We start from the raw sequence: 57,671 nt of genomic DNA on the forward strand, positions 1-57,671 counted from the left end.
GAGACTGGATGATTCCTTCCCTCGGGCCTGAACATCATGCCTTCATCACCATATGTAGTTAACCGCAAACAAATAAACACAACATGATGTGAAATCTAAAGAATCCTCGATCGAAACGAATTGACCATCGTCAATTCGTGACAAGTGTTTTTCAAAGCGCCGCTGAGTCACCTACAGCTGGCGATCTTGTCCGCGATCAAGGAAGGGGCATGACCCAGGCTCATAGGATGCAACCTCAAACAATCCCGGACTCGTACCGGCGGAGGAACCATGCTCAGCGAAACATCACTTGTTGCGGAGCTTCGCCGCCACCACTTGTTCAGCCGTTTACCGGAGGCGGCTTTGCAGGAGGTTTGTGCATCGGCCAATCTCAAACGGCTGTCGGCCGGCGCCTCTCTGTTTCACCAGGGCGACAAGGCCGAGCGCTTCTATTTCCTGTTCAGCGGCCAGGTGAAGCTGCATCGCGTGGTCTGCGACGGCCAGGAAAAGCTGGTGGAAGTGATCCGCGGCGGTGAATCCTTCGCCGAAGCGCTGCTGTTCACCGGCACCCCGAACTATCCGGTCAGTGCCACGGCGCTCAAGGCCAGTCTCGTCGCCAGCCTGCACGGCCAGCATTACCGCCGGATGCTCGAAGAGCACCCGAGCATCTGCCTCGACATCCTCGCTACCCTGAGCATCCGCCTGCACCAGCGCATGAACGAGATCGACACCCTGACGCTGGCCAACGCCAGCCACCGCGTGGTGCGTTTTCTCTACCAATCGCAGGAAGACGACAGCGGCGTGGTCACCCTCGACGTGCCCAAGCGCCTGATCGCGTCCAAGCTGGGCATCCAGCCGGAGACCTTTTCGCGCATCCTGCACCGGCTGATCGAGTCGGGAATGATCAGCGTGCAACGTCGGCGCATCGAGATCCTCGACAGTCGGGGCCTGGCCGCCTATCAGGAGTGACCTGCGGCCAATCGCCTCAGGTCTTGATGATCGTCAAATGCGCTGGCCGCCCCAGCCGCGATACTGCCAATCGCCTTACCGAAATGGAGAACGCTATGTCGACGCCGCTACTTCCGCTGGTCTACTCCTGCTCGGGTTGCTCCAACGTGGCGCAGCTGGCCAATACCCTCGCGGTGCGCCTCGATCGCGCCGGGCTGGCGGAGATGTCGTGCATTGCCGGTGTCGGTGGACGGGTCAGTTCACTGGTCAACAAGGCCAACTCGGGCCGACCGATTCTGGCTATCGACGGCTGCCCGCTGCATTGCGCACGCGCCTGTCTGGCGCAGCACGACGTGATCGCCAACGTCCATATCACGCTCAGCAGCTACGGCCTGCGCAAGCGCTATCGCGAAGACTGCTCCGAGGCCGAAGCGGACGCGCTGTTCGAAGACATGTGCAGCATCATCGCCAGCGACCGCATGAAACCGCGCCCCCGGCTGTATTCGGTCTAGCAGAACTCGTTCGGCCTTTACAAAAGCTGCGGCCGAATGAATTCAGCCATACGAGCTTGAGCGCCGGCGCCTTGCAGGACTTTCCACAGCCAGGGCGGCAGCATGTCCGGGTCCAGGCTGTCGATCAGATTCTTGATCGCTAGCCCCAGCTCGGTGTCGCCCTCGATCACCAGCCGACGACGGAAGAACAGCGTGTCCGGATCTTCCTGACGGCTAGCCAGCAGCAAAAACTCCCGCCAGTTACCGCGAATAGTCACCTGCACCGGCGCCTGTTCGGCAATGCGCAGCTTCTGCCGGTCGCAGCTCAGGCACCAGGCGAGCTTGAGGTCGACGACCTCCAGGCGCATCCAGCGACCCTCCAGTGCCTGGAAGGCGTCATCAGCCAGCGGCTCGGCGAAGACCTGATTGAGGCTGCGTTCCAACGCGATGCGCTGCAGCAAAAACGGCGTCCGTGCGGCCAGTGGCAGCAGGCGCTCGCCCAGTTTCAACAGGTGCGCGCGCGGCTTCAGCATAGTCCGGCCTCCTCTGCGCGCAGCATGCCCGGCTGACCATGCCAGTAGCCGTTGCAACCATCCAAGGCCAGCGGTGGAAGGCCGCCCTTGCGCACCGTATCGAAGGCCGCAATCACCTCGGTCATACCCGAAGCGCGCGGGCTCAGACGCAACAGGTCAGCGCCGCTTTCCACCAATGCCGGGTAGTCCGCCAGCAGATTGCTGACCGATGCCGACATGGTCTGGATGCCATTAATGGTGAACAGCGCCTCGCCTTCCTGGCTCAGCAACGGAATACCTTCGGGGTAGTTCTGGCAGCAGAACTGGCAGTCATCCTTCGGCCGGTTTTCCGCGCGGGCGGTGAAGCAGCGCGCCGAGTAAGCCAGCGGCAGGTGGCCGTAGGCGAAGATTTCGATTTCTGGAACTGGCACATCGAGCCGCGACAGCTGCGCGCGCGCATCCCGGATCATCGCCCCGGAGATTTCCACCGGCGGCACCCAGCGCTGCATGCCGCTCCTGACCAGTTCGGCCAGGGCATGGCCGTTATAGAGATTCAATGCCGGACCGCCGACGAAAGGCAGGCCCTTTTCGGACAGGTAATGCACCGCGCCCAGGTCGTTGGCCTCCACCAGCAGCTCGCCGTTGTCGCAGAGCCGGCGCAAGCTGGACAGCTCGGACGCCGCCTCGACCAGCGTGAGACCGGACAGCACCAGTTGCGCCGTCGACTGCTGGGCCAGTTCGCGCGCCAACCCAATCCAGTCGTCCAGCCCCATGTCGCGACGCTTGGAGCAGACGGTCTCGCCCAGATAGATGACATCCAGCGGCGCGCTGGCCATGTCGGCATAAAATTCCAGCGTGCGCTGGCGATCCCAGTAAAACAGCACGGGGCCGAGGCTGAGTTTCATGGTTGGCTCCTCGTTCATTGCCAGGCCCGGTGGTAGGCGCCGAGCGTCGTTTGCGAGCCCTCGGAAAGCCCATCGAGCACCTCGCGCCACCCAGATTGGACGGCATAACGCTGGGGGGCCTGCAGGTAGGAGTCCAGCGCCGCGCGCCAGACCCGGGTGACCTGCTCGACATAAGCCGGGCTGCGCTGGCGGCCTTCGATCTTCATCGCAGTGACGCCGATGCTGGCGAGTTCGGGAATCAGGTCGAGGGTGTTCAGGCTGGTGGGCTCTTCCAAGGCATGGAAACGCTCGCCATTGACCATGAAGCGGCCCTTGCACAGCGTCGGATAACCGGCCGATTCGCCTTCGGCGTAGCGATCGATCAGCACATTGTTCAGCCGCGAGGTCAAGCCTTCGGGCTCCTCGCTCCAGCGCACCGCCTTGGCTGGCGAGCAGACCCCGCACAGGTTCGGCGACTCGCCGGTGAGGTAGGAGGACAGATGGCAGCGCCCTTCGGCCATGATGCACAGGCTGCCGAAAGCGAAGACCTCGATCGGTACCGGACTGCTGGCGGCGACCTGCTTGACCTGTTTGAGCGACAAAACCCGCGGCAGCACGGCGCGCTTGATGTTGTAGCGCTGTTGGTAAAAGGTCAGCGCCGCGGCGTTGGTCGCTGAGCCCTGAACAGAAAGATGCAAATTGAGCTGCGGATGACGCTTAGCGGCATAGCCCAGCACGCCGGGGTCGGCGGCGATCAGCGCGTCGACGCCCAGGTCCGCAGCCTGGTCCACCGCACGCTGCCAGCGCGGCCAGCCTTCCGGCTGGGCATAGGTATTGACGGCGACATAGAGCTCGCGGCGCTTCTCGCGAATCAGCTGCAAACCCTTGTCGAGCTGCTTCTCATCCAGATTGAGACCGGCGAAATGGCGGGCATTGGTGTCGTCTCGAAAACCGACATAGATGGCATCGGCGCCCTGCTGGACGGCGGCCTTCAGCGCGGGCAGGCTTCCTGCCGGGCAGACCAGGTGCATGGCAACTCCTAGACATTCGAATACATGCGCGCCGTGCCAGTGGCTATGGCGCCCGCCCAGGGAGGACGGAAAGCCGGCAGTCTAGGTAGCCGACCGGAGGTCGGCATTGATGAAGGTCAAGGTGGCCGCGGCGCGGCAGTACGGATGATTCATCGGCATGTGCTTTGTAGGGCGGAATTCATTCCGCCTTGGCACCGCTGGTGGGCGGAAGCCCACCCTACAAGGCAGTGGCTCGAAGTCTGCGCTGTTCCTGACCCGTAGGGTGGGCCGGGCGGCGCTCCGTTTCAGCCCACCAAACAGGTGTGTCGACCGGCTGTCTAGTACACGTGCATACGGCTTGCGCGTGGCATACCAAATCGCAGGGCGGATGAAACCGCTAGATTCAAGGGACTTTAATTCTGCTCGGCGGATTGCACCCGCCTACGGCTGACCGGTAGGAGCGAGCTTGCTCGCGAACGGAACTCAAGGGCTTCGCGAGCATGCCCGTTCCTACATCCGGGCGACGCGGGTGTGACAGGGCGCGCACATGCAAGTGCACAGTTCAGCCTCGTGCTTCGCTAGATCCCCTCGTCGCCCTCGAACTCTTCGGTGGCGCGCGCCACCATTTGCCGCCAGGCGCCGGACTCATCGGCCAGCAACTGCATGGCCTTGAGGCTGGCTTCGAAGGCGGCGCGGTAGTGCTGAGGGTCGTTTTCGCTGGCCGCGCGATCAGCATGCACCCGTACTTCCGACAGCAACGCTTCGAACGCTTCTTGATCCAGAGCCATGTCGTGTCCTCGTCTCGTTGAGTGATGGGTGGTAGACCCTTGTGATGGCTCACCCATTCACACCAAGCGACACACGGCTTTCAAATGTCTTCAGTCCCCTGCGCTTACTTCAGTTTCAGCCGCCTTGCCAGCTTGTGCAGGTTGCTGGAATCCACTTCGAGCAGCCGTGCTGCCTTCGCCCAGTTCTCACCACTGGCTTCCAGCGCGCGAACGATGGCTTGGCGCTGGGCGTTATCGACCGCTTCGCGAAGCGAGACGATCTCGGCTTCGGTTGGCAGCGGCTGCGGATCGGCGACCGGCGTGAGCGAGGCGGACTGCGTGCTGTCCAGGTCCAACAGGTCGGGCTCCAGCGTGAGAATCTCGCTGCGCGACGCACCCCGGCTAAGCAGCCGCAGCGCCGCGCGGCTGATCACGTGCTCCAGTTCGCGCACGTTGCCCGGCCAGGCATAGCCCAGCAGGGCTCGTTCCGCGGCGGGAGACAGACGCATGCTGCGCAACCCCAGCCGGGCACGATTCAGCTCGAGGAAGTAACCGGCCAGGATCAGCACATCGTTGCCGCGCTCACGCAGCGGCGGGATCGGCGCCGGATAGACTGACAGGCGATGATAGAGATCGGCGCGAAAGTGCCCATCGCGCACGCTTTCACGCAGGTTGCGGTTGGTTGCGGCAATGATCCGCACGTCGACCTGACGCGGCTTGTCAGCGCCGAGTCGCTGAATCTCACCGTTCTGCAGGGTGCGCAACAGCTTGGCCTGAACGACCAGCGGCAGCTCGCCCACTTCGTCGAGCAACAGGGTGCCGCCGTTGGCTGCGTCGAAACGGCCAGGCCGATCGGTAGTCGCGCCGGAGAACGCGCCTTTGACATGACCGAACAGCTCGCTTTCAGCCAACGATTCGGGCAATGCAGCGCAATTGACCAGCACCAGCGGCTTGTTCCGGCGCCGCGAATGGCGATGCAGCCAGCGGGCGAACAGCTCCTTGCCGACGCCGGTCTCGCCCAGCAGCAGCACCGGCAGCTCGGAGTCGGCCACCACTTCCAGCTCGCGCAGCAATTCGGCAATCACTTGGCTCTGCCCCAGAATTTCGCCGTCGCCCGGCACTTGGGTGGTTTCCAGCACATCGCTGCGGGACAGGCGCAGGCCGCGATTTTCATGCTCCAGCCGGGTGATGCGGATCGCCGCCTCGATCACCAGCGTATAGCGCTGCAGGTCGCGTCGCGCCTCGTCATCGAAGGTGCCGGCGTGCAGCGCATCGAGGGTCAGCGCGCCCCACAGCTTGCCCTCCACGAACAGGCTGACGCCCATGCAATCGTGCACTGGCAAGGGTTCGCCGACATGCTCGTCGAGCAGGCCATCGTAGGGATCGGGCAAACGGCTGTCGGGCTCGAACCAGGCGGGTTCGCGTTGCGAAAGGATGGCGGCGAGCCGCGGATGCTGGGCCACGACGAAGCGCCGGCCCAGAGCTTCCTGCACCAGCCCCACCGCCGCCAGCGGGCGCAGCGTGTCCTCGTCCAGGCGCAGCAGCACCACCGCGCCACAGCGAAAACGCTCATGCAGCGTGTGCACCAGCCGTTGCAGTCGAACGGCGTTCGGCAATTCAGTGACAAGGTCGGCCAGTAGCGCTTCTTCCATCATGGTTTCAAATACCCTCAAGGTTTTTTCAACCCTAAACTGCTTGGGTAACTTTCACCAGCAGGGATTTTTTCCGATTAATAATCAATGGGTTGCGTATGGCACAAGGCTTGCGCTAGCTGAATCAACCTAGTCGGCCAACCCAAACCACGGAATTTCCCATGACCACCGCGCTTACCGAGCAAACCCTGGGCAGCCTGGCCTGCCTCATTCCTGGCGCCACACGCGTGTTTCGCCAGTACAAGCTGGATTTCTGCTGCGGTGGCAACACCCCGCTACGCGATGCAGCCCAGCAGCGCAGCCTCGATGCAGAGGCCATCGCAGACGAACTCGCCGCGCTGCAGAGCACTCCGACGGACGAACCGGATTGGCGGAGCGAGCCGGCCGACACTCTCATCGATCATCTTCTCGAACGCTTTCATGAACGCCATCGCGAACAGTTCCCCGAATTGATCCGCCTGGCCAGCCGCGTTGAGCAGGTGCATGGCAACAAGGCGGACTGCCCGACCGGTCTCGCCGAACACCTGTGGACCATGCAACAGGAACTCGAAAGCCACATGCTCAAGGAGGAGCAGATCCTCTTCCCGATGCTGCGCCGCAATATTCAGCTGCCGCAGACTCAGGGTCCGATCGCTGTGATGCGCTACGAACACGATCAGCACGGTGCCGCCCTGGAGCGCCTGGCCGAGCTAACCCACGACATCACCCCGCCGGCGAACGCCTGCACCACCTGGCGCGCGCTTTATCGCGGGCTGGAGGAACTGCGTGGCGACCTGATGCAGCACATCCATCTGGAGAACAACATCCTGTTCGTCAACGCAGCGGCGCACTGATTCAGCGGCATCGGAGGCGATATGAAAGCAGTTATCCAACCTTTGGCATGGGGCCTAGCGATGGCGTCGATGCTGGCACTGGCCAGCGGCGTGGCACTCGATATGGTCGTCGACACCGCTCAGGCGGCCGCTCCCCACCATCACGCCCATGACGGTCACGCTGCGGCGGCACCTGCCACTGGCGATCAGCAATGGCCGACCGACGCCGCCTTGCGCAAAGGCATGACGCAACTGCGTGACGCGGCGGAGGGCGTATTGCCGGACGGCTCGGCACGACCGATCGATGCACAGGCGGCGAAGCAGCTGCAGACCGCTGTCGAAGACAACGTCTCGTTTCTGATCGCCAACTGCGAGCTGTCCGAGCAAGCCGATGCCGCGCTGCATGGCCTGCTGGCCGATTTGCTCAAGGGCGCCAAGGCGCTGGCCGAAACTGCTGAGAAGGAACAGGGCGCGCAGCTCGTTCTGGCTACGCTGCAACGCTACCCCGACGTGTTCGCCGCGCCGCATTGGAGCGAATCGGCAACAGCCGATCATTGAAACGATCCACGATGCAGCGCCGGCGCCGTACGACCTGAACACTGGCCTGCATCAATACTCGAGCCATGCGGCTGCGCTAGGCTCAGTACCGAATCAGCGCCGCGTTACCGCCTCAAGCAGGCAGGTTGCGGATGGCCAATTATTAGAAAACAGGATGCCTTGCATGGTGCTTCATCGCGTACACAACCAGATCCTTCGTAGCCACCATCTATTCGAACCGCTGAACGATCAGCAAATGGACGAACTGATGGGCGCCAGCCAGCTGCTCAATCTCGACAAGGGCGATAACCTCTTTCATCAGGGCGAACCGGCTCACTCGTTCTACTTCGTGATTTCCGGCGCGATCAAGATCTACCGCCTGACCCCGGACGGCCAGGAAAAGGTTTTCGAGGTGATAGGCAATCGCCAGACCTTTGCCGAAGCGATGATGCTTATGGATACGCCCAACTACGTCGCCTCGGCCCAGGCCGTTTGTCCGAGCCAGGTCTATCGGTTCTCCAACACGGCCTACATGCGCCTGCTGGAAGCGAACCAAAAGCTGTCCTTCGCCCTGCTCGGCAAGCTGAGCGTGCGGCTGCACCAGCGCATCAACGAGATCGAAACGCTGTCGCTGAAGAACGCCACCCACCGCGTGGTGCGCTACCTGATGACCCAGCTGGCGCGATTGAAGGGCGACGGCAACAGCTTCGAGCTGCCGATGGCCAAGCAACTGATCGCCGGCCACCTGTCGATCCAGCCGGAGACCTTTTCGCGGATCATCCGCCGCCTGATCGACGAAGGGATCATCACCCAGGACGGCCGGCAGATCACCATTCTCGACCCCCAGCGCCTCGAACAATTCGAGTGATCGGAGCTGCGCCCCGTGCCCGTCCGGCTGGGCCAGCGGTTTATCCGGCGGTTGATTGCGGTCAACCTCAATCGACCGCCACGCGTGGCAAGCTGGACCCGACGTAACGAGGACGCCGCCATGCCCCTGTGCCTGTACTGCCAGCAACCCAACCCACCGAAAGAAGCCGAGTGCAGCCACTGCGGCATGCCCCTCCCCGCGCACGCCGATACCGCCGGCGAGCGCCGCCAACGCAAGTTCTTCTGGTTCTGTATTGGGCTCACCGTCTTCTGCGCGGCAATGATCGTCTGGCTGCCGCGAAATCTTTTCTAGCGGGGAAGCGGGAATGGTGGGCTGAAGCGGAACACCGCCCGTTGAATAGGCTGGTGGGCTGAAGCCCACCCTACGAGACTACGGGATTACTCTGCACGATCCGGTAGGGTGGGCTTCAGCCCACCAAGCCCACCAAGCCCGGCAACACCGGGCCGAAGCGGAACACCGCGGCTCTCAAAGCCGCCATCCAGCTTTTAATTCCAACTTGCCCCTTCACCCCTTCGTCAACTGCTTGTACAGCTGCGGCAGGCGGAACGGCAGTTGTTGCGGTTCCTTGATCAGGGTGTAGCCGTTGGCGCCGAACATGTACGGCAAGTAATCGCCAGCTTCCTGGTCGATGGTGATGCAGAACGGCACCAGGCCCTGGCGCCGGGCTTCGAGTACCGCTTGGCGCGTATCTTCGACGCCATAGCGACCCTCATACAAATCCAGGTCGTTGGGCTTGCCGTCGGTAACCAGCAACAGCAGCTTGCGCCGTTGCTTGCAATTGCCGAGCAGCTCGGTGGCCTGGCGAATCGCCGCGCCCATGCGCGTGTAATAGCCGGGCTTGAGCGCCTGGATACGCCCGCGGGTGTCGTCGCCGTAGCGTTGTTTGAAGCTCTTGAGTTCTTGCATGCGCACCTGCTGCCTGCGCAGCGAGGAGAAGCCGTACAGCGCGAACTCATCGCCGACCGCCGAGAGCGCCTCGCCGAACAGCAGCAGGCTGTCGGTGATGACGTCGATCACCTTGTGCTCGTCATCCAGGTGCGCATCGGTAGACATCGACAGATCCGCCAGCAGCAGACAGGCCAGGTCACGACGGTTCTGCCGCTGCTCCATGAACAACCCGCGCTCAGCGCACTGGCCATGCTGACGCTCGACGTGGAAATCCAGCCACGCCTGCATGTCCAGCTCGGAGCCTTGCGGCTGGCCGCGCAGCCATTGACGGTCATTGCGCAGATTCTCGAATTGCCGGCGCAGCTTGCGCGCCAGCGGGCTCAGCCGCAGCGGCAGGCCCCTGGGCTCCGAGCCGCGCGGCAGCATCATCTGCAGGCTGACGAAATCATCCTGCAGGCGCTGCTTGCGATAGTCCCACTCAGGCAACTTGATGCCATCGCCGAGCGGAATATCGTCCACATCCGACGGCGGCAGATCGAGGTGCAGCTTGAGGCCACCACCCTTGCGCATGCGCTGGCGCGACATGGCGATTTCATCGAGATCCTCGGCGACGCGCGAGGCGTCCTCGTTTTCGCTGTCATCGCCCTGGCGATCCAGTTCGACGTGCTCGGACCAGCTGAACAGATTCTCCAGGCGGAACAGCATCAGGCCGCCCTTGCCGGTGGTTTCTTCGACCCGCTTGGCGCGTTTGCGCATGCCTTTCTGCTCGGTAGGCGGTGCCTGAAGAGTGTTGTCCTGGTCTTCCTCGCCCAGCTCGGTGGCTTGCGGCACGCCGAGGTTTTCGGCCGGGTACAGCCACATCGGCAGCGGCCAGGGTGCCACTTCGCTACGTGGAAACTGCTCGACACTGCCTGGCTCGCGCAATGCTTGGCAGAGCGCGCGTTCCAGTGCGGCCTCAGCGCGCGGCAGCGTGGCCGGGTCGGGCCGCAATTGCAGGTGCGCTTCGACCAATCGCTCATAGCGCGGCCGCATGGCGGGGAAGCGCTGGAGAATGGTCCGGGTCCAGCGCTGATTGTCGCGCGCCCAGTGGCGCATCTCGCCCGCCTGCGCCGCGAGCAGCGCCAGCCAGCGATACAGATCCTGATTGAGAGAAACTTCCGGATAGACCGCAAGACGCTGCGGCAAGCGCAGGTTGCTCGCGTCGCACCAGGCGACCGGCAGTTGCTTGCAGGTGCCGGCGACCTGTTGCAGCAGGTTGCGCCGCAGCATCATGTCGCGCGCATTGGCGGCCTCGACACCGATGCCGCTGGCGCCGCCCATGGCCCGGAACAGGACCGACAGGGGCCGCTGCATGCTCTCCAGCTCGACGCACGCCTCGGGAAAATCGGGACTGGCGCGGCGGGTGATGAAACGGTGCCAGACGCTACCGACCCACTCTTCCACTTCGATGGTAAAGGCCATTGCGATCACTCCATAGGGTCTGTCGATGTTCGTCGCTAGCCGCGCAACCCTTCGGTCCGGGAGCGATACGTCAACGGCCCCTAACGCAGTTTGAAAACGACGACGGCCCGCTGGAGTCAGCCGGGCCGTCGTTTCACTTCACATCAGACTCAGGCTGCAGCAACGGCTGCTGGCACGTCCGCGGTGACCCGGCCACGCTGCCTGAAGCTGTACAGGTAGCAGACCAGCCCGACCAGGAAGAACACCCCGGCGATCAACCGCAGCCAGAAGAAGATGGCCAGTTGGTCGGCGGTATTCATGAAGGACATCGCCGCGCCGTCCGCCGGGATGCGTTGCAGCCAGACCTGCACCACGCCAGCGGCGGTGAGGAACAGGGTGATGGCAACCATCGACAGCGTCATCAGCCAGAAGCCCCACACTTCGATGCGCTGAGCCCGTGCATCCGGTGCTTCACCCAGACCACGCAGACGCGGCATGGCGTAGCTGATCATGGTCATGACGATCATCGCGTAGGCGCCGTAGAAAGCCAGGTGGCCATGGGCGGCAGTCAGCTGCGAACCGTGGGTGTAGTAGTTCACCGGAGCCAGGGTATGCAGGAAGCCCCACACGCCGGCACCGAGGAACGCCGTTACAGTCGTACCGATAGCCCAGAGCGATGCGGCCTTGTTCGGGTGTTGCCGACGGCGACGGTTCACCATGTTCAGCGAGAACAGCACCATGGCGAAGAAGGGCAGCGGCTCAAGAGCGGAGAAGATCGAACCCAACCACAACCAGACCTCGGGCGCACCGATCCAGAAGAAATGGTGGCCGGTACCGATGATGCCGGTGATCAGGGCCATGGCGATGATCACGTAGAGCCACTTCTCGATCACTTCACGGTCGACACCGGTGATCTTGATCAGGACGAAGGCCAGCATCGAACCCATGATCAGTTCCCACACACCTTCCACCCACAGGTGCACCACGAACCACCAGTAGTACTTGTCGCGCGCCAGGTTTTCCGGGTTGTAGAAGGCGAACAGGAAGAACACCGCCAGGCCGATCAGACCGGTCATCATCACCGTGCTGATCACGGTCTTGCGACCTTTGAGCATGGTCATGCCGACGTTGTAGAGAAAGCCCAGGGCAACCAGCACGATGCCGATCTTGGTGATCGTCGGCTGCTCCAGGAACTCCCGGCCCATGGTCGGCAGCAGGTGGTTGCCGGTCATCTCCGCCAGCCCGGCGTAAGGAACGAACAGGTAGCCGAGGATAGTCAGCACGCCGGCTGCGGCGAACACCCAGAACAGGATGATGGCCAGTTTCGGGCTGTGCAGTTCACGGTCTGCTTCCTCGGGAATGAGGTAGTAGGCCGCGCCCATGAAGCCGAACAGCAACCAGACGATCAGCAGGTTGGTGTGAACCATCCGCGCCACGTTGAATGGCAGCAGTGGGAACAGGAAGTCACCGACGACGTACTGCAGGCCCATGATCAGGCCGAACAGGATCTGCCCGACGAACAGGATCAGCGCGAACACGAAGTAGGGTTTGGCGACCGCTTGCGATTGGAATTTGAGATGCGGATTCATGATGCTCATCTCTTAGCCCTCCTTGTTTGGCGGCCAGTTGTTGGTATCGATCTTCGAAGTCCATTTGAGGAACTCCGCCAGATCGTCGACTTCCTGCTCGCTCAGGTTGAATTGCGGCATCGCGCGGCGTCCCGGGGCGCCCAGCGGCTGCGCCTTCATCCAGGCGGCCAGGAAGGGCTTGAACGCCGCATCTTCGCCACGACGAACAAAGACATTGCCCAGCTCCGGCGCGAAGTAAGCACCTTCGCCCAGCAGGCTGTGGCAGCCGATGCAGTTGTTGTTTTCCCAGACCTCTTTTCCGCGCACTACCGCCTCGGTCAATTCCGATGCATTCGTTCGTTCTGGGAAGGTTTGTTCTGTGTGATAGGTCAGGCCTAGGAATACCAGGAAGAAGAACACGCTTCCCCCGAAGTAAATATTCCTGGCCATCCCCTTGGTAAAGGTCTCGGACATGGTCGCCTCCTCATGGCGTTGGCGTGGCCAGTTTAAGAAGGCAGCTATCTAAACCTGCTTGATGGTAATCAAGAAAAAAGACCAAACGTTTTAGTCGGGTTTAGATGAGGCGTATAGGGGCAGCGTTGAGAGCACGGCAGGGGCTGGATCGAAGGTTGAAATAGCACTTTGGCGTTTGTTTGGGGGACGGTGCAGGGCAACAAGGGCAGCCCCTCACCCTAACCCTCTCCCCAAAAAACACCGCGCTCTAATCGGGACAAACTGCCGGGGAGAGGGGACTGCTCCGGTGTGGGCAACCAAGAGCTTTTCGTCTCCAGTCTTGTAGGTGGGCTTTACCGATACCCATGCAAAACGGGCAGACGAAGGTTGAGCCGGAGTAAAAAGACGCAGCAGTACAGGCTATTGCCGGTATCGGTGGGCTGAAGCCCACCCTACCTCGCTGAAACCGTTTGGAAGGAAAGAGAATGCTCCGGTGCGGGAATACCGCAGTATTGATCGTTCCCATGCTCCCGCGTGGCAAACCGCAGGGCTGTAGGGTGGGCTTCAGCCCACCAGAGTGCGGCCCACGCGCCGCGAGAACGCATCCGTCACGGCACTGGTACGCGGGAATACTGAAAACGGACACAGAGCGCCCAGCGCAACGCGCCTATGCGGAGCATGGGGACGATCAAGAGTGCCGATATCGGTGGGCTGAAGCGGAACGCCTCCCGGCCCACCCTACTCGCTTCAGCCAGAAACCGGACAGCAGGTCGGCTTCAGCCCACCAGAGCGCGAGCTTCCAATGCCCGGCCTGGCACAACTCAAACCAGCGTCAGGATCACCCCAGCCGCCATCACCAGCGGCCAGCCCAGCATCAGCAAGCGCCACATGACGGGAGCGTGGCACATTTCCATGAAGCGCTCGGTAATCACCCAGCCCTTCAATAGCGCGACGGCCAGCACTGCGCCAGCGAGTAGCAAGGTCGAGCCGGCATTGCCGAGCACCACCGTAGCCGTGGACAGTGCGGCCAGCGCTAGCCAGCAAACAATCAGCACATTCGAAGCAGACATCACGACCTCGTCAGTTGATCACGTAGACCAGCGGGAACAGCACCACCCAGACCACATCCACCATGTGCCAATAGAGCACGCCTGACTCCAGCCCGGCGAGATCATCAGCTCTGTAGGTCTGACGACGGCAGCGCTCGGCCATCCAGCCGAGGATGACCATTCCCAGCAATACGTGCAGGAAATGAAAGCCGGTGAGAATCCAGTAAAGCGTGAAGAAGGTGCTGTGTTCGAGTCCCAGACCCAGCCCGGAAAGATGGCTGTATTCATTTAGCTTGAGCACCACGTAGACGCAGGACGTCGCTAACGCGGCCAGCAGCAACGCCGCCCCGCGACGCGGCCGATCCATGCGCACCTGCTCCACCGCCAGCGCGGCAAGCAGACCGGAGGTCAGCAGGCTCAACGTCAGCGCCAGCCCGATGGAGCTGTCCAGCGCCGCGCGGCTTTCGCGAAACGTCTCGGCGTTTAGTAATTGAGTGACGGCGAACGCCAGAATCAGAATGGCGAAGACCGTCAGCTCGGCGAGGATGAAGAACCACATCGCCAGATCGCCCGGCAGCCGGCGGCTCGTCAGGGCGGGGTGTTCATGCGAAGTGGACATCGACCACATCCATCAAAGCGGCTACGGTTTGCGGATCATCCGACAGCGGCTCGGCGAGGCACGCCATGCAGGCCTCGCGCGGGCTCATGCCGGAACGGATCATGCGTGCGGTGAAGATCAGCAGGCGGGTCGAGGCGACTTCCTCCAGATCATGCTGTTCGAGGCGACGCAACGCCTGCCCGAGCTTGACCACCTGCGCGGCCAGTGCGGCATCCACCCGCGCCTCGTTGGCGACGATGCGCTGTTCCTCGGCGGCCGATGGGTAATCGAAACGCATGGCGACGAAGCGCTGCCGGGTGCTGGGCTTCATGCCCTTGAGCAGGTTCTGGTAACCGGGGTTGTAGCTGACCACCAGCATGAAGCCCGGCGGCGCCTTGAGCGCTTCGCCGGTGCGTTCGATGAACAGTTCGCGGCGATCGTCAGCCAGCGGGTGCAGCACCACGGCGGTGTCCTGCCGCGCTTCGACCACCTCATCGAGATAGCAGATGCCACCCTCGCGCACCGCGCGGGTCAGCGGGCCGTCCTGCCACCAGGTGCCCTGAGCGCCGATGAGATGGCGGCCGACCAGATCGGCGGCGGATAAATCGTCGTGACAGGCCACGGTGTACAGCGGCAGATTCAGACGATGCGCCATGTACTGTACGAAACGGGTCTTACCGCAGCCGGTCGGGCCCTTGATCAGCACCGGCATACCGTGTCGCCAGGCCTGCTCGAAGAGCGCCTCTTCGTTACCCAGCGATTGATAGAACGGCGCATCGGGCACACCGACAAGATTCTCGGGCGCGTTCATTGGCAATACCTCACTGCGGCAGTTGGTTATTCATCTGCTCACCAAACTACCCGCCACACCCTACCCCCTCAAGCCATCCGCCGGCGAAGCTTGATTACGGTCAAGCCCTGACGGAAATAGGCTGAGGCTGGATGCTGGAAAGCCGGACGAAGGCGCCCCCCCCTCGGTGCATGCGCGAGAAGCCGAGCAGCACTGGACCGCCTTTAGCTTTAACGTCCGGCTGCTTTCCCCACAGCCGTTGACTGTTTTGACTTGCCGGCTGCAGCCGCTTTTCCGTCCAGCCCCAACGCTTCTGTCGTCTTATCAGCCTTGACCCGCGACACGACGTCACGCCTGCCCAATCCCAGGCTCACTCTTGATTGCCATCAAGCGCATTCGCAACGGCTCTCTCTAGGATGCAAACCGCGCACAGCAAGCCCCGGGAACTGCCACATCGCCGTCATTAGCAGGAACCGCAAGATGCGGTCAGAAGGAGAAAGAGTATGAGCAAACCAGTATTGGCAGGCTTCATCGCCGGCTTTTCACTGCTCGGTCTGGCAGTCGCCCAGGCGGCAACCAATCCCGAAAGCGCCGATGCGGCGTACAAAGGGCGTGCTTCCAGCATCGATCCTGCGAGCGCCCAGGTGGTGCATTCCCCCGGCGCGCCGGACCTGAGCGCAGCCGAGTTCGACAAGGCCAAGGAGATCTACTTCCAGCGCTGCGCCGGCTGCCACGGTGTGCTGCGCAAAGGCGCTACCGGCAAGCCGCTGACGCCGGACATCACCCAGGAACGCGGCCAGGCGTTTCTCGAAGCGCTGATCACCTACGGCTCGCCCGCTGGCATGCCGAACTGGGGCACTTCCGGCGGCCTGACCGCCGATGAAATCACCCTGATGACCAAATACATCCAGCACACGCCACCGACGCCGCCCGAGTGGGGCATGGCCGAAATGAAGGACTCCTGGAAGGTACTGGTCAAGCCCGAGGACCGTCCGACCAAGCAGATGAACAAGCTCGATCTGCCCAACCTGTTCTCCGTCACCCTGCGTGACGATGGCAAGATCGCGCTGATCGATGGCGACACCAAGAAAATCGTCAAGACCATCGACACCGGCTACGCCGTGCATATCTCGCGCATGTCCGCTTCGGGCCGCTACCTGCTGGTGATCGGACGCGACGCCAAGATCGACATGATCGATCTCTGGGGCAAGGAGCCGGTGAAGGTTGCCGAAATCAAGGTGGGCATCGAAGCCCGCTCGGTGGAAACCTCCAAGTTCAAGGGCTACGAGGACAAGTACGTGATCGCCGGCGACTACTGGCCGCCACAGTTCACCATCATGGACGGCGAGACCCTGGAGCCGCTGCAGATCGTCTCCACTCGCGGCATGACCGTCGGCACTCAGGAATACCATCCGGAACCACGCGTCGCAGCGATCATCGCCTCTCACGAACATCCCGAGTTCATCGTCAACGTCAAGGAAACCGGCAAAGTCATGCTGGTCAACTACGAAGACATCGACAACCTGACCACCACAATCATCGGCACCGCGCCCTTCCTGCACGATGGCGGCTGGGACGTGAGCCACCGTTACTTCATGACGGCGGCGAACAATTCCAACAAGGTAGCGGTGATCGACTCCAAGGACCGCAAGATGGCGGCGCTGGTGGACGTCGGCAAGATCCCGCATCCGGGCCGCGGCGCCAACTTTATGCACCCCGAGTTCGGACCGGTATGGGCCACCAGCCACCTGGGTGACGAAACCATCTCGTTGATCGGCACCGACCCGGACAAGCATCCGGACAGCGCCTGGAAAGTCGTGCAGACGCTCAAAGGCCAGGGCGGCGGATCGCTGTTCATCAAGACGCACCCGAAATCCGACCACCTGTATCTGGACACCACGTTCCACCCTGACGCCAAGGTCAGCCAGTCGGCCGCCGTGTTCGATATCAACAACCTCGAAGCCGGCTACAAAGTACTGCCGATCGGCGACTGGTCAGGGATCAAAGACGGCGCCAAGCGGGTCGTACAACCGGAGTACAACCAGGCGGGTAACGAGGTCTGGTTCTCTGTGTGGAGCGGTCAGGACGAGGATTCGGCTATCGTGGTGGTCGATGACAAGACCCTGAAGCTGAAAAAGGTGATCAGGGACAAAAGATTGATTACCCCAACGGGTAAATTTAACGTTCATAACACTCAGCACGACATCTACTGAGTGCCAAACCGGGAGGAACGCAAGATTCCTCCCTTTAGCCTTGAGGAAGTACTGATGAAGAAAATACTGGTTCCGTTGCTCGCCCTGGGCGGCGCAATGATGCTGCAACCGGCTGTGGCCCAGGACGGCGAAGCGCTATTCAAGAGCAAGCCCTGCGCAGCCTGCCATAGCATCGATGCCAAGCTGGTTGGCCCGGCATTCAAGGAAGTCGCCGCCAAATACGCGGGCCAGGACGGCGCCGCCGACCTGCTCGCCGGCCACATCAAGAACGGCAGCCAAGGCGTCTGGGGCCCGATCCCGATGCCGCCAAACGCTGTAACCGAAGAAGAAGCCAAGATCCTCGCTGAATGGGTTCTTAGCCAGAAGTAATGTCGAAGTAACGTCCAGGAGGACGTCATGATCCGGTCCCGCCATGCAGTATCGCGTTTGGGGCTCGCCCTGGCGTCTCTCCTCCTGATTTCCGCTGACCTGGCCGCGGCACCTGATGCCGAACGCCAAGCCCAGCTCGAACACCTGCTCGTGCAGGACTGCGGTTCCTGCCACGGCCTGCGCATGACCGGCGGCCTCGGCCCCGCTATCACCCGTGATGCACTGGCCGGCAAACCCCGTGAAAATCTGATTGCCACCGTGACCCATGGTCGCCCCGGCACCGCCATGCCCGGCTGGAACGCCCTGCTCGCCGAGCAGGACATCGTCTGGCTGGTCGATCTGCTTCTCGAAGGATATCCAAAGCCATGATCCGTCCCTTCCTGCTGCTGGCCGCGGCCAGCCTGCTGTTCGGCTGCGCGCAACAACCGCTGCGCGGCACTGGCGACCTGGGTGTGGTGGTGGAACGCGCCACCGGCAGCCTGCAGCTAATCGAGAGCAGCGGCATGAGCGGCCTGGCGCGGATCGAGGGCCTGGGCGACCTGTCCCACGCCTCGGTGGTATTTTCCCGCGACCAGCGCTTCGCCTATGTCTTCGGCCGCGACGGCGGCCTGACCAAGGTCGACCTGCTGCGCCAACGCATCGACAAGCGCGTGCTCCAGGGCGGCAACAGCATCGGCGGCGCCATCAGCCAGGACGGCAGCCTGATCGCGGTAGGCAACTACGAGCCGGGCGGCGTCAAAGTCTTCGACGCCGACACCCTGGAGCTGGTGGCCGACATTCCCGCTACCCCGCTGCCCGACGGCAGCCGCAACTCCCGCGTGGTGGGCGTTACCGACGTGCCGGGTAAGCGCTTCATCTACAGCCTGTTCGATACCGGCGAAACCTGGCTGCTGGACTTCAGCCAGAGCCACACGCCGCAGATCACCCGCTTCGAGAACATCGGCAACCAGCCCTACGATGCACTGCTGACCCCCGAAGGTCGCTACTACGTCGCCGGCCTGTTCGGCGAGGATGGCATGGCCAAGATCGACCTCTGGCACCCCGAGCGCGGCGTCGAACGCATCCTCGACGGCTACGGCCGCGGCCAGCAAAAACTGCCGGTTTACAAGATGCCGCATCTCGAAGGCTGGACCGTAGCCGGCAACCAGACCTTCGTCCCGGCGGTTGGCCAGCACCGCGTGCTGGTGATGGACAGCGAGAACTGGCAGCAGACCGACGCCATCGACGTTGCCGGCCAGCCGATCTTCGTCATGGCACGCCCCGATGCGCGGCAGATTTGGGTCAACTTCGCCCATCCGGACAATGGCAAGGTGCAGGTCATCGACAGCGAAACCCACGAGATCATCGCCACCCTGGAGCCTGGCCCTGCCGTGTTGCACATGGAGTTCACCGCGCGCGGCGACCAGCTCTGGCTGTCGGTGCGCGACGGCGGCGAGATTCAAGTCTGGGACCCCTATACGCTGAAACTGCTCAAGCGCCTGCCGGCGGAAAGCCCGAGCGGCATCTTCTTCAGCAGCCGCGCCCACGAGACGGGGTTGTGACATGCAACTCGACAGCCTCAGCCGCCGCCTGATTGACCGCTTCCAGCACGGCATGCCGCTGTGCGCCGAGCCCTACCGCGCCATGGCCGAGGCGCTGGAGTGCAGCGAAGAAGAGATCCTCGCCAGCCTCCAGCAACTCGAGCAAAGCGGCGGGCTTTCGCGTATCGGTCCCGTCTTCGAGCACAGCCGCGCCGGTGCCAGCACGCTGGTGGCGCTGGCCGTGCCGGCCAATCGCCTCGAAGCCGTGGCGGCGCGCATCAACAGCTACCCCGAGGTCAACCACAACTACCTGCGCGAGCATGACTATAACCTCTGGTTCGTGATCACCGGCCCTGACCGCACGCACCTGGACGCCCTGCTGGCACAGATCGAGGCGGAAACCGGCCTCACGCCGCTGGACCTGCCGATGGAATGCGCCTACCGCATCGACCTCGGCTTTCCCATTGGAGATGCGCCATGACCGGCACCCTCAACGACCTGCAAGCCATGCACCTACGGCGCCTGCTCGAAGCCGGCCTGCCGCTTGCCGCCCGTCCTTACCAGGCGCTGGCCGAGCGCATCGGCGCCAGCGAACAGGCGGTGCTCGAACAGGTCCGGCACTGGAGCGAGGACGGGCTGTTCCGCCGTGTCGGCCTGGTGCTCAAGCATCGCGCGCTGGGTTTTCGCGCCAATGCCATGCTGGTACTGAACATTCCCGACGAGCAGGTCGACGAGATCGGCCAGCGCCTCGGCCAGGCCGCCGGCATCAACCTCTGCTACCAGCGTCCACGCCGCCTGCCGGATTGGCCCTACAACCTGTTCTGCATGGTCCACGGCCGTGAGCGCGAACAGGTCTGCCAACTGATCGAAAACCTGCTGGCCGAGCACGGATTGAGTGAAGTGCCGCACCAGTTGCTGTTCAGCACCCGCGCCTTCAAGCAGTGCGGTGCCCGCTATGCTCCATCCGCTGCTCGGGAACTGGCCCATGGATGACCTCAACCGCCGCCTGATCAACCGCCTTCAATATGGCCTGCCGTTGGTAAAGCAGCCCTGGCAGGCGCTGGCCGATGAACTGAAAAGCGATCCGCAGATCCTGCGCGACCGTGTCCGGGCGCTGCTGGACGACGGCACCCTGACCCGTTTCGGCCCCATGTTCGACATCGACCGTCTGGGCGGCGCCTTCACTCTGGCTGCGCTGTCCGTGCCCGAAGAGCGTTTCGATGCAGTTGCCGCACAGCTCTACGCCCTGCCCGAAGTCGCCCACAACTATCGCCGCGAACACGAGTGGAACATGTGGTTCGTACTGGGCTGCGCGACACCCGAAGGCATCGCCGAAACCATCGCCCACATCGAGTCACAGACCGGCCTCCCGGTACTCAACCTGCCCAAGGAGGAGACCTACCATGTCGGCCTGCATTTCTCGGTTTGATGGTCAGTTTGATGGCCGGTTTGATCCCGGCCTGATGCGCCGCCTGGTGGAACTCACCCAGTCCGGCCTGCCGCTGGTGGACAACCCCTGGGCCTGGATCGGCGAACGTCTGGACCTCGACGAAGACACCGTGCTGGCCCTGCTGCGCCAGCTACAGGACGACGGCGCCATCCGCCGCATCGCCGCCGTGCCCAACCACTACCGGCTTGGCTACAAGCACAACGGCATGACCGTGTGGGACGTGGACGACGCCCACCTCCCCGCCTCGGTCCACTGCTCGGCTCACAACCCTTCGTCAGCCACTGCTACCGCCGCCCCCGCCGCGACGGCTGGCGCTACAACCTGTTCGCTATGGTGCATGGCCGCAATGCTGAGGAAATCGAAGATTACCGGGCGCAGATCCGACAGCTGCTTGGTGATGCCTGCCGAGCGGATGAGATGCTGGTGAGCAGCAGGATACTGAAGAAAACGGGGTTGCGGGTTTAGCGCTTGCAAACGCTGAAGCCGCCCGTCAGAACTCTCGCTGTAGACTAGACAATGATGATGGCGAAATAGTAGCTTCAGTCGAGACGTCAAACAGGGATCGTTGCGTGCGCCATCTTCATTTCCTTTGCCTTAAGCCCTCCCGCGCCCTCCATACCGGTACGAATTGTTTTCGTAGGCGGGTGTTGGGTTGTGCCTGAAAAAGTTAAGTCAAGCGAATACGGGCGATTGTGCGAGGCAGGACGTAGGTCGTTAAAAGACCAATATTTTTTAGAGCCCCAAAAATCGGGCGAGCGGAGTTATACGGAAATTCCATGATTATGCATTAGCGCGGAATTCCATCTAATCACTGTTAAGTTTTAGAGGGTTCATCGAGCATGGCAATTAGCGAAGCAGACGGTAAATTGCTTTGGGGTAGAGCAGCGGGTATATGCTCAAACCCTTCCTGCCGGACTGACTTAACAGCGATTTTGCAAGAGTCGAATAGTTACAACGTTGGTGAGATGGCCCACATAATAGCAAGAAGTGAAGATGGGCCGCGAGGAGAGGAAGGAGGTGGTTCAGATAAGTATCCTAACCTTATTCTTCTTTGTCCAACTTGCCATAGACATATCGATAAATCACCTGAAGGCACGTTTACCATAGAGCAGCTTCATCAGTGGAAAAGCGATCATGAGTATGCAATCAGACTCAGAATGAGTGAGGTTGTTTATGAGAGTGTCGATGAGCTGAAGGGTAAAGTATCAAAACTCCTGATGGAGAATAATTTGATCTGGCAAGAATATGGCCCTCAGTCAAAAATTGCTCAAGAGGACCCTGGATCTAATTCATACAAAATATGGAATTTGCGAAAGCTAGACACGGTGATTCCCAATAATCAAAAGATTGTCAATATGGTTGAGGCGAACATGAAGCTTCTTGATTCCGATGATTACAAAGCCTTTCTTTTGTTTAAAAATCATGCAACCTCCTTTGAGGCGAACCAGTATTGTCGCATGTCTAGCTATGCTTTATTCCCTGAAGTGTTTTCGGAGAGATTTGAATAATGGCAAATGGAAGCAATGAGTGGGGAACTCCCTACTGTGATATTACATTTTTAGATCGCCTATTAAGGACTCACCAAAATGTTTCTGCCGTGAGCAGATCAAATGACATTCTTTTTTCCGTATCGCGAGTTCAGCAGGGAGACACGCTGAAAGTACTTTGTCTTAGGCAATATACTATGGGGCGAACCATGGTTGATAGGGCAATAGATGAGTTTGGCGAATTAGATATTATCTATATAGGTGGAGGGTGGAATGGCTATCAATCTGAAGCCAAAGATCTCTGCCTAGATTCCCATATTGGTCTTTATGTAACAGATGAAATGTCTGGAGCTCTGTGGCGCGATGATTATTGGAATTATCAGAAAAAAGATAAAGACGGCGATCCAATTACGTTTAGAAGGTAAGTCAGAGATATTTGGAGTCTTTGGTTTCGGATCATTTTTTCGGCGTGATAGTTTTAATGATATAGATTTACTTGTTGTGGTAGACGACCATTGTGACTATCCCCTTCAAGTCTTTTATGACGTGAAAAATATCTTGGACGACATCGGGTTGGAATTTGGCATTGCAATTGACATTACATATCTTTCATATAGCGAGTACTCGCGTAAGCCATTGCGGGAGTCAGACAATTTGGTGCCAATCATCGAAACAAAAACTTAACAAAGCGTTGATAGAAAGGGGACAGATTTATTTTTGAATCTCCCGGCTCGGCATAAATAAACCTGTCTTCGTCTCTGTGCTGCTGGCCGTTAATTGGAGGGCGTACTCTTGGCCAGCAAGTACGTGCTGCAAGAGAAAGTAGCACCTGCGTCAGGCACCTCAGCCAGTCGCTGCAGGTCTAACAAGGCTTCAAGCCACACCGCTTATCGGCACGGCCTAGTTCAGACGTTAGACCTCGCAGGAGAAGACAATGCCCCTCGTGACACTTACGGTCCTTCGCCCGAAGTCTGGCGCGTTCAAGGACTCGGTTCTGCAGGCAGTGCACGATGCCTTGGTCAGCGTCGGGGTGCCTGAAACCGATCGATTTCATCGCGTGCTTGAGTTGTCGGAAGAAGACTTTCGCTTCGATCGCCATTACCCGGACGTTCAAGGCAGTCGAACCGATGACTTCGTGCTCATCGAGATCCTTTTGTCCGCCGGGCGCAGTGTCAAGGTGAAGAAACAGTTCCTGGCGCACCTGATGGCCGGTCTCAGCTCGGCGGGGCATAACCCGGAGAACGCAATGGTGGTGTTCAAGGAAACGACCTGGGAAAACTGGGCGTTTGCGGGAGGCCGCCAGATCCACGTCTAGGACGAGCGACCAGAACGGCGCTGCCCTTTTACAGCTTATCGCCCCTTCAGCTCGGCCGGGATCGCTATGCACACGGGCCCTCACCCAACGATTCCGCCCTATCCATCGGACTTTTGTTTCCGGTCAAGGTCACCCCGCCCCACCTCGGCGATTCTCCCACGCAAAGGAGGCCTGTTCGGTCTCTGGCGAGGAGATACCGCATGCTGCGAATCAGCCATTACCTGCGTGCCCTGGCCCGGCCGACCCTGCCGGTGCTGGGCGCCCGCAGCGCCGGCGGCACACGCCCGCCGGTGGTCATCTGGAACCTGCTGCGGCGCTGCAACCTGACCTGCAAGCACTGCTATGCCACCTCCGCCGACAGCGAATTTCGCGATGAGCTGGATACGGCCGAAGCCCTGAAGGTCATCGATGATCTGCACGACACCGGTGTGCGTGTGCTGATCCTTTCCGGTGGCGAGCCGCTGCTGCGGGACGACATCTTCGAGCTCTCCGCCCATGCCCGCGAAAAGGGCTTCTTCGTGGCGCTGTCGACCAACGGCACGCTGATCGACGAGCGCAATATCGAGCAGGTGGCAGCGGCGCAGTACGACTATGTCGGCATCAGCATCGACGGGCTGGAGGCGGTGCATGACGAATGGCGCCAGCTCAAGGGCAGCTTCGTCGCCTCGATGCACGCCATCGACCTGTGCCGCCAGCACGGCATTCGCGTCGGGTTGCGCACCACCCTCACGCAGAACAACTATCCGCAACTGCCCGCCCTGCTGGCGCTGATGCGCGAGCACGACGTGCAGAAGTTCTATCTCTCGCACCTGAACTACAGCGGGCGCGGCAAGCGCAGCCGCAAGGCCGACGCTCATCACCAAATGACCCGCGATGCCATGCGCCAATTGTTCGAGCAGGCCTGGGACGACGTGCAGAACGGCCGTGAGACCGATTTCGTCAGCGGCAACAATGACGCCGATGCGATCCTGCTGCTGCAGTGGGTCGAGGAGCGCCTGCCGCAGCATCGCGACCGCCTGGAGCAGATGCTGCGCGCCTGGGGCGGCAATGCCTCTGGCAACGGCATCGCCAACATCGACAACATCGGCGATGTGCATCCCGATACCTACTGGTGGCAGCACACCGTTGGCAACGTGCGCCGGCAGCGCTTCCGCGAGCTCTGGCTGGACAAGCCCGAGCCGCTGCTGCGCGAACTGCGCCAGCACCCTCGCGCCGTGGGTGGGCGCTGCGCCGAATGCCGCTGGCTGCCGATCTGCAACGGCAACACCCGTACCCGTGCCTGGGCCGCGGGCGATCTGTGGGCGGAAGACCCCGGCTGCTACCTGAGCAACGAGGAAATCGGGTTGCCGCTTCCCGTACGCATCCCCAGCGTGGAAATCAGTGCCCTGTAAATCAGCAACCCCCAGCGGTCGTCAGAACCGTACTCAGCCAAGCGCAACCGTCAACCTGATGAGAATCACAGGAGTCCGCATGGACCAGCCAATCACACTCCCCGCTTCGCTGAGCGCCGCATTCGCCCCTGGTGAAGTTGCCCTGGTCGGAGCCGGTCCGGGAGATCCGGGCCTGCTCACCTTGCGCGCCTGGTGTCTGCTGCAGCAGGCCGATGCGGTGGTTTACGACCGCCTGGTCAGCAAGGACCTCATGGACCTGCTGCCGGATACCTGCAGCCGCCATTACGTCGGCAAGACCAGCGGGTACCACAGCCTGCCGCAGCCGCACATCAATCAGCTGCTGGTGGATTTAGCGCTGCAGGACAAGCGCGTGGTGCGCCTGAAGGGCGGCGACCCCTTCATCTTCGGCCGTGGCGCCGAGGAGCTGGAATTCCTGCTCGAACGCGGCATCGACTGCCAGGTGGTGCCCGGCATCACCGCTGCCGCCGGCTGCAGTACCTATGCGGGAATTCCCCTGACGCACCGCGATCTGGCTCATTCCTGCCAGTTCATCACCGGCCACCTGCAGGAGAACGGCGAGCTGCACCTGCCTTGGACGGCCTTGGCCGAAAGCAACCAGACCCTGGTGTTCTACATGGGGCTGGCCAGCCTCGGCGAGATTTCGCGCAACCTGATCGCCGCCGGCCTGCCGGTGGATACGCCTGCCGCGCTGATTGGCAATGGCACTCGTCAGGATCAGCAGGTGGTGCGATGCAGCCTCAAGCAACTGCCGACGATGGCCGAAGAGCAGCACCTGACCCCACCGACGCTAACGGTGATCGGCAAAGTGGTCGGGCTGTTCGAAGGCCGGCAGGTCGAGTATCCCGCGCGCCTGCACAGTGAAGTCGCCAAACAATCGGAGGCCCTATGCGGCTGATTGCTACGTTATTGGTCGCCGCCGCCCTGCCCGCCGCCACCTTCGTCGCGCTCGACATGGCGATTCCACGCGCCGCTGCCGCCGAGGCAACCGATGCCCATGCGCTCTACCAGCAGCACTGCCAGAGCTGCCATGGCGTCGATCGCCTCGGTGGCGCCGGCCCTGCGCTGTTGCCGGAGAGTCTTGGTCGGATCAAGCCGGACGAGGCGCGCAAGGTCATCCGCGCCGGTCGCCCGGCCAGCCAGATGGCGGCCTATGCGACGGTACTCGACGAGGCGCAGATCGACAGTCTGGTCAGCTACCTCTATCAGCCCGCCGCCGTACCGCCGACCTGGAGCGATGCCGAAATTCGCGCCAGCCATCGGATGCTGGCGGATGTCACTCCACTGCCCGACAGCCCGCAACATGACGCCGACCCGCTCAACCTGTTCGTGGTGGTCGAGGCCGGCAATCATCACGTGCGCATTCTCGACGGCGATCGCTTCGAGGAGCTGGCTAATTTCCCCTCGCATTTCGCCCTGCACGGCGGACCGAAATTCTCCCCCGACGGGCGCTTCGTCTACTTCGCCTCGCGCGATGGCTGGGTCAGCGTCTACGACCTACATAACCTGACGATGGTCGCCGAAGTCCGCGCTGGGCTGAACACCCGCAACCTGGCCGTGAGCAACGACGGCCGCTGGGTGCTCGTGGGCAATTACCTGCCAGGCAATCTGGTGCTGCTGGACGCCCGCGACCTGTCGCTGGTCAAACACATTCCCGCGGTGGGCCTGGACGGCACGCCATCACGGGTCAGCGCCGTGTACACCGCGCCGCCGCGCGACAGCTTCGTGGTCGCACTGAAGGATGTGAAGGAGGCCTGGGAGCTTTCCTACGCCGGCGAACCGGACTTCGAACCACGGCGTATCGAAGCCGCGGATTTCCTTGATGACTTCTCTTTCACGCCCGACTATCGCCACCTGCTCGCCACCTCGCGCAAGGCCCACGGCGGCCAGGTGATCGACCTCGACACCGGCAAGGCCGTCACCAACATTCCGCTGCCCGGCATGCCGCACCTGGGCTCGGGCATCTACTGGAGGCGCGGTGGCGACTGGGTGTTCGCCACCCCGAACGTCAGCAAGGGCCTGATCTCGGTGCTCGACATGAACAGCTGGGAGCTGATCAAGGAAATTCCCACCGAAGGTCCGGGGTTCTTCATGCGCAGCCACGAGCACTCGAAATACGCCTGGACTGACGTCTTCTTCGGCCCCGACAACGATGCCGTGCACCTGATCGACAAACAGACTTTGGAAGTCGCCCACACCCTGCGCCCGATGCCCGGCAAGAACGCCGCGCACGTGGAGTTCACCAGGGACGGCAAGCACCTCTTGCTAAGCGTCTGGGACACCGACGGCGCGCTGATCGTCTACGACAGCGACACCCTGGAAGAGATCAAGCGCATCCCGATGAACAAGCCCTCCGGCAAGTACAACGTCGGCAACAAGATCGAATTCGCCGAAGGGACATCGCATTGAAAGCGAAAGACGAAAAAGCGCTGAAGGATGGAAAGCTGGGCGAGAAACCGTGACGTTGTCGGACGGCGTTTCGATTCAGCCCGTCCGTGTGATCCCGGTACCTCGTTTTTGGTGGGCTGAAGCCCACCCTACAGGCTTGGACGATACCGTAGGGTGGGCTTCAGCCCACCGGTGTTTTCACAGCGTTGGCAACAGGTGGATTCGCCAAGGGAACATCGAATTTAGGCCGGCCCGCCCTACGCCAGCGCTCTTATTGCTTATATCTTCAGCTTTTCATCCAAAAGTGCTCTCATAACAATTTTTCTGATACGAGCATTCCATGGATATCGATCTCGCCCGTACCTTTCTCGAGATCATTCGCAGTGGCAGCTTCGTGGCCACGGCTGAAAGGCTGCACATCACGCAAACGGCGGTGACCGCCCGGGTGCGCAGTCTGGAAACCCAGCTCGGCTGTCGGCTGTTCATACGCAACCGCGCCGGCGCGCGGTTGACCAGTGATGGCGAGCGCTTCGTCACCTATGCCACGCAGCTGGTGCAGACCTGGGAAACCGCGCGGCGGGACCTGCCGTTGCCGCGCGGTTTCGACAATCTGTTGTCGCTCGGTGCCGAGGTGAGCCTGTGCAACCCGCTGATGCTCGCCTGGGTCCAGCGCCTGCGCCAGGAAATGCCTGATCACGCGCTTCGCAACGAAGTGGACAGCGGTATCGCATTGCAGAAGCAACTCGACCTCGGCGCCCTGGACGCGGCGCTGGTGCATCAGCCCGAATACTGGCCGGGCTTGCAGGTCGAGCAGCTTCTTGAGGAAAAGCTCATTCAGGTCGAGCACTGCACTCTTGCCGAGCCCTACGTCTATGTGGACTGGGGACCTGCGTTTCGCCAACAGCACGATCTCGCGCTGCCGAGCCACATCCGCGCGGCAATGTCGTTCAGTCTGGGACCGCTGGCGCTGCAATACCTGATGCAATGCGGTGGTCGTGGCTACTTCCGCACGCGGGTAGTGCAGCGTTATCTGGACGAAGGCGTTCTGAGGCGCGTCGAGCGCGCGCCGGAATTCAGCTATCCCGTCTATCTGGTGTATGCGCGCGCGGCGCAGTCGCCAGCATTGTTCAAGGCGATCGAGTTGCTGCGTGAAGTGGCCGAGGACGACTACGACTGGTCACGCTGGAACTACCAGATCTGAGCGCCGGATGCCGGGGGTCAAGCCCCCAGCCGCACCACCTTCCGTAGGGCCGAATTTATTCGGGCACAGCCACGCACCACAAAAGGCCGAACACGTTCGGCCCTACGGCATCACCGAACACCGCTCCTAGTCAGGCAGGTGTTTAAGCCAGTTGCGGTAGAGCGCGGCGATCAGGTCGGTCTGGGTGATCATGCCCACCAGGCGCTGTTCCTCATCCACCACCGGCAAGCAGTGCAGCCCCCGATCGGACAACAGGAACACCAGATCGACCATATGCGTGTCCTTGGTCACCGACACCACCGGGCTGCTCATGATCGCGCTCAATTGCACGCCGCGAAGAAACTTGAGCTGGCCGAAGTTGATGCGCGCCGGCGCCGGGCGGAAGTGCTTGAGCAGGTCGACCAGAGTGACGATGCCCACCAGCTTGTGGCTGTCGGCCTGCAGCACTGGCATCGAATGCAGACGATGCTCGCGCAGGGTCTGCCAGGCGCGCTGGATCGAGCAGTCCGGCGTACTCCAGTAAAGGTCGCGGGACATGATGTCGGCTGCGGTGATCTCGCCCATGCTGCGTCGCAACGCGTGCTTTTCGGTCTGTTTGATCAGCTGCGCGAGGTCGTCGCGCGTGATGTCCACGTACTCGCCGAAGTCCGCCAGCGCCTGCTCGACGTCATCCTCGCTGAAGCTCATGCGCTCGCTGGGCAGGGCGTCTTGTGTGTGATGAATATTGCCCTTCTGCGGACGCGGCTTCGGATAGGCATGCCCGCTGAGGTTGTTGTAGATCAGCGCAACCGCGACCAGCAACGCCGAATTGAACGCCACCGGATAGAGCAGTTGAAAACCGTACGCATGAATGTCCGGACTGCCCACCACCGCGACCAATGCCAGCGCTGCGCCGGGCGGATGCAGGCAGCGCAGGCCGAACAGGCAGAAGATCGCCAACGCTCCGGCCAGACCGGCGGCGGTCGCGATGGGCACGTCGCTGATACCCAGCGCCACGCCGATGGCGGTCGCGAACAGATTGCCGGCCAGCACCGACCATGGCTGGGCAAAGGGACTCGACGACGCGACGAACACCAGCACCGCCGATGCGGCTGCCGGTGCCGCGAGAGGCAGGGCGATCGAGGCGCCGAATATCCAGGCACTGACGGGTATCGTCACCAGCAGTGCCAGGCCGATACCCAGCGCGGCGCGCAGCCATTCAGCGGGACGCGCGGACAATGGCGCGGGCGCAAAAGACCGGCACCAGTCGAGAAGGCGTTCTTGCATTGTTTCTGCTTTGGTTGGGAGGTTGTTTCGCCAGCCAGCGGCGCTCGCTGCTAGCTGTGTGACGGTAGACCGGCGCGCTGAAAAGTCGCACCGATCACATGGCGCGCGACATTGTCGATGCGCCGCCAACGCATCGCCAATGAATAGTATTGGATTGCACCTGCAATATTTTTGCAGCAAGCGCGTGACAGGCCGTGCTCGGTCCCGTTACGACGCCTCGGTTACTGGCTGAGCGGCCATCTCATGGGCCCGAATGAGCGCTGCGACAATGCGCATCACCTCCAGGTTGGCCTCCTCCATCCTGCTCAAGTACGTGAGTGTATCTTCCAGCGCATGCCGGCCGAACGCATCGAGCGCCTGCTGTCCCTGGTGATGCACGGCCATATGGGGCCGCTCGATCTGCTGAAACTGCTGCAGCCGGTGCATGTCTCGATTGCTCTGGGCGTAATACCAGCGCCCGAAGCGACACTCGCGCTCGCTGGGCAGAGCCGACAGCCTTGGGTCGCCCGAGCCGAGCACATGGTTATAGACGACGAACTTCAGCGACAGCTCATCGAGGTTGGCCAGTTCGACGCCGGCACGGAACGATGAATGCTCGATGCCCTGACGCATGGCGCCCGCCAGTTGATGAAGCTCTCGCATGGCCGCGACTGCACGTTCAGTGGTTCGGCTGAAGCCCTGGGCCAGTTCGCCTTGCAGCTGGATGTAGTCGTGCACATGAGCGATCTCGCGCTGGACCTCGGCAATCTTTCGCACGATATCGGCGGTGGCCAGCGCGGTCTTTTCCGCCAGCGTTCGTACCTCACCGGCGACCACGGCGAAGCCGCGACCGGACTCCCCGGCCCGCGCCGCCTCGATGGCGGCATTGAGCGCGAGCAGGTTGGTTTGACTGGCGATGCCGCTGATGAGATCGACGATGCCATTAATCTCCTGCGAGCGCTGCGCGAGGGTGTCGACCTTGTGTGACGCCTGGTTGAGGCCGCTTTCCATGTCGATGGCCTTGCTGCGCAGCTCACCGAAATGCTGCTGGTTGCTCAGCGCCGCGTCGGCGACCTGCTCTGCGCGATCGCGGTTATCGCCGAGCCGACCCGTGAGGTATTCGAATGAATCGCCCAGGTGCGCCACCGAAGCACTGAAGCGCACCAGGTTGCCGGCCACGCCGCGGTAATAGTCCAGCTGGCGTTGGCCCGCGGCGCTTTCGGCTCTGGCCTCCGCCAGTTGCTCTTCCAGCGCCGCGATGCGCGCGGCCTGATCGGCACAGGTGCGCTGCAGGTGATCGCGCTGTTGCTGAAGATCCTGGGCAGTCCGCTTCCATTTGAACAACATCGTCAGCCTCGCGGTTCAGTTGATGGTGTAACCGTTGTCGACGACCCAGTCCTGGCCGTAAACGCCACGGGCGCCCTGCGACAGCTGGAACAGAATGACATCGGCAACCGCTGAAGCCTCCAGGAAATGTCCGGGTAACAGCCGTTTGCTGACGCCTTCGGCGACCTGTTCGAGCTGCTCGTCGGCCAGCCCCAGCGTGCCCCAGATCGCCGTCGCGGTTGGCCCCGGCGAAACCACATTGATGCGTACGTCCAGCGGCGCGAGCTCTACCGCCAGCGTGCGCGCCTGGGCGATCAGCGCGGCCTTGCTGGCGATATAGGCGGCAAGCCCGGGAAAGGTGCCGCGCGCCAGGAAGGTGCCAACGAAGACCACCGAAGCCGGCTTGGCCAGTTCGGTACGCAGCGCCGCCAGGGTGTTCAGCGCGCCCGCGCCGTTGATGGCCCACTGCCGATCGAAACAGGCCATGTCCAGGCTATCGCCCAGCTCCGCGATGCCAGCGTTCGGCACCAGATAGTCCACCGGCCCGAGCGCAGCGGCGCGGTCACGCAGCGCCCGCAGATCGTCGGCTGAGGTCACGTCGCCAGGCATCCAGTGCAGGTGCTCGGGATAGGTTTCCATCAATTGCCCGAGGCTGCCGAGCGTGCGCGACAGGGTCAGCACGCGGGCGCCACGCTGCAACAGCGCCGCGCACAAGGCCAGACCAATCCCCGAGCTGGCGCCAGTGAGGACGGCCAGGCGGTCTTTGAATTCACTTTTCATCATCCCTCTCCGATGCCGGCGTCCGCCGAGCCGCAGGCTGCCCGTCCCGGATGTGGGCAGGCAGCGTTTTCTCTGTTGAACAAGTCAGTAGGTGAACAGGCAATGCCTTATGCGACAACAATCAGCCCGGATGGCCATCGACCCGCGCACTGAGCAGCATCGGCGCATAACGCCAGGCGTAGAGCGCGAAGGCCAACGCCCAGCAGATTGCTGCCAACCAGAGGCCCGTCACCGGCCATTGACCGGAAAGGAACACCCGCGAGGCCGCGCCAAGGTTGAACAGCACGAACGCGCCGACGATGCCACTCGGCAGCTGCAACGGCCGGCCGGTGTGGCCAAGCGTGACGCGGGCGATCATCGCCAGGATCAGGCCGCTCATGGAGCCCACCGATAGCGCATGCAACGAAGGGCTGGAGCTGTCCAGCAGACCGAAATTCCACAGTGCCAGTCCCGCCGCGGCGACCACCAGCCAGAGCATCGCCACATGCAACGACCAGAGCAGCGGCACGCGCCAGATACCGCCGTCATACCAGCGCACCAGCCGCAGCAGATGGCCGGCGGCGATGGCCAGGAACAACACGCCGATCAGCAGGTGCTGTTGCAGCGCGACGCCTACGGCATAGAGCACGGCGATCAGGCCGGTGCCGATCAGCAGCGCCACATCCAGCCAGACCCAGGGCTTCACGGCTTCGGTGTGGCCGAGGCCGCGCTGCGTGAAGAAGGGGATTACGCGTCCGCCGATGATGGCCATCAGCGCCGCCACCAGCCACAGCCCGGCGAGAATGCCCTGGCGCTGTAAACCGTCATCACCCAGGGCGATACCGCAGAGCACCAGCACATCGGCGCCGATCATCAGGGCGAGTACCGCGACGATCGGGTAGTTGCGCTTCTGCCGGACCACCCAGAGCATGCGCGCCATCAGCCCGGTTACGCCGAGCATGAACAGCAGGTCCAGCGGGATCACCAGCGCCAGCGGCAGGCCGAACAGCCAGCCCAGTCGCGCCAGCAGCCAGACGGCGGCGAGCGCCATCAATTTATTGCCGGAGACGCTGGGTTGGCCGGTCCAGGTTTGCCCTGCAGTGAGCAGGAAGCCGGCAACGATGGCCATGGCGAAACCGAACAGCATTTCGTGGCGATGCCAGGACAGCCAGCCGCCGGTTGGCTGAAAACCGGGCCAGATGCCCGTCCAGGTGGCGACCCAAAGCGGAATCGCGAGCATGGCGAAGAGGCTGCCGGCGAGGAAAAACGGGCGAAAGGCGAGCCGCCACAGAGGCGGAATACTCAGGGCTTTTCGCCGATCGATAACTTGCACAAAGGCCTCCTGATCTTCTTCGTGTCCGCCCGGCGGAATGAAGTCTGCCGGGCAGAACCGTGATCGCTCCGATATCGCGGAGCCAGGATTACTTTCTACAGGTTAGAAGGCTCCGACAGACTTGATTGCGATCATCTTTTTGCCGAGCCGCCTCGGTGCCGACGATTGGCAGGGCTTCAGGGCCCGGACGTAGGGGCGTCAGGTTGGGGTTCCCGTGCGTGAGCGTGATGTCAGCCGTATCGCTTATTTCAGGTTCATTGCGCTTTTTCGGGAAACAAGGATTGAGGTCGGACTGGCGAGTTTGGGTGTGTTGAATGAAGGTTTGGGTTCATATGCGTTTATGGAGTTGCTTGATGGCTTGGTTTCGCCCTGCTGGGCGAGTTCCTTTTGGCAGTCGCCCGGATGGCCGGCCCCGCCAAAAGGAACCAAAAAGTCTTGCCCCGACATACGGCCCTGCGCTTCGCTCCGGGTTCGTTCGCGCCATCGTCGCTCCAGGGGCCGGCTTACAAGGGCCATCCATGGCCCTTTAAGCCTCTCGCCGCATCCATGCGGCTCGCTCCCTTCCGCAACGATGGCGCTCACCCTCCTGAAAGGGGCGATTGGTGTCGCCTGTTAGCTCATGCACAAAAAAGCGAAGCCAAAGCGAGGCCGAGTTTCTAATAACCTTCAGGCGACTCGGACCCGGTCCCCTTCAGGAGGCCGAGTGAGGTGCCGCTCGTCCCCCTGCGCAACGCCTGTTTTCGGCCTCCTGAAGGGGATTCAAGGCCGAGTCGTCTGGAAGTTCTCTAGCAGCGATAGAAGCAAAGCGCTTTGCTTGTTCACATGCACGGCCTATCAGGCGACGCGAAATGCCCCATCAGGAGGGTGAGCGGAATTGTCGTGGAAGGGGTTGAGCGGCATGGATGCCGCGAGAGGCGCGATGGGCCATGGATGGCCCTTCGCGCCGTGCCCCTGGAACGGCAATTTCGCGAACGAATCCTGCGCGAAGCGCAGGGCCGGATGCAGGGGCAAGCGTTTTTGGTTACTTTTTTCGCGATTGAAAAAAGTGACTCGCCTAGCAGGGCGAAACCAAGCCATCAAGCAACTCGATAAACGCTTATAAACCCAAAACATCCATTCAACACACCCCAACTTGCCAGCCCAGCGCCCAGCGCCCATGCCTCATGAGATACAAAAAACCCTTATTTCAACTCTTGCTTGACCGCATCACCCTGCGTTGCGCTTTCCCCATCGTTCATGGATTTGCGAAAGCCGCTAATGGCGCCACCCAGATCAGAGCCAAGGCCGCGCAGACGCTTGGTGCCGAACAGCATCACCACGATCAGCAACACGATCAGAAGCTGCCAAATGCTGATACCCATCATTTTTCATTACCTCGTTAATTTAGTCGGCCTAATGACCGGCGTGAGCGTTGTGATCGGACATGTCCTGATGCATGCCTGAGGATTGCTGAAGCACCGACTGATCGATCTCCTCGAAACGCAGCACCCGCCCACCCTGTTCGGCGGCCAGTTTCTGCGCGGCCGCCTCTTCGGCGAACGTCGCCAGCACCGCACCCATCGCGCCTTTGAGCCCAGTTCCGGCCACGTAATAAGCGCTGGTGGCGTCGATCAGATATTCATCATCCGGCTGGTCCCAGCTGCTGCCGCCCATGTCGTGCACATACAGCTTGGCGTTCAGCACGCGGTTTTCCGGCTGCAGCCACCAGCCGAGCATCTCAGCGGTAGAACAGAACTTCCGTACCCCACCCTTCTCCACCGCCTGGCCCTTGGGGCCAGGGAAATCAGCGATGACCATGCCGCAGACATGGCACTCGTCGTCGGCATGGAAAGCGACCGGCTCCAGTGCCTGCTCGGTCTGCTCGGCTTCGTTGCAGCCAACCAGGCCAAGCAGAAGGATGGCAACCAGCGCTTGAGAAGCCCGTACATATAACGCATTCATCATTGCAGTTCCTTTAACGGAAAGATCAGGCCAGACGACGGCGGAAAATGGCATAGGCCGCCAGCAGCGACAGACCGGCCCAGGCCAGCAGGCACAGCCAGAGCACCGCGGCGGGTACCGGCAAATCGCTGCCCAGCGACAGCACGCCCATAGCACCACCGCCCTCGAAACCGGACAGGTTGATCAGCCGGTAGATATCGGTGGGGTTCAGCAGTAGCAGCCAGGGCAGCAGTTCGGGGCTGAACTTGCCCTCGCTGAGCACCAGCAGCGCCAGCAACACCAAGTCGAACACCAGCACGAACAGGAACCAGATCCCCAGCGCCAGGCCCGCGGCGCTGGATTTCTCGTTGACCTTGCCACTGAGCACGTAGGCCATCGCCAGGAACACCCAACCCAGCAGCGTCGAGGAAATCATGAAGCGACCGAAGGCCCAGAGCAGCAGGCCCAGCTCGATGTCCTCGACCAGCAGGGCGATGGCCAGCGCGGCGCCGCCGAAACCGATCAGCACTGCCAGGCCGAGAATCAGCCCGTGGCCGACGAACTTGCCGAGCAGGATCTGGCCGCGCCCCAGCGGATAGGTCAGCAGCAGCATCAGCGTGCCGCCTTCGTCCTCGCCAACGATGGCGTCATAGGCCAGCAGCAGCGCGATCAAGGGCATCAAAAAGGTGGCCAGGCTGGCCAGGCTGGCGATGGTTGCCGGGATCGAAGTGAACCCCACCTGCCCCGAGGCGGCCGCGCCGAGCCAGGCGATACCCACGGCCAGTACAGCGAACAACAGGCTGATGGCCAGCAGCCAGCGGTTGCGCAGGCCATCACTGAGTTCCTTGCGAGCGATGTTCCAGACCTGGTTCATGCTCTGCCCTCCGCGGCCTGCACATCGCCGGCGCTCTCCATGTAGTAGCGATACAGATCCTCCAGCGACGGCTGGTGGATCTCCACATCGTCAGGTTCGCTTTCCCCGAGCAGTTCACGCAGCAAGGGAAGCTTGTGACCGTTGATGGCGATCACCTCGACGCCATCCTCGCCATGGCGCTGCGCCGCGTGCCCGGCGCTGTTCCAGCGATCCAGCCAGGCCTCGCTCTGGCTGACACCACTGGCGCGGATGCGCACCGGTAGACCGGCTTCACTGCGCAGCTGCTTGAGGCTGCCAACCGCTTGCAAACGCCCCTTGGCAAGAATCGCCGCGCGGTTGATATGCGCCTCGACGCCGGGCAACACGTGGGAGCAGAGGATCACGCTGGTGCCGGTCTGACGCAGGCGGTCGACCAGCAGGTAAAGCTCCTGGGTCGCGATGGGGTCGAGCCCCACGGTGGGTTCGTCGAGCAGCAGCAGCCGCGGCTCGCCAAGCACCGCTTGCGCCAGGCCGAGGCGCTGGCGCATTCCCTTGGAGTAGGTTTTTACGCGGCGGTCAGCGGCGTGGGCGAGGCCGACCTGCTCCAGCAGGTCATCCACCTGGCCCAGCGGCGTGCTCTTCAGGCGCGCAAAATGGCGCAGGGTTTCACGACCGCTGAGCTGCGGATAGAAGGTCACGTTTTCCGGCAGATATCCGAGGTTGCGGCGCACGTCGGTGGTGCGCGGGTCGCGCCCCAGCACCTGTACGCGCCCCTCGCTGGCCTGCAGCAGGCCGAGAATCAGTTTCATGCTGGTGGTCTTGCCGGCGCCGTTATGGCCGAACAGTCCCAATACCTCGCCTTCGCCGAGGCTCAGATTCAAATCGTGCAACACGGTCATGTCGCCGTAACGCTGGCTGACGCCCTGGATCTCGACGGCATTCATGAGTGGGGCCCCTGCGTTGTGTTCATCAGTTCCTCGGTAGCAGCCTCGGTTGGCGGCTTCATCAACGGATGGCTGTCCTGCACCCCCGGCGACTTGATCACCGGAAACGCACGCTGCACCCAGCGCAGCACTTCGATACTGGGGCTGTTCATCAAGAGCCGAACCTGCGGGTACATCCACAGCAGACGGTCGACGTTGTCGTTGGGCTCGTAGGCAATGTCGCCCAGACCGTCATCATCACGATCCCAGCCCAGGTAATCGCTCCAGTAGTTGCCGCGCCCGTCGACCGACCATTCCTGGGTACGCACGGCCACGTACTTGACCTGCTGCTGGTTACCGACGAAGGCGTTACCGACGATGCGGTTGTTCTCGGAGCCTGCGGTCAGGTGGATGCCCAGCTCGCTGCGCTGGAATTGATTGTTCTCGATGGCGTTGAACAGCGAGTTGTAGATGAACAGCGCCTTGCCCTCGCCGCCGCTGATCATGCTGTCGCCACCAGTGTCACCGCGCTCGACGTCGGTGACGACGTTGTCCTTGAGGGTCGAGTAGGTGATGTAGTTCATCAGGATCCCGTAGTTCTGATCCTGCTCGGAGCGGTTGCCGATCACGGTCAGCTTGCGGCTCTGCATCAGCGCGTAGCCGGTGCGGGTGCGGCGGGTGACGTTACCGATCACGCGGTTCTCGTGGGAGAACATGTAGTGCACGCCGTAGCGCAAATCCTCGAACAGGTTGCGCTCGATGCTGTTGCCGTTGGAGTTGTCGATGTAGATGCCGTCGCGAGTGTTCCGGACATGGTTACCGAGCACCCGGGCGCCTTTCACCGAAAACAGGTGAATGCCGTTGCCGCGATCCTGGGAGCGCAGGGTCGAGTCGCCCTCGACGCGGTTGTCTTCGATCAGCAGATTCTGGCTGCGATCGGCCCAAATACCGAAACCCGGACCCTGCAGGCGGTTGTTGCGGATCACCGTATCGTTGGCGTTGGGCTCGATGAAGATCGCCGCGTTCATGTCGGTCAGATTGCGGCCCCAGTTGCGCAGTTCGCAGCCGTCTATGTTCACGTTCGGTGCGCGTAGGGTCAGCACGTTACCTTGGCCTAGCGCGTCGATCACCGCGCCTGGCGCACAGTGCAGCGTCAGCGGCTGATCGATGAAAAATTGCCCGGTGTATTCGCCAGCGGGCAGCGTCCAGCGGTTTTCTCCTTGCTCCAGGGGCAGCGAGGTGATGGGTTGCGGTTCCGCCAGCGCGACTCCGGGCAGCGATAGCAATATCGAGAGTGCCAAGAGAGGTAGCGGGTGGGTGACCTGAAATCTGAGCACTGCGTTTACCTTCTCCGGTTCCCAGGCAATCGTGCGGCTGTCGGATGCTCGCTGGTCCGCTATTCGCGAGCGGGCTCGCTCCTACAAAAACCTCGGTGGCATACCACCGTCCTGTAAGCGCGGGCCGACTCGCGAATGGGCCAGCAGCGTCGCCTGGTTCGCCAGCGAGCTGGCTCCTACAAAACCCGGCGGTACACCGTCCGCCCTGTAGGAGCGAGCTTGCTCGCGAATGGCCTTCCGCTTACGCCGGCTCGACCAGCATGCGACCGACCATTTCCATGTGCAGCGCGTGGCAGAACCAGCTGCAGTAGTACCACTGCACGCCGGGCTTATCAGCGACGAAGGTGATGGACGAAGTCTGCTGCGGGCTGATCTCCATGCTCGCACCGTGGTTGGTCATGACGAAGCCGTGGGTCACGTCCTCGATCTGGTCGATGTTGGTGATGGTCACGGTGACTTCATCACCCTGCTTGACGGTGAACTCATTGAGGCCAAACGCCGGCGCCATGGAGGTCATGTAGACGCGGACCTTGTTGCCGTCACGGATGACCTTGTTGTCGGTATCGAGGTTGATGCCGTCCTTCTTGGCCCGCTCCACCGTCGGCGCGAAGAAGGGATCGTTGCGCTCCCAGATCTTCTTGGTACGGATCTGGTCGCGGCGTACCAGGATGCAGTCGTGCGGCTCGGCGAAGGTCGGGCCGTCATGCACCAGCTTCATCTCGTCGCCGGAAATATCGATCAGCTGATCGTTCTCCGGATGCAGCGGGCCGACCGGCAGGAAGCGGTCCTTGGAGAACTTCGACAGCGCGATCAGCCACTTGCCGTCGGCTTCGCTGGTTTCGGTCAGGGACGCATGGATGTGACCCGGCTGGTAGTGCACATCCAGCTTCTGTTTGATGTAGTTGACCTTCTCGCCCTTGTAGGCGCGCACGGCCTCTTCGATATTCCATTTGACCACCTGGCTGTCGATGAACAGAGTGGTGTAGCCATTGCCGCGACCATCGAAAGTGGTGTGCAGCGGGCCGAGGCCCAGCTCCGGCTCGCCGACGACCACGTCGCGCGGGTCGCTCAGCTTGCCGTCGAACAGGTCAGGCAACTTGTCGATGGCGATAATGGTGGCGGTCGGCGACAGCTTGCCGTTGGCGATGAAGTATTTGCCGTCCGGCGAGGTATTCAGGCCGTGCGGGTTTTTCGGCACGGGGATGTAGCGCGTCAGTTTGGAGCCTTCGCGACCATTGACCACCGGCACCTTGGAGTCGCCGAGGGTGATGAAATCACCGGCCTTGACCGCCGCCTCGATGGCAGGAATATCGAAGACCACCACCCAGTCGCGCTCCAGGCGCATCATGCCGCCCAGGTCGAAGGCTTTCTCGGCGTTGTAGCAGGTCGAAGCGGTGAAGCGACCGGTGTAGTCCATGTCGGTGTTATCGAGGTTACCGTCGACAATCACCTGGAAGGCCATCTCCATGGTTTCCGCGTCGATCGCGTTGTACATGGTGTAGCTGTTCTCACCTTGCAGATCGAACGTCGAGCCGTCGTTCGGATGCGGGATGATGAACTCGGCGTTGGCAAAGACGTATTTGGTGTGCGGCACTTTCTGCAGGCGCAGACCATGGATCGCCTGGACGTTCGGCACGGTGAGCATCTTGTCGCATTTCATGACATCGAGGCGGATACGCGCGACGCGGCTGTTGGCCTTGTCGTTGATGAACAGATACTTGCCGTCGTACTTGCCATCGGTCATGGAGATGTGTGGGTGGTGGCAATCACCGTTGAGGAACTTGGCGCTCTCGCCCATGATGTGACGGCTTTCGTTGGTCAGACCCCAGCCGGTGGCCGAGTCGACGTTGAACACCGGGATACGCATCAGCTCGCGCATCGAAGGCACACCCATCACGCGCACCTCGCCCTGGTGGCCACCGCTCCAGAAGCCGTAGTACTCGTCCAGCTCGCCTGGCCCGACGTGGATCTTAGATTGCGCATCCTTCGCCGCAGCCGCGAAGGATTCACGCGTCATCACTGCGCCGCCGAACGCCGTAGCGGCAACCGCCGCACCGGTCATTGCCGTCGCACCCAGGAAGCCGCGGCGGCTCAGACCGCTTTTTTCCAGCCCCTCGGTGTTGCCTTTTGCCTTGTCGCTCATGGTCTGCTCCTTTCGGGATGTAATGTCCAACAGTCAAATGAAGGTGTGTGTCTGGTTCAGGGTTCCACGACTTGCACGGGGATCAGCCGGGGACCGGCCGGCGCTTTCTTGCCGCGCTTGGCGCGTTTGTTCTTGGCGATCAGCGGTGGGCATTTGTTTTCGTTGAAGTAGGTCATCTGGCAATCCAGGCAGTAGTGGCATTCGTTGTGGTTGATATGCCCATCCGGATGAATCGCCTGCACTTCGCATTCGTTGGCGCAGAGCTGGCAGGGGTTGCCGCATTCCTTGCGCCGCTTGAGCCAGTCGAACAGGCGGAAGCGACCGGTGATCGCCAGCCCCGCGCCCAGCGGGCAGACGTAGCGGCAGAAGACCTTGCGGGTAAAGATGTTGATCACCAGCAAGAACACGGCGTAGGCGACGAACCACCACTGACGGTCGAACCTGAGCGTGATCGCGGTTTTGAACGGCTCCACCTCGGCGGCCTTCTCGGCCATCGTCATGGATTCCAGCGAGATGCCGAACAGCACCAGCAGCACGATGTACTTGATCGCCCAGAGTCGCTCGTGAACGGTGAAGGGAACGTCGTACTGGGGAATCTTTAGCTTGCGTGCAGCCTCGTTGATCAGCTCCTGCAGCGCGCCGAAGGGGCACAACCAGCCGCAGAACACGCCACGCCCCCAGAGCAGCAGGCTCGCGGCGGTGAACGTCCAGAGGATGAAGATCACCGGATCGGTCAGGAACAGCTCCCAGCGGAAGTCTTGCACCAGCGCATGAACGAAGGTCAGCACGTTGACCACCGACAGCTGCCCCAAGGCATACCAGCCGATGAACACCACGGTGAAAATCAGATAGCCATGGCGCAGCATGCGCAGGAAGCGTGGATGCCTGGCGAAGGTGTCCTGCATGAACAGGATGACCGTCAGCAGCGCCAGGGCGACCAGAATCACGCCGATCTGGAAGCTCTTCTGGTACCAGATATTGACCCACATCGGCCGGCTGGCCTCTTCGATGGCGGCCAGCTCCTCGGCGGTCGGCTGTGGCCGCTCGATATAGTCTTCGGGAATCTGATAGGGCAGTTCGAAGCTGGTGAAGATGCCGTCCACCGGACCGGTCTGACGACGCACCAGCAGCTCGAGCGTCCACGGCGTACCCGGATCGAACCCAATCTGCTCGCGGATGATGAAGATCGCCATTTCCTTGAAGTCTGGAATGCCTTCGGCGAACACATCGTTGAGTCGCTGATAGTCCATATCCCGGAAGCTGAGGATGTTGCCGAACTGGCGTACCTGCACCCGATCGAAGATGCCGCCACGCACATAGCCCGAGCCCTTGAAGGAATATTCGCCGCTGCCCAGCACGGCGATGGCGTGTTCGCCCGGCTTGAGGTCTTCCATCAGGAAGCGGTACTGGTTGTCACCCAACAGGTTGCGGCCGATGGTCGGCGGGTTCAGGTGGGCGGTGTAGAGATCGATGAAGGTCTCGCCGACTTCCTCGGCGGGCGCCTCGTCGATGCCTTCTGCCTCGGTGCCCTTGAAGGCCTCGTTGATGTCGCCATTGGTCAGATGCAACCGACGAATCGCACCGTTGCCGGTCAGTTCCGCCCAAGTGGCGGGCTGGTAGACGTCTTCGCGGACGATGGCCGGCTTCTGCCTGGCGTCGAGGTTGCTCTTGACCAGGCCGAGAGACGCCGCCACTTCATGGGCCGAGCGCATGACGATTTCGTTGACCACCATCACGGTCACTGTGGCGCCCGTCACGGCATCGACGGTCACCGCGCTCTTGTCGCTGGAACGCCCCACCACCACACGCTGATCGGCCTTGACCCCGGCGTATTTGGCGGTGAAGTCATGCAGCTTCTGCTCGGGAATACCGATCAGCAGGATGGGCTCGTGGTGCTCCAGTACGTAGGCATCGACGATCAGGCCGTCACGGTCGAGCAACACTTGAATGTTCATCGGCTTGCCGGAGTACGCCGGCATGTCCGTGACGTTGATGCTCTGGAACGCGTAGCCGTAGACGGTGCCCACACCATCGGCGAGGGTGCGCACCTGATAATCGCCTTCGGGCTCGGATAGCTGGGTGACGTTCGGGAAAAACAGCTCGATGCGTTGCTGCTCGGCTTCGTACTCTTTGGCTTGCAGCGTGAAGCTGCAGACCATGAGGAGCACTGCCATCAGCAGGTACGCCCCCCAATTGCCGGCGATAACGGACCTACTGCGTTGGGGTTTCATGAGCGCTACCGCTTCCGATAAGGAATATAGGAAGCATGGTAGTGACGCTGCCCTGACCTACCCTTGACCGCGATCAACCTTACCGCTGACGACTGATTTCATTGAGCCATGTCAACGATGCGCCTAGTGCCCTCTATTACTCCAAAACCTAAGCGATTTGCCCCGCGTCCATGACGTGCAGACTCCGGCAGATACCGTGCCCCACGACACGGCACCCCTCCTTGCATTACGGGCTATAGAACCTCCGAAGGGTTGCATCGGAGGGCCCAACGGAACCGCTCAATGCCGGACAGGCGGCGTGAGATAGCGATTATTCGCGAGCAAGCTCGCTCCTACGGGTAATGCGCGGTCGCACACTTGTAGGAGCCAGCTTGCTGGCGAAGCGCTTATGGCAAAGCTCAGCGTCGACCGGGCGGCGTTAGGTAAGCAGCAGTGGCGCCGCGATTCGCTTCGCTGGCCTTGATTTCCATCTTGGCGATGCTGCGCAGATGAACCTGATCCGGGCCGTCGGCGAAGCGCAGGGCGCGGCCACCGGTCCACATGTCCGCCAGTGGTGTATCTGGGGTCAGACCCATGGCGCCGTAGACCTGAATGGCGCGGTCGACGACGCGGGTGTGCATGCGCGGCACCAGCGCCTTGATCATGGAGATTTCCTTGCGTGCCGCCTTGGCGCCCACTTCGTCGATCATCCAGGCGGTCTTGAGCACCAGCAGCCGCGCCTGTTCGATCTCGATGCGCGACTCGGCGATCCAGTCGGCGACATTGGCGTATTGATGCAGATACTTGCCGAACGCCTTGCGCTCCTGGCACCGCTCGACCATCAGCTCCAACGCCAGCTCGGCCATGCCGATCGAGCGCATGCAGTGATGAATGCGCCCCGGCCCGAGGCGCGCCTGGGCCATCATGAAGCCGTCGCCCTCCTTGCCCAGCAGGTTGCGCGCCGGCACCCGCACGTTTTTAAACAGCAGCTCGCTGTGGCCTTCCGGGGCGATGTGGTTCATCACCGGAATGTTGCGCACCAGCTCGACGCCGGGCGTGTCGAACGGCACCAGGATCATGCTCTGCTGGTGATGGGTTTCCGCATTGGGGTCGGTCTTGCCCATCACGATCAGCAGCTTGCAGTTGGGGTGCGAGGCGTTGGTGATGAACCACTTGCGGCCATTGATGACGTAGTCGTCGCCATCGCCGCTGATCAGCGTCTGGATGTTGGTGGCGTCGGATGAGGGCACGTCCGGCTCGGTCATGGCGAAGGCGGAACGAATCTGGCCTTCGAGCAACGGCTTGAGCCAGCGCTCGCGCTGCTCCGGCGTGGCGAACAGGTGCAACAGCTCCATGTTGCCGGTGTCCGGCGCGTTGCAGTTGAACACCTCGGACGCCCAATGCACGCGACCCATGATTTCCGCCAGCGGCGCGTATTCGAGATTGCTCAGGCCCATGCCCGGCTCGTCCTCGCGCAGCGACGGCAGGAACAGGTTCCACAGTCCTTCCGCACGCGCCAGCGCCTTGAGGTCTTCCATGAAGGACACCGGATACTGGCCGGCCGCGACCTCCTCATGCCAGGCACCGATACGCGGCACGATGTATTGATCCATGAAGGCGCGCAGCTGCTGGCGCAGGGCCTCCACACGCGGGCTGTAGGCGAAGTTCATACGGCACCTCTGCTGGTCGTCGATGCGCTCACCTTAGACCTGGCAGCCGGGAAGGCAACGAAGGTACAGCCGCTGAATCGGGACCAATCAGCGACACGCAGAGCACCGCCAACGTTGACCAACGTCATCCTTCGTCCGCTGCGAACCTGCTACGGCCTGTCTCGGCATTGTCGTTCGCGGTGAACGACGGAAGCGCCTTCGGCGATTCCATCCTACAAACCGCGATTTCAGTCAACGTAGATTGGATTAGCCGACGGCGTAATCCAACAATCGAAGGCGTACTCCACTACCAATGCAGATAAAACATCCCCTTGGCCAGCAACACGATGCAAACCATCTGCAGGAAAATCGCCCAATGAATGTGCCGATAACGCACCGGTGTCATGTGGCCGCTACGCAACAGCATGGCGACCATGCCGAAGGTGAAGAACACACCGATCGCCAGCAGGATTTTCAGCGAGAGCAAGGTTGCGAAGCTACTCGCAAACGGGCTGGCCAGCGCATGGCGGTGATGCCAGGCCAAACCGATGCCGGCGCCATAGACGAATAGCACAACCCAGTGCAGCACCACGCGCAGGCGCGCACCGACTGCCTTGTCGACGCTCTGCATCAGATTCGGCTCGATCTGCTGGCGAACCTGGTGCAGCACCAGGACTTCGACGAACAACGCGCCGATGAAGAAAATCGCCGCCAGCAGGTGAATCACATGCAACAGGGAATAGCTCATTGCGGCTCCTTCGGTTCCTGCCGGCCAGTTTAGGATCTGTCTCCGCTTCGCTGTAGTCGCTTACGGCATCGACGACGACCGTACTCAGTGATTCAGCGCCGTCAGCTTGGCGCCATCACGCTCGACGTGCTGCCCGACAACGAAGCCATTCGCCGAGCTCCGCACTCGGGACTGGCTGCCATCTTCGGCCTCGATTACGTAGAGCGTCTGATCGAGACCGGCCGCCTGCTGCGCTCCCTGACCGACGAAATAACCCAGCCCGCCGCCAATCAACGCGCCGATCGGTCCGGCTGCCGCGCCCAGCATGAAACCACTGAGCCCCCCAAACCCGCCGCCCACGATTCGATCCTGGCGAGCCTCCACGACTTCATCGGCACCGACCAGCGTACTGGTCAACAACATTGCACCGGCAACCAAAGCGACTAGATTCTTCATGTGATGCTCCTTTATATACGCGTTATGTTTCCTTACCTTAGTCATGAAGCGTGCCGGATTTTTAGCCTTATCAATCAACGAGATAAATTCTTATAGGTCAATTAAACCCAAGCGATAAAGGTATTTTTTACTTGCGTTCGAGTATTTTTCACCCCGCTCAGATGGGCTCAGAACGCTGAGGAGCCAGCCGGATGATTTTCTGCAAACGCGCCTACGACCCGTGCGATGCCAGCGATGGCCATCGCGTATTGGTCGACCGCCTCTGGCCTCGAAATCTTCGCAAGGAAGACCTGCCTCTGGACAACTGGCTGCGAGAACTGGCGCCTTCCACAGAGCTGCGCCAGGCGTTCAAGCATGAAGGGCTAAGCTTCGAAGCCTTTCGTGAGGGTTATCGCAAGGAGCTGGCCGCCCATCCGGAGCATTGGTGGCCGTTGCTGGATATCGCTATGAAGGGTCCGCTGACACTGCTCTACGCCGCTCGCGACGAGCAGCAGAACAACGCGCGGGTATTAGCCGAATGGCTGGAGGAAGAATTAGAGCGACGCGGTGCGCCGAGCTCGCCGACGTGCTATGCCGGCGAGCGGATGTCGTGAGGGCCGTCGCGACGGCGACGGACGGAACAGCCTTAGTGCTTGCGATTGACCGTCAGCGCCGCACGAATCACGTCCGCGCCGATTTCCGCTTCGTAAGCCTGCCACACCGGCATCATCTTCTCGCGCCAGGCCTGGCGCTGCTCGGGCGTGAGGGTAATCAGCTTGCTGCTGCCGCTCGCGAGGATCCGATCACGGTCGCGCTGATTGAGCGCCGCCGCTTCGCGATTCACCGCCTGGGTCACTTCGAGGATGATGCCCTCCAGTTCTGAGCGCACCGCGAATGGCATGCTCATCCAGAACTTGGAACTGGTCACCAGCATGTAATTGAGCACGCCGTGATTGCTCTCGGTGATGAATGGCTGAACCTTGTGCATGTTCTGGCTAGCGATGTTGGACCAGGGGTTTTCCGCACCTTGTACCACGCCACCTTGCAGCGACTTGTATACGTCGGCAAATGCCAATACCACCGGTTTGGCGCCGACGGCGTTGAACTGCGCATCCAGCACCGCCGAAGGCTGTATCCGGAAGGCGAGCCCGGCGGCATCTTCGGGCAGGCGCAGCGCCTGAGTGGAGGAAAGCTGCTTCAAACCGTTGTTCCAGTACGCCAGGCCATAGATACCGGAGTCGGCCATCGAGCGCAGCAATTCACGGCTCATCTCACGCTTCTGGAACCGATCGACCGCCGCCTCATCATCGAACAGGAACGGCAGATCGAAAACCTGCAGCTTCTTCGTGTACGGCCCGAACTTGGACAGCGACGGCGCGAGGATCTGGACTTCATTGTTCAGCAGCGCCTGCATTTCGTCGGCATCGCCGACCAGCGTCGAATTCGGATACACCTCGACTCTCACCTTGCCAGCCAGGCGCTCGTGGGCCAACTTCTGGAACAGCAACGCCCCCTTGCCCTTGGGCGTGTCATCAGCCACCACGTGAGCGAACTTGATGACGAAGGGTTCCCCTTCGGCCGCTGTAGCCGGGGCACTCAACCAATACAGGGCTGCGACCAGCGCAGCGACACAAGACTTGAACATTTGTCCCCCAAATAGGAAAAGCTCGACCTCGGCGCCTCGTAAGCACCGTTCGAGTGGTTTTATCGATCGTGATCGGACCCAACTCGCGCGGGCGCGCGGCCGGCCCATTTCAACGTGAATGGCCCGCTCATCACGGCAACGGAGCGCCGGCGGCTGGCCTTTATTGGAATGAGGATCGTGAAAACACCGATGCTAGAGCGGTATTTCACGAGAGGGGGAAGTTTTCGGCATAGGCGCACATGACACAAGCGCAGGAAGTCCAACCAGCTCTCAAAACGGCATATTGCATTTAACGGACTGACCGAACTTTCACGCAGCCAAGCACTTCTACTGGCAATAGAAAGCCAACGGCCAATGCCATGAACCAACGCTCTCCGAACCCGCAACCCACGGTTGTCGACTGCCTGATCATTGGTGGCGGCCCGGGTGGACTGACCGCAGCGCTTTACCTGGCGCGCTTCCGGCGCAGCTGCCTGGTGGTCGACGCCGGTTCCAGCCGCGCCTCATGGATCCCGCGCTCGCACAACTACCCGGGCTTCCCGCCGGGTATCAACGGCAATGATCTGCTGGTGAGGTTGCGCGAGCAGGCCAGCGGTTACGGCGCGCGACTCGAACACGGTCGGGTCGAGCATATCGAGCCGCATGCGGAAGGCTTCAGCGTGCGCTATGGCGATCGAAGCTGTGTGGCCCGGCGCATCATTCTCGCCACCGGTATCGAGGACACGCTGCCGGATATGCCCGACGTCGAGCAGGCCATTGCCGAAGGCAAAGTGCGTCTGTGCGCCATCTGCGATGGCTACGAGGTAAAGGGGGACAACGTCGCGGTCTATGGTGAAGCAGAGTGCGCCATCGGCCACGCCGTGTTCCTACGCACCTTCAGCGATCGCGTCACCGTCGTGGTGCATGGCGAGCAGGATGCCTGCGATCAGGCCATCGCCCTGGCCGAGCATTACGACATCCGCCTGATCAGCGATCGCGTCGAAGCCCTGCGCCCTTGCGAGACCAGCATCGAGCTGATCACCTGCAACGGCGACGTTCACCATTTCGACATCATCTACCCCAGCCTTGGCGCGCGTTTCCGTTCGGATCTCGCCCTGCAATTGGGCGTGGATTGCGACGAGTCCGGCGGCGTACTGGTCGACGATCATCTACAAACCTCGATGCGCGGACTCTATGCCATCGGCGACGTGACCATGGGCCTGAAGCAGATGAGCGTCGCCATCGGTCAGGCCGCCCAAGCAGCCACGGCGGTGCACAACAGCCTGGAAGCCAAACCCTGGGGCGGACCGACCCGATAACGACGCTGCGCCGGCGATGCCTTCGGCCCGGCAAGCAGGCATACTTCGGGCCTCGACCGAGGCCCGAACAGCATGCGCATCCACGTTACCTTCATCGACCGCATCGGCATCACCCAGGAGGTGCTCGCCCTGCTGGTGGCGCGCAACCTGAACCTCGATGCCGTGGAAATGGTGCCGCCCAACGTCTATATAGACGCGCCGGCGATCGATGCGCACGTGCTCGACGAGCTGCGCCAGGCGCTGCGCGGCGTACGTGGCGTGCAGGACATCCAGGTGGTTGGCATGCTGCCCGGCCAGCAGCGACGCCTGCAACTCGACGCGCTGCTGCACGCCATGCCGGACCCGCTGATGGCAGTCGATGGCGACGGCAAGATCCTCATGGCCAACCCGGCGCTGATCAGCCTGGTCGGGCTCGACCCAGAAGGCCAATTCGTCGGCGAGCTGTTCGAAGCCCCAGAGTTACAGGCCGCTATGCTCGAGCAGGGCTTTCGTCTGCCGATGCGCGAAATCATCTTCAACGGCCAATCCCTGCTAATCGACGTGATGCCGATCGCCGAAACTCTCATGGCAGACGGCGCTCAGCCGGCTGCGGGCGCCCTGCTCACGCTCTACGCACCCAGCCGCCTGGGCGAGCGCCTGGCCGCGCTGCACCCACACCATGCGGAAAGCTTCGATGCATTGCTTGGCGATTCGCCAGCGATCCGCACGCTCAAGGCCCGCGGCAAGCGCGTCGCGGCACTCGATGCGCCCTTGCTGATCCAGGGCGAAACCGGCACCGGCAAGGAATTGGTCGCCCGCGCCTGTCACGCCGCCAGCCCGCGCAGCAACGCGCCCTTTCTGACGCTCAGCTGCGCGGCCGTGGCGGAAAACCAGGCCGACGGCGAACTGTTCGGCTATGCGCCAGGCGCCGCGAACGCGGCTCAGCGCAGCGGCAAGCCCGGCCTCTTGGAGCTGGCCAATGGCGGCACGGTGTTTCTCGACGAGATCGCCGAAATGTCGCCCTACCTGCAGGCCAAGCTGATGCACTTTCTCAGCGAGGGCAGCTTCCGGCGTATCGGTGGCGACCGCGAGATTCGCGTCGACGTGCGCATCCTCAGCGCCACTCACCGAGACCTGGAACAGCTGGTGGGCGAGGAGACGTTCCGCGAGGATCTGTTCTACCGGCTCAACGTCCTCAACCTGAACGTCCCACCGTTGCGCGAGCGCGGCGAAGACATCCTGTTGCTGGCCCGGCACTTCCTGCTGCAGGCCTGCACGCAGATCCAGCGCCCGCCGTGCCGGCTCGCCCCCTCGACCTACCCGGTGCTGCTCGGCAATCCCTGGCCTGGTAACGTGCGGCAACTGCAGAACATCATCTTCCGCGCCGCGGCGATGTCCGACAGCGGCATGATCGGCCTCGACGACCTGGATATCGCCCGCACCAAGCTGGCCTGCCAGGACGATGAAATCTCCAGTCTCAGCGAAGCCATGGACGCCTTCGAGCGCTCGATCCTGGAAAAGCTCTACACAAGCTATCCCTCTACCCGGCTGCTGGCGGCCCGGCTGAAAAGCTCGCACAGCGCCATCGCCATGCGGCTACGCAAGTACGGTATCGGCGGCTAGGATTTGCAGGCACACCAATCTCCGTAGGGTGCGCTCCGCGCATCGCAAAGACTGAACCTGTCGCAGTGCGCTCGCTTGCCGCTAGCTCCTTCCCTCAGCTCCGATCGGTGCGCGGAGCGCACCCTACAAGCGCTAGCCTTTCGAGCCCAGACATCAGACTGAGCTGCCGTTAACGTAACCTTTGGAAACAGCGCTTTCGCTCAGTCTGTGCATATTCGCCTCAACGATCATCGCCAGTTTGTATTCATATCGATACGCCGTACCCAAACCAATACAGGCGGCTTTCTCAACCTATCTCGCGCTACGCGATACAGCTGTATCGAATTTAATACAAAGAGCATCAACTCTCTGTTTCGACTTATTTTTAACCTGCTGATTTACAACGAATTCCATAAAAGCTGGCATCCCGCTTGCGTCGTTGTCACCCACGGAGTCCGAATGGCCCGGTCGTTTCGCTAAAGAAATAGCTCAGGCCAGTCAGAAAAATCCGGACAAGTGCCTCGCCGCACCCCCCGACACGCCGTAAACCACAAGAACAAACGGAGTCGACATGCAATTCCTCAATGATCTGGTCAATAAAATCAACGCGCTGGTATGGGGTCCGCCGACTCTGGTGCTGGTCTTAGGCACCGGGCTGTTCCTGATGATCAGCCTCAAGTTCATGCCTTGGCGCACCATTCCACGCGGCTTCCGGCTGATGTGGCAGGGGCGCAAGAACGAGCCCGGCGCCGAAGGTGAAATCAGCCCGTTCCAGGCACTGATGACCTGCCTAGCGGCCACCGTCGGTACCGGCAACATCGCTGGTGTGGCGACCGCCATCTTCCTCGGCGGGCCGGGCGCGCTGTTCTGGATGTGGTGCACCGCGCTGGTGGGCATGGCGACCAAGTACTGCGAGGTTGTACTGGCCGTGCATTACCGCGAGAAGGACGACCGCGGCGAGCACGTCGGCGGCCCGATGTATGCGATCAAGAACGGCCTGGGCAAGAAGTGGCTGTGGCTCGGCGGTGCTTTCGCCATCTTCGGCGGCCTGGCCGGTTTCGGCATTGGCAACATGGTGCAGGTCAACAGCATGGCCCATGCCATGGAGACGACCTTCGGCGTACCGATGTGGATCACTGGCGTGGTCTCGATGGCCATCGTCGGCATGGTGATCCTCGGCGGCATCAAGCGCATCGGCAAGGTCGCCGCGTCGCTGGTGCCATTCATGTGCGTGGCCTATATCATCGCTGCCCTGGTGGTGCTGGCGGTCAACTTCGAAGCCATCCCCGGTGCGTTCGCGCTGATCTTCGAATCCGCCTTCAACCCGGTCGCAGCAACCGGTGGCTTTGCCGGCGCGGCGGTGATCGCGGCGATTCGCTTCGGCGTGGCACGCGGCATTTTCTCCAACGAAGCAGGCCTCGGCACTGCCGGTATCGCCCAGGCCGCAGGCACCAGCAAATGCCCGGTTCGTTCCGGCCTGATCGGCATGCTCGGCACGTTCATCGACACCATCATCATCTGCTCGATGACCGGCCTGGCGATCATCTGCTCCGGCGTCTGGACCAGCGGCGAGAGCGGCGCGGCATTGTCGGCGGCGGCCTTCGAATCAGCGATGCCCGGCTTCGGCGGCGCCATCCTGACCATTGCGTTGGTGGTCTTTGCCTTTACCACCATTCTCGGCTGGAGCTACTTCGGCGAGAAATGCTGGGAGTTCCTGGTGGGCACCAAGGCCGTCTGGCCGTTCCGGGTGGTCTGGGTGCTGGCCGTGCCCTTCGGCGCGGTGGCCCAGTTGGACTTCGCCTGGCTGGTCGCCGACACCCTCAACGGCCTGATGGCGATCCCGAACCTGATTTCGCTGCTGCTGCTGAGCCCCGTGGTGGTCAAGCTGACCAACACCTACTTTGCCGAACGCAAAGCCCAAGAAACACTCGCCAGCGTTCCTCGCTGATCGGCTGTCTAAGCTAATGGCAGGCCCCAGTCGCTGGGGCTGCCATTTATCTTCAGCGAGCGTCGTCCATGTCCCTCAGCACCTTCGATCTGTTCAAGATCGGCATCGGTCCCTCCAGCTCACATACCGTCGGCCCCATGAGCGCGGCGGCACGGTTCGCCGCGGGCCTGAAGCAGGACGGCCTGCTGGACGCAACCGAACGCGTGCGGGTCGAGCTGTACGGCTCGCTCGGCGCAACCGGCAAAGGCCACGGCAGCGATAAAGCAGTGATCCTAGGCCTCGAAGGCGAACAGCCGGAAAAGGTCGACACCACCCTCATCCCGGAACGTCTGGCGGCAATTCGCGAAAATGGCACCCTGCGCCTGCTGGGTGAAAAGCCGATCCGCTTCGTCGAGAAAGAACACGTGGCGATGATCCGCAAGCCGTTGGACTTTCACCCCAACGGTATGGTGTTTCGCGCCTTCGACGCCGCCGGGTTGCAAATCCGCAGTCGCGAGTATTACTCGGTGGGCGGCGGTTTCGTCGTTGACGAAGAGGCGGCCGGCACCGACCGCATCGTCGAAGACCGCACGACTTTGCCCTACCCCTTCCGTACCGCCCGCGAGTTGCTGGCGCTGTGCGACCAGCACGGCCTGTCGATCAGCCAGTTGATGCTAGCCAACGAAGCGGCCTGGCGCCCGGAAGCGGAAACCCGTGCGCGGCTATTGCAGATCTGGCAGGTCATGCAGGACTGCGTAAGCGCCGGTTGCCAGACCGAAGGCATCCTCCCCGGCGGGCTCAAGGTGGAGCGCCGCGCCGCCCGCCTGTATCGCCAGCTCAGCGAAAACCCCGAAGCGAACCTGTGCGACAGCCTCAACGTGCTCGACTGGGTCGATCTCTACGCCCTGGCCGTCAACGAGGAAAACGCCGCGGGCGGCCGGGTGGTGACCGCACCGACCAATGGCGCCGCCGGAATCATCCCGGCGTTGCTGCACTATTACGTGCGCTTCGTGCCTGGCGCCAATGAAGACGGCGTGGTGCGTTTTCTGCTCACGGCGGCGGCCATCGGCATTCTCTACAAGGAGAACGCCTCGATCTCCGGCGCCGAAGTGGGTTGCCAGGGTGAAGTGGGCGTCGCCTGCTCAATGGGCGCCGGCGCGCTGTGCGAAGTGCTCGGCGGCACGCCACAGCAGGTGGAGAACGCTGCCGAAATCGGCATGGAACACAACCTCGGCCTGACTTGCGACCCGGTTGGCGGCCTGGTCCAGGTGCCCTGCATCGAACGCAACGCCATGGGATCGGTCAAGGCCATCAACGCCGCCCGCATGGCCCTGCGCGGCGACGGCAGCCATTTCATCTCGCTGGACAAGGTCATCCGCACCATGCGCCAGACGGGCGCCGACATGAAGAGCAAGTACAAGGAAACCGCGCGCGGCGGGCTGGCCGTCAACATCATTGAATGTTGAAACACACGGCGCGCGCAGCCTCACTACCAGCCAAGCGGCAAACCCATCCGCGCTTTATCGCGGCCATCTGGTTTCCTTGGAAGAAATCGCGCTGGCGAAGCTATATCATCCCCGCTGGCGGTTCGTCGGCGTCAAAGGACTCATCTCGCCACGAAGCTGTCCCTATCACAGGAAGACCCCCTGCCATCAATGGATCGATCTAGCCGAGGAACCGATGAGTAACCCCAATGAGCCATCGACCCCGAAGAACCTGAGCGTGGTTCGCAGCACCCTAGATTTTCCCGTGGTCGGTATCGGTGCCTCAGCCGGTGGCCTCAAGGCGCTCATGAGCTTGTTCGAGCATATGCCCAGCGACAGCGGCATGGCGTTCGTGGTGATCATGCATCTCTCGCCGACGCATGAAAGCAACGCCGACAGCATCTTGCAAAACAAGACACGCGTGCCGGTGATTCAAGTGACGCAGCCGGTGCCCATCGAGCGCAACCGGATCTATGTGATCCCGCCGGCCCTCGACCTGTCTATGAATGACGGCTACCTGCGGCTGACCAAGCCCACTCGCGAACGCGGCGTGCAGGTCGCCATCGACCTGTTCTTTCGTGCTCTGGCCGACGTCCATCACACCCGCGCCATCGGCATCGTATTGTCCGGCGCTGGCGCGGACGGTTCGGTCGGCCTGTCCCGCATCAAGGAACAGGGCGGCGTAACCATGGCGCAGTCTCCCGACGATGCCGAATACGACTCCATGCCGCGCAGCGCTATCGAAACCGGCATGGTCGACATCGTGCTACCGGTGCTGGAGATGCCCCAGCGGCTGATGGATCTGAGCCGCAACATGCAGACGATGGAACCGCCAATCGAGTCGCCGGCGGCGTCCGAACAGGCGTCATCGCGCACGCCGACACGAGCCAACGAATCGGCCCTGCGTGACATTCTTGGCCTGCTGCGCAGCCGCACGGGCCATGACTTCCGCCACTACAAGCAAGCCACCGTGCTGCGACGAATCGAGCGGCGCATGCAGGTCAATGCTGTGCGGGACATGGCCGGCTACGCCCAGTTGCTGAACGACCGGCCGGAGGAAACCCCGGCGCTGTTGGCCGACATGCTGATCGGCGTTACCAACTTCTTTCGCGACCATGAGGCATTCGAAGCCCTGGAACGCGACATCATCCCCCGGCTGTTCGAAGAAAAGGCTCTGCTCGGCGAGAGCGATGCACTGCGCATCTGGTCCGCCGCCTGTTCGACCGGTGAGGAAGCCTACTCGTTGGGCATGCTGTTCACCGACTACGTAGAACGCAACGGCCTGCGCACCGAGGTGCAGGTCTTCGCCACCGACATCGACGAGCAGGCGCTGGAAACCGGCCGTGCCAGCGTTTACCCCGAGGCGATCGTCACCGACGTGGCGCCGACCCGGCTGCAGCAATATTTCACCAAGGAACAGAACCGCTATCGCCTGCGCAAGGAACTTCGCGAACGCATCCTGTTTGCCCGCCACAATATCTTGCGCGACCCGCCCTTCTCACGGCTGGACCTGATTTCCTGCCGTAATCTGCTGATCTATCTCGACCGCGACATCCAGAGCGAAGTGCTGCGCATGTTCCACTTCGCCCTCAACCCCGGCGGCTATCTGTTTCTTGGCAACTCCGAAACGGCAGATATCTGTTCCCATCTGTTCGCGCCAGTGGACAAGAAAAACCGTATTTACCGAGCCCGGGATATCGGCAACCAGCGACGCGCGCCGATGTCCTCATTACAGAACTTTTCCACCGCCTCGCCCACTTCCGTTTCCGGCACGGCCATGACCCGCCGCAGCAAACTCTCCTTCGCCTACGCTCATCAGCGCGCGCTGGAGCAATGCGCGCCGCCCAGCGTGATCGTCGATCACCAGTCGGAGATCGTCTACCTGTCCGAACGTGCCGGCCGTTTCCTGCGCTATGTCAGTGGCGAGCCTTCGCTCAATCTGACCACCCTGGTGCAGCCCGAGCTGCGCCTGGCGCTGCGTAGCGCGCTGTATCAGGCCGCTCAGACCGGCAAGAGCATCGAAACCAGGCGCATCAGCCTGGAACGCGAGGGTCGTCGCTTTTATATCGATATGGAGGTACGCCCGTTCCGCGACGACGAGGCGGGCGCCGATTATCTGCTGGTGCTCTTCGATGAAATCGAAGATCTCTCAGACAAAAACCCCGCAACATGCCAGGGGAACGCCAAGGATAACGAACTGGCGCAGCTTCAAGTCGAGCTGCAACAGACCAAGGAGCAGCTGCAGCTGACCATCGAGCATTCGGAAGCCTCCACTGAGGAGCTGCGCGCCTCCAACGAGGAGCTGCAAGCCATCAACGAAGAGCTGCGGTCGGCCACCGAGGATCTGGAAACCAGCAAGGAAGAGCTGCAATCGATCAATGAAGAGCTGATCACTGTCAACGCCGAGCTCAAGAGCAAGGTCGACGAAACCAGCAAGGTCAATGACGACCTGCAGAATCTGATCTCGTCCACCGACATCGCCACGCTGTTCGTGGACCGTCACATGCGCATCAAGTGGTTCACCCCGCGCGCGCAGGACATCTTCAACGTGATCGGCAGCGATGCCGGACGCTCTTTGCTGGACATCACACACCGTCTCGATTACCCAACCCTGTACAGCGACGCCTCCGAAGCCTTCGGCGAGCTGCAGCTGGTCGAGCGCGAAGTCCGGAGCCTGGACGGCAAGTGGTATATGGCGCGCTTTCTGCCCTACCGCACCACCGACGACCGCATTCAGGGCGCAGTGCTGACCTTCATCGACATCACCGCCCGGCGCAACGCCGAAGAGCGCGTGCGCGCTGGCGAAGCCCATATGAAGCTGCTGGCACAGAGCATGCGCGGCTACGCCATCATGACCATGGACCTGCAAGGCAAGATCACCGCCTGGAACCCTGGCGCCGAATCCATCTTTGGCTACAGCGAACAGGAAGTGATCGGCCAGTGCATCGACCTCATATACACCGCAGCGGACCGTGAAGTAGGCGTACCTGAGGGCGAGCGCAAGCGCGCGCTGGAGCAGGGCCAGGCTGCCGACGAGCGCTGGCACCTGCGCAAGGATGGCTCGCAGTTCTTCTGTAGCGGGCTGGTCAATCCGCTGGTTGACAGTGCTGGCGACGTAATGGGCTTCGCCAAGATTGGCCGCGACCTCACCGAACAACAGCGGATCAATAGCCTGCGTGCCAGCGAGCTGGAAAGCATCCAGGCCGCGAGCCTGCAGAAGGATGAATTCTTCGCCGTGCTTTCCCACGAGCTGAAGCATCCGCTCAATCTGATCCAGCTCAACACCGATCTCATTGCCCGTTCGCAGGTCGTCAAGAACGCCACCAGCCTGTCCAAGGCCACGCAGTCCATACAAAGCGCGGTGCGCAGCCAGTCGCGGATAATTGATGATCTGATGGACGTCTCGCGTATTCGCACCGGCAAGCTCAAGCTGCACTTCATCACGCTGCACTATCAGGATTTGCTTCGAGGCATCGAATCGGTATTCCTGCCGCTTGTGGAGGGTGAGGGTGTGACGTTCGACAGCGTCCAGCCCGAGGAAGCGCTGTATATCCATGCCGACCCAACGCGTCTCGAGCAGATCATCTGGAACTTGTTGAACAATGCCTGGAAGTTCACCAAGGGTGGCGATTGCATCAGCCTGCAGCTTGAGCGCGATGGTGATCTGGCGCGCCTGGATGTGATCGACACCGGCATGGGAATCTCCGAAGAGTTTCTGCCCAAGGTGTTCGACATGTTCGGCCAGGCCGAGATGCAACACGCGCAGCGCTCCAAGCATGGATTGGGGATCGGACTGGCATTGGTCAAGCAGCTGGTCGAAGCCCACAATGGACGCATCGAAGCCTTCTCGGAAGGCATCGGCCGCGGTGCGCGCTTTAGCGTCTGGCTGCCGGTGCATCTGCAGACCGAAATAGCCCTCGGCGAACTGTCCGGTGCCGGCGCGGTCGGCGCGCTGGTGGGCATCAGGATTCTGCTGGTCGACGACTCGCCGGACATTCTCGACACCATGTGCGAATTGCTGGAAAGCGAAGGCGCGGACGTTACTACCGCAGACGGCGGTGCCCAGGGCATCGAACTGGCCGAAGTCACGCGCTTCGACATGATCATCTCCGATGTCGGCATGCCGGGCATCGACGGCCACAAGATGATGAACGAGATACGCCACGGCGAGACCAACGCCACCACCCCAAGCATCGCCCTGACCGGTTACGGCACCCTGCGCGACGTGGAGAAAGCCAAGGCCGCTGGCTTTACCCA

53 protein-coding genes and 1 pseudogene (2 of these 54 cut by a window edge) are annotated in these 57,671 nt (G+C 61.8%); 27 read left to right on the forward strand and 27 right to left on the reverse strand.

Features of this window, described 5'->3' with window-relative positions:
- Positions 1-35, reverse strand: partial view of a ribonucleoside triphosphate reductase gene (locus NA645_RS13045; RefSeq protein ID WP_256049296.1) — the 5' portion only. Its footprint begins 1,978 nt before the window's first position; the window shows 35 of its 2,013 coding nt (coding positions 1-35); the start codon lies at positions 33-35; the stop codon falls past the left edge of the window.
- 235 nt (positions 36-270) lie between these two features.
- Between NA645_RS13045 and NA645_RS13050 the strand changes: the two genes are divergently transcribed.
- On the forward strand, positions 271-948 hold the full coding sequence (locus NA645_RS13050) for a Crp/Fnr family transcriptional regulator (RefSeq protein WP_256049195.1): 678 nt from the start codon (positions 271-273) through the stop codon (positions 946-948).
- Between the two features lie 95 nt (positions 949-1,043).
- Positions 1,044-1,439: a putative zinc-binding protein gene (locus NA645_RS13055; protein ID WP_256049196.1), complete on the forward strand. Its 396-nt coding sequence runs from the start codon at positions 1,044-1,046 to the stop codon at positions 1,437-1,439.
- 17 nt (positions 1,440-1,456) lie between these two features.
- Here the strand turns inward: NA645_RS13055 and ubiT are convergent, their stop codons facing one another.
- The 5 genes from ubiT to norR form a co-directional block, all read right to left on the reverse strand.
- The gene (ubiT, locus tag NA645_RS13060; protein ID WP_256049197.1) at positions 1,457-1,951 is read right to left on the reverse strand and encodes a ubiquinone anaerobic biosynthesis accessory factor UbiT; all 495 of its coding nucleotides are present in this window, start codon (positions 1,949-1,951) and stop codon (positions 1,457-1,459) included.
- Positions 1,945-2,835 carry a U32 family peptidase gene (locus tag NA645_RS13065; RefSeq protein WP_256049198.1) on the reverse strand — a complete coding sequence of 297 codons (891 nt, stop codon included), beginning with the start codon at positions 2,833-2,835 and terminating at the stop codon, positions 1,945-1,947. Before NA645_RS13065 ends, ubiT begins: the two co-directional genes overlap by 7 nt.
- A gap of 14 nt (positions 2,836-2,849) precedes the next feature.
- Complete coding sequence (gene ubiU / locus NA645_RS13070) at positions 2,850-3,845, reverse strand: ubiquinone anaerobic biosynthesis protein UbiU (protein WP_256049199.1); 996 nt, start codon at positions 3,843-3,845, stop codon at positions 2,850-2,852.
- Between the two features lie 557 nt (positions 3,846-4,402).
- A complete protein-coding gene (locus NA645_RS13075) occupies positions 4,403-4,612 on the reverse strand; it encodes a DNA sulfur modification protein DndB (RefSeq protein WP_256049200.1) in 210 nt (69 codons plus the stop codon).
- Between the two features lie 104 nt (positions 4,613-4,716).
- Positions 4,717-6,246 (reverse strand): nitric oxide reductase transcriptional regulator NorR, encoded by a 1,530-nt coding sequence (gene norR / locus NA645_RS13080; protein ID WP_256049297.1) that lies wholly within the window; start codon positions 6,244-6,246, stop codon positions 4,717-4,719.
- Positions 6,247-6,404: 158 nt separating this feature from the next.
- Here norR and ytfE point away from each other — a divergent pair, with 158 nt between their 5' ends.
- The 4 genes from ytfE to NA645_RS13100 all read left to right on the forward strand — a co-directional run bounded on the left by ytfE (position 6,405) and on the right by NA645_RS13100 (position 8,772).
- Positions 6,405-7,076 carry an iron-sulfur cluster repair protein YtfE gene (ytfE, locus tag NA645_RS13085; protein WP_256049201.1) on the forward strand — a complete coding sequence of 224 codons (672 nt, stop codon included), beginning with the start codon at positions 6,405-6,407 and terminating at the stop codon, positions 7,074-7,076.
- Between the two features lie 21 nt (positions 7,077-7,097).
- On the forward strand, positions 7,098-7,613 hold the full coding sequence (locus tag NA645_RS13090) for a DnrO protein (protein WP_256049202.1): 516 nt from the start codon (positions 7,098-7,100) through the stop codon (positions 7,611-7,613).
- 163 nt (positions 7,614-7,776) lie between these two features.
- Positions 7,777-8,460 (forward strand): Crp/Fnr family transcriptional regulator, encoded by a 684-nt coding sequence (locus tag NA645_RS13095; RefSeq protein ID WP_256049203.1) that lies wholly within the window; start codon positions 7,777-7,779, stop codon positions 8,458-8,460.
- A gap of 120 nt (positions 8,461-8,580) precedes the next feature.
- Positions 8,581-8,772, forward strand: coding sequence for a DnrP protein (locus NA645_RS13100; protein ID WP_256049298.1), 192 nt, complete (start codon positions 8,581-8,583; stop codon positions 8,770-8,772).
- Positions 8,773-8,985: 213 nt separating this feature from the next.
- Here the strand turns inward: NA645_RS13100 and NA645_RS13105 are convergent, their stop codons facing one another.
- The 6 genes from NA645_RS13105 to NA645_RS13130 all read right to left on the reverse strand — a co-directional run bounded on the left by NA645_RS13105 (position 8,986) and on the right by NA645_RS13130 (position 15,288).
- Positions 8,986-10,830, reverse strand: a complete 1,845-nt coding sequence (locus NA645_RS13105) for a nitric oxide reductase activation protein NorD (RefSeq protein ID WP_256049205.1) — start codon at positions 10,828-10,830, stop codon at positions 8,986-8,988.
- Between the two features lie 149 nt (positions 10,831-10,979).
- Complete coding sequence (locus NA645_RS13110) at positions 10,980-12,407, reverse strand: cbb3-type cytochrome c oxidase subunit I (protein ID WP_256049206.1); 1,428 nt, start codon at positions 12,405-12,407, stop codon at positions 10,980-10,982.
- A 3-nt stretch (positions 12,408-12,410) separates the two neighbouring features.
- Positions 12,411-12,851, reverse strand: a complete 441-nt coding sequence (locus NA645_RS13115) for a c-type cytochrome (protein WP_256049207.1) — start codon at positions 12,849-12,851, stop codon at positions 12,411-12,413.
- Positions 12,852-13,651: 800 nt separating this feature from the next.
- A complete protein-coding gene (locus NA645_RS13120) occupies positions 13,652-13,900 on the reverse strand; it encodes a cytochrome C oxidase subunit IV family protein (protein ID WP_256049208.1) in 249 nt (82 codons plus the stop codon).
- A 10-nt stretch (positions 13,901-13,910) separates the two neighbouring features.
- A complete protein-coding gene (locus NA645_RS13125) occupies positions 13,911-14,498 on the reverse strand; it encodes a cytochrome c oxidase subunit 3 (RefSeq protein WP_256049209.1) in 588 nt (195 codons plus the stop codon).
- The gene (locus tag NA645_RS13130) at positions 14,482-15,288 is read right to left on the reverse strand and encodes a CbbQ/NirQ/NorQ/GpvN family protein (protein WP_272892060.1); all 807 of its coding nucleotides are present in this window, start codon (positions 15,286-15,288) and stop codon (positions 14,482-14,484) included. The genes NA645_RS13125 and NA645_RS13130 overlap by 17 nt, the downstream gene beginning before the upstream one ends.
- A gap of 482 nt (positions 15,289-15,770) precedes the next feature.
- On the opposite strand from NA645_RS13130, the gene NA645_RS13135 reads away from it, so the two are divergent.
- From NA645_RS13135 to NA645_RS13205, 15 genes and pseudogenes are all read left to right on the forward strand, one after another.
- Positions 15,771-17,480 carry a nitrite reductase gene (locus tag NA645_RS13135; protein ID WP_256049210.1) on the forward strand — a complete coding sequence of 570 codons (1,710 nt, stop codon included), beginning with the start codon at positions 15,771-15,773 and terminating at the stop codon, positions 17,478-17,480.
- A 54-nt stretch (positions 17,481-17,534) separates the two neighbouring features.
- Positions 17,535-17,849 (forward strand): c-type cytochrome, encoded by a 315-nt coding sequence (locus NA645_RS13140; protein ID WP_256049211.1) that lies wholly within the window; start codon positions 17,535-17,537, stop codon positions 17,847-17,849.
- Positions 17,850-17,876: 27 nt separating this feature from the next.
- Positions 17,877-18,218, forward strand: a complete 342-nt coding sequence (locus tag NA645_RS13145; protein WP_256049212.1) for a c-type cytochrome — start codon at positions 17,877-17,879, stop codon at positions 18,216-18,218.
- Entirely contained in the window at positions 18,215-19,390 is a 1,176-nt protein-coding gene (locus NA645_RS13150) for a cytochrome D1 domain-containing protein (protein ID WP_256049213.1), read from the forward strand. The genes NA645_RS13145 and NA645_RS13150 overlap by 4 nt, the downstream gene beginning before the upstream one ends.
- Position 19,391: 1 nt before the next feature.
- Positions 19,392-19,850 (forward strand): Lrp/AsnC family transcriptional regulator, encoded by a 459-nt coding sequence (locus tag NA645_RS13155; protein WP_256049214.1) that lies wholly within the window; start codon positions 19,392-19,394, stop codon positions 19,848-19,850.
- The gene (locus NA645_RS13160; RefSeq protein WP_256049215.1) at positions 19,847-20,362 is read left to right on the forward strand and encodes an AsnC family protein; all 516 of its coding nucleotides are present in this window, start codon (positions 19,847-19,849) and stop codon (positions 20,360-20,362) included. The genes NA645_RS13155 and NA645_RS13160 overlap by 4 nt, the downstream gene beginning before the upstream one ends.
- On the forward strand, positions 20,355-20,798 hold the full coding sequence (locus NA645_RS13165) for an Lrp/AsnC family transcriptional regulator (RefSeq protein WP_256049216.1): 444 nt from the start codon (positions 20,355-20,357) through the stop codon (positions 20,796-20,798). The genes NA645_RS13160 and NA645_RS13165 overlap by 8 nt, the downstream gene beginning before the upstream one ends.
- Positions 20,773-21,284: pseudogene (locus NA645_RS13170) on the forward strand (nitrite reductase). Before NA645_RS13165 ends, NA645_RS13170 begins: the two are co-directional and overlap by 26 nt.
- Positions 21,285-21,658: 374 nt before the next feature.
- Positions 21,659-22,327: an HNH endonuclease gene (locus tag NA645_RS13175; protein ID WP_256049217.1), complete on the forward strand. Its 669-nt coding sequence runs from the start codon at positions 21,659-21,661 to the stop codon at positions 22,325-22,327.
- Positions 22,327-22,731 (forward strand): hypothetical protein, encoded by a 405-nt coding sequence (locus tag NA645_RS13180; protein WP_256049218.1) that lies wholly within the window; start codon positions 22,327-22,329, stop codon positions 22,729-22,731. Before NA645_RS13175 ends, NA645_RS13180 begins: the two co-directional genes overlap by 1 nt.
- Before the next feature lie 509 nt (positions 22,732-23,240).
- On the forward strand, positions 23,241-23,621 hold the full coding sequence (locus NA645_RS13185) for a tautomerase family protein (RefSeq protein WP_256049219.1): 381 nt from the start codon (positions 23,241-23,243) through the stop codon (positions 23,619-23,621).
- Between the two features lie 200 nt (positions 23,622-23,821).
- Positions 23,822-25,012, forward strand: a complete 1,191-nt coding sequence (gene nirJ, locus NA645_RS13190; protein WP_256049220.1) for a heme d1 biosynthesis radical SAM protein NirJ — start codon at positions 23,822-23,824, stop codon at positions 25,010-25,012.
- 79 nt (positions 25,013-25,091) lie between these two features.
- On the forward strand, positions 25,092-25,928 hold the full coding sequence (cobA, locus tag NA645_RS13195) for a uroporphyrinogen-III C-methyltransferase (protein WP_256049221.1): 837 nt from the start codon (positions 25,092-25,094) through the stop codon (positions 25,926-25,928).
- Complete coding sequence (locus tag NA645_RS13200; protein WP_272892061.1) at positions 25,919-27,439, forward strand: nitrite reductase; 1,521 nt, start codon at positions 25,919-25,921, stop codon at positions 27,437-27,439. Before cobA ends, NA645_RS13200 begins: the two co-directional genes overlap by 10 nt.
- A gap of 319 nt (positions 27,440-27,758) precedes the next feature.
- Positions 27,759-28,619: a LysR family transcriptional regulator gene (locus NA645_RS13205; protein ID WP_256049222.1), complete on the forward strand. Its 861-nt coding sequence runs from the start codon at positions 27,759-27,761 to the stop codon at positions 28,617-28,619.
- A 126-nt stretch (positions 28,620-28,745) separates the two neighbouring features.
- On the opposite strand, the gene NA645_RS13210 is transcribed toward NA645_RS13205, so the two are convergent.
- From NA645_RS13210 to NA645_RS13275, 14 genes are all read right to left on the reverse strand, one after another.
- Positions 28,746-29,885, reverse strand: coding sequence for an HPP family protein (locus NA645_RS13210; protein ID WP_256049223.1), 1,140 nt, complete (start codon positions 29,883-29,885; stop codon positions 28,746-28,748).
- A gap of 207 nt (positions 29,886-30,092) precedes the next feature.
- Complete coding sequence (locus NA645_RS13215) at positions 30,093-31,211, reverse strand: methyl-accepting chemotaxis protein (protein ID WP_256049224.1); 1,119 nt, start codon at positions 31,209-31,211, stop codon at positions 30,093-30,095.
- A 15-nt stretch (positions 31,212-31,226) separates the two neighbouring features.
- Positions 31,227-31,970 (reverse strand): SDR family NAD(P)-dependent oxidoreductase, encoded by a 744-nt coding sequence (locus tag NA645_RS13220; protein ID WP_256049225.1) that lies wholly within the window; start codon positions 31,968-31,970, stop codon positions 31,227-31,229.
- 121 nt (positions 31,971-32,091) lie between these two features.
- On the reverse strand, positions 32,092-33,282 hold the full coding sequence (locus tag NA645_RS13225) for an NnrS family protein (RefSeq protein ID WP_256049226.1): 1,191 nt from the start codon (positions 33,280-33,282) through the stop codon (positions 32,092-32,094).
- Positions 33,283-34,463: 1,181 nt separating this feature from the next.
- Positions 34,464-34,646, reverse strand: a complete 183-nt coding sequence (tatA, locus tag NA645_RS13230; protein WP_423836579.1) for a twin-arginine translocase TatA/TatE family subunit — start codon at positions 34,644-34,646, stop codon at positions 34,464-34,466.
- Positions 34,647-34,674: 28 nt separating this feature from the next.
- Entirely contained in the window at positions 34,675-35,223 is a 549-nt protein-coding gene (locus tag NA645_RS13235) for a nitrous oxide reductase accessory protein NosL (RefSeq protein ID WP_256049228.1), read from the reverse strand.
- A gap of 25 nt (positions 35,224-35,248) precedes the next feature.
- Entirely contained in the window at positions 35,249-36,076 is an 828-nt protein-coding gene (locus tag NA645_RS13240; protein ID WP_256049229.1) for an ABC transporter permease, read from the reverse strand.
- Positions 36,073-36,999 (reverse strand): ABC transporter ATP-binding protein, encoded by a 927-nt coding sequence (locus tag NA645_RS13245; protein ID WP_256049230.1) that lies wholly within the window; start codon positions 36,997-36,999, stop codon positions 36,073-36,075. The genes NA645_RS13240 and NA645_RS13245 overlap by 4 nt, the downstream gene beginning before the upstream one ends.
- Positions 36,996-38,315: a nitrous oxide reductase family maturation protein NosD gene (locus NA645_RS13250; protein ID WP_256049231.1), complete on the reverse strand. Its 1,320-nt coding sequence runs from the start codon at positions 38,313-38,315 to the stop codon at positions 36,996-36,998. The genes NA645_RS13245 and NA645_RS13250 overlap by 4 nt, the downstream gene beginning before the upstream one ends.
- Positions 38,316-38,556: 241 nt before the next feature.
- Positions 38,557-40,458 (reverse strand): TAT-dependent nitrous-oxide reductase, encoded by a 1,902-nt coding sequence (nosZ, locus tag NA645_RS13255; protein ID WP_256049232.1) that lies wholly within the window; start codon positions 40,456-40,458, stop codon positions 38,557-38,559.
- A gap of 56 nt (positions 40,459-40,514) precedes the next feature.
- Positions 40,515-42,632, reverse strand: coding sequence for a transcriptional regulator NosR (gene nosR / locus NA645_RS13260; protein WP_423836580.1), 2,118 nt, complete (start codon positions 42,630-42,632; stop codon positions 40,515-40,517).
- 455 nt (positions 42,633-43,087) lie between these two features.
- On the reverse strand, positions 43,088-44,338 hold the full coding sequence (locus NA645_RS13265) for an acyl-CoA dehydrogenase family protein (protein WP_256049235.1): 1,251 nt from the start codon (positions 44,336-44,338) through the stop codon (positions 43,088-43,090).
- A 286-nt stretch (positions 44,339-44,624) separates the two neighbouring features.
- Positions 44,625-45,065 carry a CopD family copper resistance protein gene (locus tag NA645_RS13270; protein WP_256049236.1) on the reverse strand — a complete coding sequence of 147 codons (441 nt, stop codon included), beginning with the start codon at positions 45,063-45,065 and terminating at the stop codon, positions 44,625-44,627.
- Between the two features lie 84 nt (positions 45,066-45,149).
- Positions 45,150-45,500, reverse strand: a complete 351-nt coding sequence (locus NA645_RS13275; RefSeq protein WP_256049237.1) for a hypothetical protein — start codon at positions 45,498-45,500, stop codon at positions 45,150-45,152.
- Between the two features lie 191 nt (positions 45,501-45,691).
- Here NA645_RS13275 and NA645_RS13280 point away from each other — a divergent pair, with 191 nt between their 5' ends.
- Complete coding sequence (locus NA645_RS13280; RefSeq protein WP_256049238.1) at positions 45,692-46,093, forward strand: DUF488 domain-containing protein; 402 nt, start codon at positions 45,692-45,694, stop codon at positions 46,091-46,093.
- A gap of 32 nt (positions 46,094-46,125) precedes the next feature.
- Here NA645_RS13280 and NA645_RS13285 read toward each other — a convergent pair whose 3' ends face one another.
- The gene (locus NA645_RS13285; RefSeq protein ID WP_256049239.1) at positions 46,126-47,124 is read right to left on the reverse strand and encodes a TRAP transporter substrate-binding protein; all 999 of its coding nucleotides are present in this window, start codon (positions 47,122-47,124) and stop codon (positions 46,126-46,128) included.
- Between the two features lie 359 nt (positions 47,125-47,483).
- Between NA645_RS13285 and NA645_RS13290 the strand changes: the two genes are divergently transcribed.
- The 5 genes from NA645_RS13290 to NA645_RS13310 all read left to right on the forward strand — a co-directional run.
- Entirely contained in the window at positions 47,484-48,422 is a 939-nt protein-coding gene (locus NA645_RS13290) for an NAD(P)/FAD-dependent oxidoreductase (RefSeq protein WP_256049240.1), read from the forward strand.
- A gap of 72 nt (positions 48,423-48,494) precedes the next feature.
- Complete coding sequence (locus NA645_RS13295; RefSeq protein ID WP_256049241.1) at positions 48,495-50,024, forward strand: sigma-54-dependent transcriptional regulator; 1,530 nt, start codon at positions 48,495-48,497, stop codon at positions 50,022-50,024.
- Positions 50,025-50,574: 550 nt separating this feature from the next.
- The gene (locus NA645_RS13300) at positions 50,575-51,951 is read left to right on the forward strand and encodes an alanine/glycine:cation symporter family protein (RefSeq protein ID WP_256049242.1); all 1,377 of its coding nucleotides are present in this window, start codon (positions 50,575-50,577) and stop codon (positions 51,949-51,951) included.
- 68 nt (positions 51,952-52,019) lie between these two features.
- A complete protein-coding gene (locus NA645_RS13305) occupies positions 52,020-53,396 on the forward strand; it encodes an L-serine ammonia-lyase (RefSeq protein WP_256049243.1) in 1,377 nt (458 codons plus the stop codon).
- A 214-nt stretch (positions 53,397-53,610) separates the two neighbouring features.
- Positions 53,611-57,671, forward strand: partial view of a CheR family methyltransferase gene (locus NA645_RS13310; protein ID WP_256049244.1) — the 5' portion only. Its footprint extends 64 nt past the window's final position; 4,061 of the gene's 4,125 nt are visible here — the first part of the coding sequence; the start codon lies at positions 53,611-53,613; its stop codon lies off the right edge, out of view.

This window comes from Stutzerimonas stutzeri (assembly GCF_024448955.1).
GTDB lineage: Bacteria > Pseudomonadota > Gammaproteobacteria > Pseudomonadales > Pseudomonadaceae > Stutzerimonas > Stutzerimonas stutzeri_AQ.

Coding starts and splice junctions, on each gene's coding strand:
- NA645_RS13155 (WP_256049214.1), top strand. CDS start 19,392: ATGCAACTCGACAGCCTCAGCCGCCGCCTGATTGACCGCTTCCAGCAC.
- ytfE (WP_256049201.1), top strand. CDS start 6,405: ATGACCACCGCGCTTACCGAGCAAACCCTGGGCAGCCTGGCCTGCCTC.
- cobA (WP_256049221.1), top strand. CDS start 25,092: ATGGACCAGCCAATCACACTCCCCGCTTCGCTGAGCGCCGCATTCGCC.
- NA645_RS13235 (WP_256049228.1), bottom strand. CDS start 35,223: ATGAATGCGTTATATGTACGGGCTTCTCAAGCGCTGGTTGCCATCCTT.
- NA645_RS13145 (WP_256049212.1), top strand. CDS start 17,877: ATGATCCGGTCCCGCCATGCAGTATCGCGTTTGGGGCTCGCCCTGGCG.
- NA645_RS13115 (WP_256049207.1), bottom strand. CDS start 12,851: ATGTCCGAGACCTTTACCAAGGGGATGGCCAGGAATATTTACTTCGGG.
- NA645_RS13285 (WP_256049239.1), bottom strand. CDS start 47,124: ATGTTCAAGTCTTGTGTCGCTGCGCTGGTCGCAGCCCTGTATTGGTTG.
- NA645_RS13180 (WP_256049218.1), top strand. CDS start 22,327: ATGGCAAATGGAAGCAATGAGTGGGGAACTCCCTACTGTGATATTACA.
- NA645_RS13205 (WP_256049222.1), top strand. CDS start 27,759: ATGGATATCGATCTCGCCCGTACCTTTCTCGAGATCATTCGCAGTGGC.
- NA645_RS13050 (WP_256049195.1), top strand. CDS start 271: ATGCTCAGCGAAACATCACTTGTTGCGGAGCTTCGCCGCCACCACTTG.
- norR (WP_256049297.1), bottom strand. CDS start 6,246: ATGATGGAAGAAGCGCTACTGGCCGACCTTGTCACTGAATTGCCGAAC.
- NA645_RS13240 (WP_256049229.1), bottom strand. CDS start 36,076: ATGAACCAGGTCTGGAACATCGCTCGCAAGGAACTCAGTGATGGCCTG.
- NA645_RS13150 (WP_256049213.1), top strand. CDS start 18,215: ATGATCCGTCCCTTCCTGCTGCTGGCCGCGGCCAGCCTGCTGTTCGGC.
- ubiT (WP_256049197.1), bottom strand. CDS start 1,951: ATGCTGAAGCCGCGCGCGCACCTGTTGAAACTGGGCGAGCGCCTGCTG.
- NA645_RS13125 (WP_256049209.1), bottom strand. CDS start 14,498: ATGTCCACTTCGCATGAACACCCCGCCCTGACGAGCCGCCGGCTGCCG.
- NA645_RS13210 (WP_256049223.1), bottom strand. CDS start 29,885: ATGCAAGAACGCCTTCTCGACTGGTGCCGGTCTTTTGCGCCCGCGCCA.
- NA645_RS13245 (WP_256049230.1), bottom strand. CDS start 36,999: ATGAATGCCGTCGAGATCCAGGGCGTCAGCCAGCGTTACGGCGACATG.
- NA645_RS13090 (WP_256049202.1), top strand. CDS start 7,098: ATGAAAGCAGTTATCCAACCTTTGGCATGGGGCCTAGCGATGGCGTCG.
- tatA (WP_423836579.1), bottom strand. CDS start 34,646: ATGATGGGTATCAGCATTTGGCAGCTTCTGATCGTGTTGCTGATCGTG.
- NA645_RS13110 (WP_256049206.1), bottom strand. CDS start 12,407: ATGAGCATCATGAATCCGCATCTCAAATTCCAATCGCAAGCGGTCGCC.
- NA645_RS13135 (WP_256049210.1), top strand. CDS start 15,771: ATGAGCAAACCAGTATTGGCAGGCTTCATCGCCGGCTTTTCACTGCTC.
- NA645_RS13140 (WP_256049211.1), top strand. CDS start 17,535: ATGAAGAAAATACTGGTTCCGTTGCTCGCCCTGGGCGGCGCAATGATG.
- nosZ (WP_256049232.1), bottom strand. CDS start 40,458: ATGAGCGACAAGGCAAAAGGCAACACCGAGGGGCTGGAAAAAAGCGGT.
- nosR (WP_423836580.1), bottom strand. CDS start 42,632: ATGGCAGTGCTCCTCATGGTCTGCAGCTTCACGCTGCAAGCCAAAGAG.
- NA645_RS13095 (WP_256049203.1), top strand. CDS start 7,777: ATGGTGCTTCATCGCGTACACAACCAGATCCTTCGTAGCCACCATCTA.
- nirJ (WP_256049220.1), top strand. CDS start 23,822: ATGCTGCGAATCAGCCATTACCTGCGTGCCCTGGCCCGGCCGACCCTG.
- NA645_RS13270 (WP_256049236.1), bottom strand. CDS start 45,065: ATGAGCTATTCCCTGTTGCATGTGATTCACCTGCTGGCGGCGATTTTC.
- NA645_RS13295 (WP_256049241.1), top strand. CDS start 48,495: ATGCGCATCCACGTTACCTTCATCGACCGCATCGGCATCACCCAGGAG.
- NA645_RS13275 (WP_256049237.1), bottom strand. CDS start 45,500: ATGAAGAATCTAGTCGCTTTGGTTGCCGGTGCAATGTTGTTGACCAGT.
- NA645_RS13130 (WP_272892060.1), bottom strand. CDS start 15,288: ATGAACGCGCCCGAGAATCTTGTCGGTGTGCCCGATGCGCCGTTCTAT.
- ubiU (WP_256049199.1), bottom strand. CDS start 3,845: ATGCACCTGGTCTGCCCGGCAGGAAGCCTGCCCGCGCTGAAGGCCGCC.
- NA645_RS13065 (WP_256049198.1), bottom strand. CDS start 2,835: ATGAAACTCAGCCTCGGCCCCGTGCTGTTTTACTGGGATCGCCAGCGC.
- NA645_RS13280 (WP_256049238.1), top strand. CDS start 45,692: ATGATTTTCTGCAAACGCGCCTACGACCCGTGCGATGCCAGCGATGGC.
- NA645_RS13055 (WP_256049196.1), top strand. CDS start 1,044: ATGTCGACGCCGCTACTTCCGCTGGTCTACTCCTGCTCGGGTTGCTCC.
- NA645_RS13215 (WP_256049224.1), bottom strand. CDS start 31,211: ATGTTGTTCAAATGGAAGCGGACTGCCCAGGATCTTCAGCAACAGCGC.
- NA645_RS13175 (WP_256049217.1), top strand. CDS start 21,659: ATGGCAATTAGCGAAGCAGACGGTAAATTGCTTTGGGGTAGAGCAGCG.
- NA645_RS13185 (WP_256049219.1), top strand. CDS start 23,241: ATGCCCCTCGTGACACTTACGGTCCTTCGCCCGAAGTCTGGCGCGTTC.
- NA645_RS13300 (WP_256049242.1), top strand. CDS start 50,575: ATGCAATTCCTCAATGATCTGGTCAATAAAATCAACGCGCTGGTATGG.
- NA645_RS13220 (WP_256049225.1), bottom strand. CDS start 31,970: ATGAAAAGTGAATTCAAAGACCGCCTGGCCGTCCTCACTGGCGCCAGC.
- NA645_RS13075 (WP_256049200.1), bottom strand. CDS start 4,612: ATGGCTCTGGATCAAGAAGCGTTCGAAGCGTTGCTGTCGGAAGTACGG.
- NA645_RS13165 (WP_256049216.1), top strand. CDS start 20,355: ATGGATGACCTCAACCGCCGCCTGATCAACCGCCTTCAATATGGCCTG.
- NA645_RS13290 (WP_256049240.1), top strand. CDS start 47,484: ATGAACCAACGCTCTCCGAACCCGCAACCCACGGTTGTCGACTGCCTG.
- NA645_RS13105 (WP_256049205.1), bottom strand. CDS start 10,830: ATGGCCTTTACCATCGAAGTGGAAGAGTGGGTCGGTAGCGTCTGGCAC.
- NA645_RS13160 (WP_256049215.1), top strand. CDS start 19,847: ATGACCGGCACCCTCAACGACCTGCAAGCCATGCACCTACGGCGCCTG.
- NA645_RS13200 (WP_272892061.1), top strand. CDS start 25,919: ATGCGGCTGATTGCTACGTTATTGGTCGCCGCCGCCCTGCCCGCCGCC.
- NA645_RS13265 (WP_256049235.1), bottom strand. CDS start 44,338: ATGAACTTCGCCTACAGCCCGCGTGTGGAGGCCCTGCGCCAGCAGCTG.
- NA645_RS13120 (WP_256049208.1), bottom strand. CDS start 13,900: ATGTCTGCTTCGAATGTGCTGATTGTTTGCTGGCTAGCGCTGGCCGCA.
- NA645_RS13305 (WP_256049243.1), top strand. CDS start 52,020: ATGTCCCTCAGCACCTTCGATCTGTTCAAGATCGGCATCGGTCCCTCC.
- NA645_RS13100 (WP_256049298.1), top strand. CDS start 8,581: ATGCCCCTGTGCCTGTACTGCCAGCAACCCAACCCACCGAAAGAAGCC.